This window comes from Rathayibacter sp. PhB186 (assembly GCF_003751825.1).
Lineage (GTDB): Bacteria > Actinomycetota > Actinomycetes > Actinomycetales > Microbacteriaceae > Rathayibacter > Rathayibacter festucae.
On the sequence record NZ_RJKO01000001.1, the window covers coordinates 788,198 to 843,961 of the forward strand.

A 55,764-nucleotide genomic window follows, 5' to 3' on the forward strand; every position below is an offset into this window, starting at 1 on the left:
GTCAAACCGGTCGCTTCGTCGCTGCGGCCGCGTCACCGCGGTCACGGAATGGGGAGCAGGACGTGTCGGCCCGCCCGGCGGGAGCCCACTCCACACATCCCACAGATTGAGACCCGCGAGGGTCTACGGAGGTTCCTTCCTTGGCTGCTGCGCCCAACGCAACCACCACCTCACCCAAGAACGGACGCGGAGCTTCGCGTCTCTCGTTCGCCAAGATCAGCGACACCCTGACGGTTCCGGATCTGCTCGCGCTGCAGACCGAGAGCTTCGACTGGCTCGTCGGCTCGGAGGCGTGGAAGACCCGCGTCGCCGAGGCGAAGGCGGTCGGCCGGGAGGATCTCCCCGCCAACTCCGGACTCGACGAGATCTTCGAGGAGATCTCCCCGATCGAGGACCTCAGCGAGACGATGCAGCTGAGCTTCACGAACCCGTACCTCGAGCCCGAGAAGTACACGATCGAGGAGTGCAAGGAGCGCGGCAAGACCTACGCCGCTCCGCTGTACGTCGAGGCCGAGTTCATGAACCACCTCACGGGTGAGATCAAGACCCAGACGGTCTTCATGGGCGACTTCCCCCTGATGACCGAGAAGGGCACGTTCATCATCAACGGCACCGAGCGTGTCGTCGTGTCCCAGCTCGTCCGCAGCCCGGGCGTGTACTTCGAGCGCCAGCAGGAGAAGACGTCCGACAAGGACATCTACTCCGCCCGCGTCATCCCCAGCCGCGGTGCCTGGCTCGAGTTCGAGATCGACAAGCGCGACCAGGTCGGCGTCCGCATCGACCGCAAGCGCAAGCAGTCGGTCACCGTCTTCCTCAAGGCCCTGGGCCTGACGAGCGAGGAGATCCTCGAGCAGTTCGCCGGCTACGAGTCGATCGAGCTGACCCTCGAGAAGGACAACATCCTCACCAAGGAGGACGCCCTCCGCGACATCTACCGCAAGCTCCGCCCGGGCGAGCAGGTCGCCGCCGAGGCCGCCCGCGCGCTGCTGGACAACTTCTACTTCAACAGCAAGCGCTACGACCTCGCCAAGGTCGGCCGCTACAAGATCAACCGCAAGCTCGGCATCGACAAGGCGCTCTCCGACTCCGTGCTCACGGTCGAGGACATCATCGCGACCATCAAGTACCTGGTCGCGCTGCACGACGGCCGCACCAACCTGCCCGGTGTGCGCGACGGCGCCGCGGTCGACCTCCGCCTCGACGTGGACGACATCGACCACTTCGGCAACCGCCGCATCCGCGCGGTCGGCGAGCTCATCCAGAACCAGGTCCGCACCGGTCTGTCCCGCATGGAGCGCGTCGTCCGCGAGCGCATGACCACGCAGGACATCGAGGCGATCACCCCGCAGACCCTGATCAACGTCCGCCCCGTGGTGGCCGCGATCAAGGAGTTCTTCGGCACCTCGCAGCTGTCGCAGTTCATGGACCAGAACAACCCGCTCGCGGGTCTGACCCACAAGCGCCGCCTGTCGGCGCTCGGCCCCGGCGGTCTCTCCCGTGAGCGCGCCGGCGTCGAGGTCCGCGACGTCCACCCGTCGCACTACGGCCGCATGTGCCCGATCGAGACCCCGGAAGGCCCGAACATCGGCCTGATCGGCTCGCTCGCGTCCTTCGCGCGCATCAACTCGTTCGGCTTCATCGAGACCCCGTACCGCAAGGTCGTCGACGGCGTCGTCACCGCGCAGATCGACTACCTCACCGCGTCCGAGGAGGACGAGTACCTGGTCGCCCAGGCGAACGCCCCCCTCACCTCCGACATGCGCTTCGCCGAGGGCAAGGTCCTGGTCCGCCCCAAGGGCGGAGAGGTCGAGCTCGTCGACGCCGAGCGCGTGCACTACATGGACGTCTCCCCGCGCCAGATGGTCTCGGTCGCGACCTCGCTGATCCCGTTCCTCGAGCACGACGACGCGAACCGCGCGCTCATGGGCGCGAACATGCAGCGTCAGGCCGTCCCGCTGCTGCGCAGCGAGTCGCCCGTCGTCGGAACCGGCATGGAGGGCTTCGCGGCCATCGACGCCGGCGACGTCATCACGGCCGACAAGGCCGGCGTGGTCCAGGAGGTCTCCGCCGACTCCGTCACCGTCCAGCTGGACGAGGGCGGCACGCAGACCTACTTCCTGCGCAAGTTCGACCGCTCGAACCAGGGCACCTCGTACAACAACCGCGTGGTCGTCTCCGCCGGCGAGCGCATCGAGGTCGGCGAGATCGTCGCCGACGGTCCCGCGACCGAGAACGGCGAGCTCGCGCTCGGCAAGAACCTGCTCGTCGCGTTCATGCCGTGGGAGGGTCACAACTTCGAGGACGCGATCATCCTCAGCCAGAACCTGGTGAAGGACGACGTCCTCTCCTCGATCCACATCGAGGAGTACGAGGTCGACGCCCGCGACACCAAGCTCGGCAAGGAGGAGATCACCCGCGACCTCCCCAACGTCAGCCCGGAGCTCCTGGCCGACCTGGACGAGCGCGGCATCATCCGCATCGGCGCCGAGGTCCGCCCCGGCGACATCCTCGTCGGCAAGGTCACGCCCAAGGGCGAGACCGAGCTCTCGGCCGAGGAGCGCCTGCTCCGCGCGATCTTCAACGAGAAGAGCCGCGAGGTCCGCGACACGTCGCTGAAGGTGCCCCACGGCGAGCAGGGCACCATCATCGGCGTCAAGGTGTTCGACGCGCAGGACGGCGACGACGAGCTCGGCTCGGGCGTCAACCAGCGCGTGGTCGTCTACATCGCCCAGAAGCGCAAGATCACCGAGGGCGACAAGCTCGCCGGCCGCCACGGCAACAAGGGCGTCATCTCGAAGATCCTGCCGGTCGAGGACATGCCGTTCCTCGCCGACGGCACCCCGGTCGACATCGTGCTCAACCCGCTCGGCGTCCCCGGCCGGATGAACTTCGGCCAGGTCCTCGAGATCCACCTCGGCTGGATCGCGAAGCAGGGCTGGAAGGTCGAGGGCAAGCCCGAGTGGGCCAAGCGCCTGCCCGAGCACGCCCGCGAGGCCGCTCCCGGCACCAAGGTCGCCACCCCGGTGTTCGACGGTGCGGCGGAGGAGGAGCTCGCAGGGCTCCTCGACTCCACCACCCCGACCCGCGACGGCGAGCGCCTGATCGGCTCGTCCGGCAAGACGCAGCTGTTCGACGGCCGCTCGGGGGAGCCCTTCCCGGACCCGGTCTCGGTCGGCTACATGTACATCCTGAAGCTGCACCACCTCGTCGACGACAAGATCCACGCGCGCTCGACGGGCCCGTACTCGATGATCACCCAGCAGCCGCTCGGTGGTAAGGCGCAGTTCGGCGGCCAGCGCTTCGGCGAGATGGAGGTGTGGGCCCTCGAGGCCTACGGTGCCGCCTACGCGCTGCAGGAGCTCCTCACCATCAAGTCGGACGACATCCTCGGCCGCGTGAAGGTGTACGAGGCCATCGTCAAGGGTGAGAACATCCAGGAGCCGGGCATCCCGGAGTCCTTCAAGGTCCTCATCAAGGAGATGCAGTCCCTGTGCCTGAACGTCGAGGTCCTCTCGGCGGACGGCACCGCGGTCAGCCTGCGCGACACGGATGACGAGGTCTACCGCGCCGCGGAGGAGCTCGGCATCAACATCTCCTCCCGGTTCGAGTCGTCCTCCGTCGACGACATCTGATCCCGCGCCAGCATCTGACGACTCCCCGTCTCTGACGAGACACCCTGTTTTCCGACAAGGAGAAAACATTGCTCGACGTAACAACTTTTGACGAGCTGCGCATCGGCCTCGCGACGGCCGATGACATCCGTCGCTGGTCGCACGGTGAAGTGAAGAAGCCCGAGACCATCAACTACCGCACCCTCAAGCCCGAGAAGGACGGTCTGTTCGGCGAGCAGATCTTCGGACCCTCGCGCGACTGGGAGTGCTCCTGCGGCAAGTACAAGCGGGTCCGCTTCAAGGGCATCGTCTGCGAGCGCTGCGGCGTCGAGGTCACCAAGTCCTCGGTCCGCCGCGAGCGGATGGGCCACATCGAGCTCGCCGCCCCCGTCACCCACATCTGGTACTTCAAGGGCGTCCCCTCGCGCCTCGGATACCTGCTGGACATGGCGCCGAAGGACCTCGAGAAGGTCATCTACTTCGCGGCGTACATGATCATCGACGTGGACGACGACGGCCGTCACGCCGACATGCCCGGCCTCGAGAACGAGCTCCGGCTCGAGATCAAGACCCTCTCGGACCAGCGCGACTCCCGCATCGCGGACCGCCTGGCGCGCCTCGAGACCGACCTCGCCGCCCTGGAGGCGGAGGGCGCGAAGAGCGACCAGAAGCGCCGCACCAAGGACGGCGCCGAGAAGGAGATGGGCCAGATCCGCAAGTCCTTCGACGAGGACATCGCGCGACTGGAGAGCGTGTGGGAGCAGTTCCGCACCCTGAAGGTCGGCGACCTCAAGCCCGAGGACGCCGTCTTCAACGAGCTCGTCGACCGCTACGGCGTCTACTTCGAGGCCTACATGGGCGCCGAGGCGATCAAGAAGCGCCTCGAGCAGTTCGACCTCCAGGCCGAGGCCGAGACGTTGCACCTGCAGATCGCCGAGGGCAAGGGTCAGAAGAAGATCCGCGCCATCAAGCGCCTGCGCGTCGTCAACTCGTTCCTCGCCACCGGCAACTCGCCGGCCGCGATGGTCCTCGACGTGGTCCCGGTCATCCCGCCGGAGCTGCGCCCGATGGTCCAGCTCGACGGTGGCCGCTTCGCCACCTCCGACCTGAACGACCTGTACCGCCGCGTCATCAACCGCAACAACCGCCTCCGCCGCCTGCTCGACCTCGGTGCCCCCGAGATCATCGTGAACAACGAGAAGCGCATGCTCCAGGAGGCGGTCGACGCCCTCTTCGACAACGGCCGCCGCGGCCGTCCCGTCACGGGCACCGGCAACCGCGCCCTGAAGTCCCTGAGCGACATGCTCAAGGGAAAGCAGGGTCGCTTCCGCCAGAACCTGCTGGGCAAGCGCGTCGACTACTCGGGCCGCTCGGTCATCATCGTCGGACCGCAGCTCAAGCTGCACCAGTGCGGTCTGCCCAAGCAGATGGCGCTCGAGCTGTTCAAGCCGTTCGTCATCAAGCGCCTCATCGACCTGTCGCACGCGCAGAACATCAAGGCCGCCAAGCGCATGGTCGAGCGCTCGCGTCCGCAGGTCTGGGACGTGCTCGAGGAGATCATCCGCGAGCGCCCCGTCCTGCTCAACCGCGCGCCCACCCTGCACCGACTCGGCATCCAGGCCTTCGAGCCCCAGCTGGTCGAGGGCAAGGCGATCCAGCTGCACCCGCTCGTCTGCGCCGCGTTCAACGCGGACTTCGACGGCGACCAGATGGCCGTCCACCTGCCCCTGTCGGTCGAGGCCCAGGCCGAGGCGCGCATCCTGATGCTCGCCTCGAACAACATCCTCAAGCCCTCCGACGGCCGCCCGGTCACCCTGCCCACGCAGGACATGATCATCGGCCTGCACCACCTGACGACCATCCGCGAGGGTGGCGCCGGTGAGGGCCGCGCGTTCTCCTCCGTCTCGGAGGCGATCCTCGCGAAGGACCAGGGCTCGCTGCACCTGAACTCGAAGGTCCGCATCCGCATGTCGGACGTGTACTTCGCTCAGGGTCAGACCCCCGAGGGTGTCGAGATCGACGACAAGGGCAAGGTCACCGCGCCCGTCCTCCTCGACACGACGCTCGGCCGCGCCCTCTTCAACGAGGCTCTGCCGGTCGACTACCCCTACTTCGAGCAGGTCGCCGACAAGACGACCATCTCCGGGATCGTCAACGACCTCGCGGAGCGCTACCCGAAGGTGGAGGTCGCCGCCTCGCTCGACCGCATCAAGGACGCCGGCTTCTACTGGGCCACCCGGTCCGGTGTGACCGTCGCCCTCTCGGACATCCTCACCCCGCCCTCGAAGCCCGTCATCATCGCGGGCTACGAGAAGAAGGCGGCCAAGGTCGAGTCCGAGTACGACAAGGGTCTGACCACCCAGGCGGAGCGCCGCCAGGAGCTCGTGAAGATCTGGACCGAGGCGACCGACGAGGTCGCCAAGGCGATGCGCGCGAACTTCCCGATCGACAACACGATCAACCGCATGGTCACCTCCGGTGCCCGTGGAAACTGGCTGCAGGTGCGCAACATCGCCGGCATGCGCGGTCTGGTGAACAACCCGAAGGGCGAGATCATCGCCCGACCGATCATCTCCTCGTACCGCGAGGGACTGTCGGTCGCCGAGTACTTCATCGCCACGCACGGTGCCCGCAAGGGTCTGGCCGACACCGCGCTCCGCACCGCGGACTCGGGCTACCTGACGCGTCGACTCGTCGACGTCTCGCAGGACGTCATCATCCGCGAGGACGACTGCGGCACGACCAAGGGCCTCGACCTGCCGATCATGCTCCAGGACGCCACCGGCGCCTGGATCCAGGACTCGAACGTCGAGAACTCCGTCTACGCCCGCTCGCTCGCCACCGCGGCGACGAACGAGGCCGGCGAGGTCGTGGCCGAGGCCGGCGAGGACGTCGGCGACGTGCTCATCGAGAAGCTCGTCGGTGCCGAGGTCCGTCACATCAAGGTGCGCTCGGTCCTGACCTGCGAGTCGGCCGTCGGCGTCTGCGCGGCCTGCTACGGCCGCTCGCTCGCCACCGGCAAGCTCGTCGACATCGGAGAGGCCGTCGGCATCATCGCGGCCCAGTCGATCGGCGAGCCCGGCACGCAGCTCACGATGCGCACCTTCCACACCGGTGGATCGGCCTCGGCCGACGACATCACGCAGGGTCTGCCCCGCGTGCAGGAGCTCTTCGAGGCCCGCACCCCCAAGGGTGCGTCGCCGATCGCGGAGGCCGCCGGTCGCATCACGATCGAGGACACCGACCGGGCCCGCCGGGTCATCCTCCAGCCGGACAACGGCGACGAGGCGGTCATCTACCCGGTGCTCAAGCGCTCGCAGCTCCTCGTCGAGGACGGCCAGTCGGTCGTGCTCGGTCAGCAGCTGCACGTGGGAACGGTCGACCCCAAGGAGGTCCTGCGCGTGCTGGGCGTCCGGGAGGTCCAGAAGCACCTCGTCGGCGGCGTCCAGGGCGTCTACCGCTCGCAGGGCGTCCCGATCCACGACAAGCACATCGAGGTCATCGTCCGGCAGATGCTCCGCAAGGTCACCGTCGTCGACCACGGCGACACCGACCTGCTGCCGGGTGAGCTCGTCGACCGCTCGCGCTACAGCGAGGTCAACCGTGCGGCTCTGACCGAGGGCAAGCGGACCGCGTCCGCCCGCCAGGAGGTCATGGGAATCACCAAGGCCTCGCTCGCGACCGAGTCGTGGCTGTCGGCCGCGTCCTTCCAGGAGACCACCCGCGTCCTGACGCAGGCGGCCATGGAGGGCAAGCGCGACCCGCTGATGGGCCTCAAGGAGAACGTGATCATCGGAAAGCTGATCCCGGCCGGAACGGGTCTGCCCCGCTACCGGAACGTGTCGGTCGAGGCGACGGAGGAGGCGAAGGCCGAGCGGTACCCCAACCGCATCTTCGCCGACGACGCCGCGTTCAGCGACGCGGACCTCTCGTTCGTCGACTTCGACTCGTTCTCGAGCGACGGCTACGAGCCCGGCAACTACAGCTGAGCACGGTCTGAGTGACGAAGGGCCCCGCCGGGAGACCGGCGGGGCCCTTCGTCGTCCGCGGCACCGTGAGGGCGGGACGACGCGGGACGGCGGCCTCGCGCGGCGCGCGGTAAGGGCACCCTGACTGGGGGTCCGTCGATTCCCGACAGCGAGCCCGAACGGGGGCCCCGGGATGATTGACTTCTCGGACGTTCGTCCGGTCGATCCCCTGAACCCGCTCAGCAGGGGTCGCGGCGGTGAGGAAACGTGCGGATGAGAGTCCTGATCGCCGTGCTGGCCGCCCTTCTCGTGGTGGTCGGTGCCGTCGTCGTGCCGTCGGGCACCGCGGCCGCCGCGGCGGCAGCCACCGCCCCTCCGCCGGCGACCTGCGGCATCGCCGAGCTCGCCCCGGTCCTCCCGGGCGACGACGTCGAGTCCACGGCGGCGGCCTCGCTGGTGCCGATCCTGGTGCTGCACGGCTGGCTCGGCACCGCGACGCACGACGAGTCGCGCACGGGCGCCTTCTCGCACCTGGTCGACCTGGTCGCCACCAACGGCGTCGACCAGCCGGTCACCACCTCCCAGCGCTCGCTCATCGGCGCGTTCCAGGACACCGAGGGCGCCGTCGTCTACACCTTCGACTACCGCGATCTCGCGGCCCGCTGGGTGACCGATCCCGGCATCGCCGACGCCCTGGCCTCCTCGATCGCCTGCCTCACGGCGGCGACCGGCCACCGGGCCGTCGTCGTCGCCCACTCGATGGGCGGCCTCGCCGCGCGCCAGGCCCTCAGCCAGAGCGTCGACGGAGTGCCGGTGGAGTCGATGGTGCGCGAGGTCGTCACCTTCGGCACGCCCAACACCGGCTCGGACCTCGCCCTCCGCCTCGGCCAGATCATCGACTCGACCGGCACGGTCAGCCCCGCGGTGGTCGGCGGACTCGAGCCGCAGTCGCGCCTCGGCATCTCGGCGCTGCTCGCCTCGTGCGGCGCGGCGGCCTCGGAGGACGCGGGCAAGGCGGGGGAGTGCACGGGCATGCCCATGATCGACGCGCTGTCCTCGCAGGCGGGGATCGCCCTGCGCACCGGCTCCACGCAGCTCGCGGCCCTGCCGCCGTGGCCGGAGAGCGTCCGCGTGGTCTCGCTCGCCGGCGACATCCGCGTGACCATCGCCTCGGTCCTGGGCTCGCGGACGGGCTCGGTGTCGCTCGGCGACATCATCGTCGCGCCGCCGTCGGCCGAGGCGGGCGTCGACGACTACGTCGTGTCGACCTGCTACTACACGCTGCTGTCGATGCCGGACGTCCCGTCGGTGCTCGCGGAGCTGAACCCGATGGCGCGGCTGGGCGACGCGCTGCGCTTCTCCGCGATGGTGGTCGCCATCGACGCCAGCCCCTGCCACCACGCCAAGCTGATGCGCAACGTCGAGCTCGCCGGCCACGCCGAGGCGGAGGTCGCCGGTGCGGTGGCGGACGAGCTCGGCATTCCGCGCCTCGGCGCCGTGCGCGCCGGGCAGCACCTCCTGCCGCCATCGGACGAGCCTCGCCGCCCCTTCCGCCCCTGACCGGCGGGACATGATGTCCGGAGTTTTGACGCGGCCCTGATCGAGCGCCTACGGTCGAGATCGGCCGAAGGGGCGGCCGCCTGGGGGACAGGCAGCGCGGCTCGCGCGGCTCGCACGCCGAGCGCGAGCCGCGCCCGTCCCGCGCGTCCGGCTGCCTCTGTGACCTCCCGAGTAGCCGATGTGCGCGACGACTGTCGGCGATCGTCTACGCTCGGGTGCACCGGGGACGCCGAAGCCGCCCCGCTCACCCGCCTCCGGAGGCACGATGGGCACCGACACCCCGCCCGAGGTCCCGCCGCGACCGGCCCGTCTCAGCCGTGAGCAGGTCCGGACCCGGCTGCTCGACGCCGCCCTCGCGGTCGTCCGCGCGGAGGGCCTGCGCGTCGGCGTCTCGCACCTGCCGCTCGAGGACGTCATCCGCTCCGCCGGCGTGCCGCGCAGCACGGTCTACCGGATCTGGCCCACCCGCCAGGCGTTCTACGACGAGCTGGTCGCCGCGATCCCCGAGCGGATCCTCACGGCCCGGCTCGACCCCACCTCGCTCACCGCGGGGGACGCGTACCTGCATCGCCGCCTCGCCGAGCAGCCGACCCCCGAGCAGATGCGCGAGATCCTCGTCGCCTCGCTCACCGTCGCGATCGAGGCCAACTACGACAACGTGTTCGCCTCCCAGCACTGGCGCAACTTCGTCGCCCTGATCGGCGCGGTCGACTCGCACTCGGAGTCGGCCCGCGTCGCGATCCACGAGGCCCTGCACTCGCGCCAGGTGCACTTCATCGAGAACATGGCGAAGTACTACCGGCACACCCTCGCCGAGGCGGGCCTGCGCCTGCGCTCGGGCCGGGAGGAGGAGTACGCCGTGCTCGCCTCCGCGATCTCGTCGTTCGTCGAGGGACTCTGCGTCGCCCGGATCGCCGCGCCCGAGCTGGTGACCGGACCGATCGATCCGGGCCGGCCGGACTCGCCCTCGCTCGTGGTGGCGGGCACGCTGATGCTGATCGACGGCTTCTGCGAGCCCGTGCCGTCCGCGCCCACCGGGTCCGCACCGGCGGAGGACGCCGCGCTCTAGCGGTCGGCGGGAGGCTCGTCCTCGGCGACCGGCTCGAGCATCCCGTCGACGATCGAGCGGATCGTCCAGGCGGTGAGGCTCCACTCGACGGGCTCGCCGTCCAGGCCGGGCGCCGTGACGACGGCGTCGAGCTCGTCGTCGAGCAGCCGCCCGCGGTGCACCAGCCCGTCCGTGACGATCGCGGTGAGGTGCGCGAGCTGGAGCGTGGTGAAGCCGGGCCGGAGCGAGGCGCTGAACTGGTCCAGGACGTCCTGGTAGTAGTCGCGCAGCCGCTGGCTGAGCATCGTCTCGAGCCGGCGGGCGGTGGCGCGCACCGCCTCGCGCGCGGGCCCCTCCTCCATCGAGAAGGTGCACGCCAGCAGAGCGTTGTAGGAGGACCAGTCGACGGAGGCGCGAAGGGTCTCCACGCTGGAGTTCGCACCGATGCGGATCATCTCCCAGGCCACCTGACGGCGGCCCACCGCGGTGCCGAGGTGGGCGGAGGAGCGCTCGTAGACCTCGGTCATCGCCCGCTGGGCGTCGGGATCCGCGCCGTCGGCGAAGCGGTCCGCGACGAAGATCTCGCCGATGAGGTCGGCGACGAACTCCTCCCGCGTGCTCCAGATCCGGTAGACCGAGCTGCGCGGCACGGCGGCCAGGCGGATGTACTCCTCCATCGGCAGGTGGGCGAAGCCGACCGTGAGCCCGTGGGCCGAGATGACCTCGCGGGCGGCGCGGAGCATCCGGGCCCGCACCTGGTCGGCGGGGATCCGGGTCGAGCGGAGGGCGGTCTCGTCGGAGTCGTTCATCGTCACGGAGACTAGCCCTCCTGGGCGGGGCGCGAGCAAGGAGGGGGATCCGCGGTCGGCGGAGATGCGCTGATGGTCGTCGGGACGGAATGTCCCGTGCGTGGCTCGGCCGGTCCTCCTTTCGCTACGGTTCGATCCAGGACGGACCCGACCGTCCTCGCAAGGGGTTTCCGTGGCGGAATTCGAGAAGTTCGCTGTGACCGTGGTGAGCGGTCTGTCCATCGAGCGCGCGGCTCTCGCGGCGCTCCTCGTCGACGTCCTCCCGCACCTGAGTGTCGCGGACCCGGACGCCGCCGAGGCGGACACGATCGCGGTCCTGGACCTCGACCGGGTCGCGCCCGAGGTGCTGACCAGCACGCTCGCGGAGGTCAGCGCGCGGCATCGCGGCCTGGTGGTGCTGTCCGCGTCGGACTCGCTCGAGGCCGTCCGCGCCGTGCTCCGCCTCGAGCGCACCGCCTTCGTCTGGAAGGGCGACGAGCCGGGCGAGCTCGTCGCGGCCCTGGTGTCGGTCGCGTCCGGCCGCTCCTGGATCTCGGAGGCGGCCCGGCACCGCTTCCTCGCCGCCGGCGAGCACCGCCGGCCCGTGCTCAGCCGGCAGGAGAGCCGCGTCATGCGCTCCTACGGGTCCGGCACGGCGGTCAAGGACGTCGCCCTCGACATGCGGATCGCCGAGCACACCGTGCGCACCTACATCAAGCGGATCAAGGCCAAGTACCTCGACGCCGGCATCGCGCTGGAGTCACGGGTCGACTTCTACCGCCACCTCGACGGGCACGACGTCGCGATCCGCAACGGCCGCGACCGGGTGCGGCCCGGCCTGCAGGAGACGGGCGGCGGCGTGCGTGGCGAGGTCGCCTCGTGAGGCGAGCAGGATCGCGTTGCCGCTCCCGCGCCCCTCGGCGTAGCTGAGCGGACCGACGGCGGCGACCACCGGCAGCACGCGCTGCACCTCCCGCCGGAGCCGCCGCAGGCGCCGGTGATCGGCGTCGTCGGCGACGTTGACCGCGAGCAGGCCGACGCCCTCGACCAGCCCGGCGAGACCGCCGAGCACCTCGGTGCGGTAGAAGGGCTCCGGGATCTCGTCGCCGTCGTAGACGTCCAGCACGACGAGGTCGGCCCGCGGCACGGCGAGGGGTCCGGCGGCGTCCGCGGTGACGCTGCGCAGCCTCGTCCCGGTGGGGAGCGGTGCGTGCGCCAGCACGAACTCGACCAGCCCGGCGGCGCGCTCGACGACCGTCTGCTCGGAGCCAGGGCGGGTGGCGGCGACGTAGCGCGCGAGCGCCAGCGCGCCCGCACCGAGGTGGAGGACCGTCACGGGCGCTCCCGCCGGCCCGAGCGCGTCGACCGCGGAGCCGAGCCGGGCCAGGTACTCGAGGCCGAGCTGCTCGGGCGCGCGGAGATCGATCAGGGACTGCTCCGAGCCGTCGATCTCCAGCACCAGCGAGCCCTCGCGGATCGGGTCGGGCTCGAGCGAGACCAGGGCCCCACCGGGGAGACGGGCGGAGGGGGGCACCCGCCCACGCTAGCGGGCGCTCCCGCCTCGCGCCGGACCGCGGCCGCGGCTACGGTTGCAGCCATGGCCGCCCTCATCCTGCTCGACGTCGACGGCGTCCTGAACCCGTCCGTCTCGAGCGACCGCGCGGCGGGCGGCCACCGGCTGATGCTCGAGCCCGAGCGCGAGGACCTGGTGCGCCGCCTCGCCGCCGTCGGCACGATCGTCTGGGCCACCACCTGGCCGCCGAAGCTCACCTCGGTGCTCGCGGACGATCTCGGTCTGCCGGCCGGCACCGAGGCGATCGTCTTCGGCGGTGGACTCCCGCGCGACCCGCGCTTCCCCGGGCAGACCGGCAAGCTCCAGCCCGTCGCCGTCTGGCTCGAGCAGGCACGGGACAGGTTCGCGATCGACGCCGTCGTCTGGATCGACGACAACCTCCGCGGCGACGCCTTCGACTGGGCCCGCGAGCAGGAGACCCCCTTCCACCTGATCGTGCCCGAGGCGGCCGCCGGCCTGACGGCGGACGAGGTCGCCGGCGCGGAGTCGTTCCTCGCGGGGCTCGGTGCCCGTCCGGCGTCACACGGCGACATCCGGGAATAGCGGTCCCCCTCCCGCTGGTTGGGTGGAGGGTGCGGACGCGTGCGATCGATCGCCGTCCGCTCCTCCCCACCCCACCGAACCGTGCGCGGCTCCGGCCGCGATCCGGTCGTGAGACACCGCGATGCACCGAAGGAAAGACACTGTGACGCTCCTCCCCGCCCGCACCTCGCTGCGCATCCTGCTCGGCACGACCGCGGCCGCCGCCGCCCTCGTCCTCGCCGGCTGCGCCCCCGCCTCCACCGACGACGTGGTCTCCGGCTCCAGCGACGACAGCACCGCCTCGACCGCCTCCGGGCTGACGCTCGCCGAGGTCGAGGAGTCCGGGAAGCTGACCATCGGCACCGAGGGCACCTACTCCCCGTTCTCCTTCCACGCGGACGGCGGCACGGGCGACCTCACCGGCTACGACGTCGAGGTGATCACCGCGGTCGCCGAGAAGCTCGGCGTCGAGCCGGAGTTCGAGGAGACGCAGTGGGACGCGATGTTCGCGGGACTGGACGGCGGCCGCTTCGACGTGATCGCCAACCAGGTCTCGATCAACGACGAGCGCAGCGCGAAGTACGACTTCTCCGAGCCGTACTCGGTGAGCCCCGGCGTGGTCGTCGTGCCGGCCGACGACACCGAGATCACCTCGCTGGACTCGCTCTCCGGCAAGACCACCGCGCAGTCGCTCTCGAGCAACTGGTACACGCTCGCGCAGGACAGCGGCGCGACCGTCGAGGGCGTCGAGGGCTGGGCCCAGGCCGTCGCCCTCGTCGAGCAGGGCCGTGTGGACGCGACCCTCAACGACCGTCTCACCTGGCTGGACTGGTCGACGACCTACCCCGACCAGGCCGCTGGCCTCAAGGTCGCCGTGACGACAGACGACAGCTCCTCCAGCGCCTTCACCTTCCCGAAGGGCTCGGACGACCTCGTCGCCGCGGTCGACGGCGCCCTCGACGAGCTGCGGGCCGACGGCACCCTCGCCTCCATCTCCGAGCGCTACTTCGGCGCCGACGTCTCCCAGTAGCCAGGCCTCAGGCGGTGGGTCTCGATACGCCCCTCCGGGGCTGCTCGACCAGCAAGAAGGACGCCTGCGGCGCTGGTCGCCGCTTCCGACGGTCGGCTGCGACATGCTGATCGAGTAGCCCGCGCAGCGGGCGTATCGAGATCCACCGTCGCCGAGACGCGAGACTGCAGACCACCGTCTCGGCCACGGTGGGTCGCGATCCGTCCCTCCGGGGCTGCTCGACCAGCATGGGTCGGCCGACACCCCCGCTTCGCAAGGCCGAGCGGCCCCGAGAAATGCGTGCCAGCATTTCTCGGGAGCGGACGCGACCCGCTCTGCTCACGCGCCAACTCGAGAAGCCGACCGCGGTCTTCTTCCGCTTCAGAGGAAGAAGACACAGCAGCACCGCATGCGTGCCAGCATTTCTCGGAAGCGGACGCGACCCGCTCTGCCCCACGCATCCACCTCGACAAGCCGACCGCGGTCTTCTCCCGCCTCCGGCGGGAGAAGACAAGATGGAACTGTTCTTCAGGTCGTTCTGGCCGATCCTGTCGGGCGGCATCGTCGGCACGATCCCGCTGGCGCTGTCGAGCTTCGTGCTCGGCCTGGCCCTCGCGCTGGCCGTCGCGCTGATGCGCCTCTCGCGGGTGAAGGTCCTGGCCTGGATCGCCCGGGCGTACATCTCCGTGATCCGCGGCACCCCGCTCCTGGTGCAGCTCTTCGTGATCTTCTACGGCCTGCCCAGCCTGGGCGTCAAGATCGACCCCTGGCCGAGCGCGATCATCGCCTTCGCCCTGAACGTCGGCGGCTACGCGGCCGAGGTCATCCGCGCCGCGATCCTCAGCGTGCCCAAGGGGCAGTGGGAGGCGGCGCACACCATCGGCATGGGCCGCGGTCTCGCCCTGAGGCGGATCATCCTGCCGCAGGCCGCGCGCGTCTCGGTGCCGCCGCTCTCCAACACGTTCATCTCGCTGGTCAAGGACACCTCGCTCGCCTCGCTGATCCTGGTGACCGAGCTCTTCCGCCAGGCGCAGAAGATCGCCACCGCCTCGAGCGAGTTCATGCTGCTCTACCTCGAGGCCGCCCTCATCTACTGGCTCATCTGCCTCGTCCTCTCCAGCGGCCAGAGCCTCCTCGAGAAGCGATTGGACCGCTATGTCGCCCGTTGACGCCCCCTCCGGCACCGCAGGCCGCCCCGCCGACGGCGACCGGCCCGTCCTCCGCGCCACGGGGCTGCGCAAGTCCTTCAGCGGAGTCGAGGTCCTCCGCGGCATCGACCTCGAGATCCGCCGCGGTCAGGTCATCGCGCTGATCGGCCCGTCCGGCTCGGGCAAGACGACGGTGCTGCGCTCGTTGAACAGCCTCGAGGTCCCCGACGGCGGCCTGCTCGAGCTCGCGGACGGCTCGGTGCTCGACTTCGGCGGGCCGGTCGGCAAGCGCGCCCTCACCGCGCTGCGCGACCGCTCGGCGATGGTCTTCCAGCACTTCAATCTCTTCCCGCACCTCACCGTCCTGCAGAACGTCACGGAGGGCCCGCTCCGCGTGCAGCGCCGCCCGGCGTCCGAGGTGGTCCCGGAGGCGGAGGCGCTGCTCGAGCGCGTCGGTCTCGGCGGCCGCGGCGGCGCCTACCCCTTCGAGCTCTCCGGCGGCCAGCAGCAGCGGGTCGGCATCGTCCGGGCCCTCGCGCTCCGGCCCGACCTGCTGCTCTTCGACGAGCCGACGTCGGCGCTCGATCCCGAGCTGGTCGGCGACGTCCTCTCGCTGATGCGCGAGCTGGCGGGCGAGGGCTGGACGATGCTCGTCGTCACGCACGAGCTGGAGTTCGCCCGGCAGGTCGCCTCCGAGGTCGTCTTCATGGCGGACGGGGTGGTCGTCGAGCGCGGCGCCCCTGCGCAGATCCTCCGCGAGCCGCAGGAGCCGCGCACCCGGCAGTTCCTGCACCGCCTGCTGCACCCGCTCGAGTAGCGCACCGGCCCGCAGAGGCGTCGCACCGGCCCGCGGCGGCGTCCCCCGTCCCGGGGTGGGCGCGGCGGTCGCTCGTCCCGCGCGGACCCGTGCCTAAGCTGTCGGAGTGACGGGGAACAGCGAAGCCGAGACCACGCGGATGCCGACGACGGGCGACGGGACCGAGCCGACCCGGGAGTACGTCTGGCCCGAGCCGGAGCCGGGCGGCCGACGTCCCGCGACCGGCGCCACCGCCGTGCAGGAGGCGCAGCCCGCGTCGCCGTCCCCGCTCGGCTCCGTCGAGCCGGAGCCGGAGCCCGCCCGCCGGAAGGGCAACCGCCTCGCCGGCCTCGCGATCGCCCTGCTCACCACCGCGGTCTTCGCCGCCCTGTATCTCGTCGCCCTCACCGCGATCCGCGTGCTGATCGACGCCGTCGAGGGCGACCCCGTGGCGATCGCGCTCGCGCAGGGCCTCACGGCCGTCTTCCTCCTCCCGGTTGCCGCCTTCTTCGTCGGCCTCGCCCTGATCGTCCTCGCCGTCAACCGCGCGGGCTGGTGGGCCTACGTCCTCGGCGGCTTCTTCGTCGCCCTGCTCGGCGGCGCGGCGGCCCTCGTCGGCGCCTGGTCCGCGGTCGGCGGCTTCGCCGTGCCGCAGGACCGTACCGCCGTCGTCGACTTCCTCCGCGACCCCGCGACCCTCCTCGCCGTCGCCGCGGCCGCCGTGCTCGCCCGGGAGGTCAGCGTCTGGGGCGGGAGCCTCATCGCCGGCCGCGCGCGGGGAGTGAAGCGCCGCAACGCCGAGCGCGACGCCGCCGCGCAGTCGTGACGCCCGCCGGCCCGGGGGAGCAGGGCCGCGGCGCCGGGCTCGGCTACGGCATCGCCCTCGCGGCGTTCGCGTCCTTCCTCTACCTCGCCCTCGTGGTCTGCGCGTTCGGCGTGCTCAGCCTGCTGCTGGACCAGGACGTCGTCCCCGAGCGCGACGCCGGCCCGATCCTCGGCCCGGTCGTGGTGGCGGTCTGCGTCCTCGCCGTCCTCGTCTCGATGATCACACTCGCCGCCCGGCCCGGCGTCAGCCGTCTCGTCGGCCCCTCGCTGCTGACGGCGGTCGTCGTCTACGCGCTCTTCCTCCTGGTCGGCGGCGCGATCTACGGCCTGGGCCTGGGGGAGCCGGGCGCCATCCTCCGCTTCGTCGTCGACCACGCCGCGACGCCGTTCGCGATCGCCGCGGGCGTGCTGGCCGGAGCGGTGCAGATCCTCTTCCTCGCGATGCTCGCCCGCCGCGACGCCGGCGGCGGGACCCCGCACTGGGGCTGGGAGGGCGACGAGCGCGAGTGAGGCTACCGGGCCGCGTTCTCGCCCAGGGCGAACACCGTCCGGTTGACCGCCCCCGTCACTCCCCGTAATATTCTTCGGGTGTGCGCTTTGTCGTGCGCTCGTGTCGTGCCTCCGGGCCGGCGCAGTGCCGCGCTTCGCTCCACCGGGTCCGCGAGGACCCGCGGGTTCGTCCGATCGGGCGGCCCCCACGGCATACCCCTCCTCCTCCAGGTCTCCGCTCGTCGGTGCCGAGAGGGAGTCGGGTCCAGATGAACTCGGCCGTCTCGGAGACGGGCAGGCCGAATGTCGACCATCGATCCGCTGTCACCGTGCAGCATTCAAGGAGCAAATCAGTGCCAACGATTCAGCAGTTGGTCCGAAAGGGACGCACGCCGAAGGTCACCAAGACCAAGGCGCCCGCCCTGAAGGCCAACCCCCAGCAGCGCGGCGTCTGCACGCGCGTCTACACGACCACGCCCAAGAAGCCGAACTCGGCCCTCCGCAAGGTGGCCCGCGTGAAGCTCTCCAACGGCACCGAGGTCACGGCCTACATCCCCGGTGAGGGCCACAACCTCCAGGAGCACTCGATGGTGCTCGTCCGCGGCGGTCGTGTGAAGGACCTCCCCGGTGTCCGCTACAAGATCGTTCGCGGCGCCCTGGACACCCAGGCCGTCAAGAACCGCAAGCAGGCTCGCAGCCGGTACGGCGCGAAGATGGAGAAGAAGTAATGCCTCGTAAGGGACCCGCTCCTAAGCGCCCCGTCGTCGCAGACCCCGTCTACGGCGCCCCGGTCGTCAGCCAGCTCGTGAACAAGATCCTCCTGGACGGCAAGAAGGGCCTCGCCGAGCGCATCGTCTACGGCGCGCTCGAGGGGGTCTCGACCAAGAACGGCCAGGACGCCGTCGTCACGCTCAAGAAGGCGCTCGACAACGTCCGTCCGACCCTCGAGGTCCGCAGCCGCCGCGTCGGCGGCTCGACCTACCAGGTCCCCGTCGAGGTCAAGCCGCACCGCGCCAACACCCTCGCCCTCCGCTGGCTCACCAGCTACGCGAAGGCCCGTCGCGAGAAGACGATGACCGAGCGTCTCATGAACGAGATCCTCGACGCGTCGAACGGTCTGGGCGCCGCTGTCAAGCGTCGCGAGGACACCCACAAGATGGCCGAGTCGAACAAGGCCTTCGCGCACTACCGCTGGTAGCGCACCCCGCGCCCGCCCTCGGCGAGCGCGACCCCCGGTCCCGCGGCGCGCGCCTTCGCGCGTGCGCCGCGGTCCCGGACCCGGCGGCGGATCCTCGGATCCGGCGTGGACGGGCGACCGCCACCATCACGATCCCAGCCGATCGGCCATGAACCCGTTGCGCTGGCTCCATCACCTATCGGAGGAACTCCGTGGCACAAGATGTGCTCACCGACCTGAACAAGGTCCGCAACATCGGCATCATGGCCCACATCGATGCCGGCAAGACCACCACCACCGAGCGCATCCTGTTCTACACGGGTATCACGCACAAGATCGGTGAGGTCCACGACGGCGCCGCCACGATGGACTGGATGGCGCAGGAGCAGGAGCGCGGCATCACGATCACGTCCGCCGCGACGACGTGCTTCTGGAACAAGAACCAGATCAACATCATCGACACCCCCGGTCACGTCGACTTCACGGTCGAGGTCGAGCGCTCGCTGCGCGTCCTCGACGGCGCCGTCGCCGTCTTCGACGGCAAGGAGGGCGTCGAGCCCCAGTCCGAGACCGTCTGGCGTCAGGCCGACAAGTACGACGTCCCTCGCATCTGCTTCGTCAACAAGATGGACAAGCTCGGCGCCGACTTCTACTTCACCGTCGACACGATCATCAACCGCCTCGGCGCCAAGCCGCTGGTCATCCAGCTGCCCATCGGCGCGGAGTCCAGCTTCGAGGGCGTCGTCGACCTCGTCGAGATGCGCGCGCTCACGTGGCGCGGCGACTCGAAGGGTGACGTCGCGCTGGGCGCGAAGTACGAGATCGAGGAGATCCCCGCGGACCTGGCCGACAAGGCCGCCGAGTACCGCGAGAAGCTGCTCGAGACCGTCGCGGAGACCTCCGACGAGCTGCTCGAGAAGTACTTCGGCGGTGAGGAGCTCACGGTCGCCGAGATCAAGGGCGCCATCCGCAAGCTGACCGTCAACTCGGACATCTACCCCGTGCTCTGCGGCTCCGCGTTCAAGAACCGCGGCGTCCAGCCGATGCTCGACGCGGTCGTCGACTACCTCCCCTCCCCGCTCGACGTCCCCGCCATCGAGGCGCACGACGTCCGCGACGAGGAGAAGGTCATCATGCGCCACGCGGACTCGACCGAGCCCTTCTCGGCGCTCGCGTTCAAGGTCGCGGTGCACCCGTTCTTCGGTCGCCTCACCTACGTCCGCGTCTACTCGGGCAAGCTCGACTCCGGCGCCCAGGTCATCAACTCGACCAAGGGCAAGAAGGAGCGCATCGGCAAGATCTTCCAGATGCACTCCAACAAGGAGAACCCGGTCGACTCGGTCACCGCCGGCCACATCTACGCCGTCATCGGCCTCAAGGACACCACCACCGGTGACACCCTGAGCGACCCGACCGCGCAGGTCGTGCTCGAGTCGATGACCTTCCCGGAGCCCGTCATCGAGGTCGCCATCGAGCCCAAGACGAAGGCCGACCAGGAGAAGCTCGGCACCGCGATCCAGAAGCTCGCGGAGGAGGACCCCACCTTCCGCACCGAGCAGAACCAGGAGACCGGTCAGACGGTCATCAAGGGAATGGGCGAGCTGCACCTCGACATCCTGGTGGACCGCATGAAGCGCGAGTTCAACGTCGAGGCCAACGTCGGCAAGCCGCAGGTGGCCTACCGCGAGACGATCCGCCGCACGGTCGAGAAGTACGACTACACCCACAAGAAGCAGACGGGTGGCTCGGGCCAGTTCGCGAAGGTCCAGATCTCCATCGAGCCGATGGAGGTCGAGGCCGACAAGACCTACGAGTTCGTCAACGGCGTCACCGGTGGTCGCGTCCCCCGCGAGTACATCCCCTCGGTCGACGCGGGCATCCGCGACGCCATGCTGGTCGGCGTCCTCGCCGGCTACCCCATGGTGGGCATCAAGGCGACCCTGACCGACGGCGCGGCGCACGACGTCGACTCCTCGGAGATGGCGTTCAAGATCGCCGGCTCCATCGCGTTCAAGGAGGCCTCGCGCAAGGCGCAGCCGGTCCTCCTCGAGCCGCTGATGGCCGTCGAGGTCCGCACGCCCGAGGAGTACATGGGCGACGTCATCGGCGACCTCAACTCGCGTCGCGGGATGATCCAGTCGATGGAGGACGCCGCGGGCGTCAAGGTCATCAAGGCCAACGTCCCGCTGTCCGAGATGTTCGGCTACATCGGCGACCTGCGCTCGAAGACCTCGGGCCGCGCGGTCTACTCGATGACGTTCGAGACCTACGCCGAGGTCCCCAAGGCCGTGGCCGAGGAGATCGTCCAGAAGAACAAGGGCGAGTAGCACTCGTCCCACCCCCGCCGCGGTTCTGCGGAACCGCGGCGGGCCTGGTAGTGTCGTGCGGGTTTGCTGCCGCGTTCTGCGCGCCTCGGATCCTCATCGGATGGCCCGCGCGACCACTGCCGGTAACATACCTACACAAAACCCCCGCAAGTCCTCCTGTCCTCGTGCCGCCCCGTGCGGCGTCGGATGCGGATGCTTGCACCTAAGTCCTGAGGAGGACCCACAGTGGCTAAGGCCAAGTTCGAGCGGACCAAGCCGCACGTCAACATCGGAACCATCGGTCACGTCGACCACGGAAAGACCACCCTCACCGCGGCGATCTCGAAGGTTCTGGCGGACAAGTACCCGTCCGCGACCAACGTCCAGCGTGACTTCGCGTCGATCGACTCCGCTCCCGAGGAGCGCCAGCGCGGCATCACGATCAACATCTCGCACGTCGAGTACGAGACGCCGAAGCGCCACTACGCGCACGTCGACGCCCCCGGTCACGCCGACTACATCAAGAACATGATCACCGGCGCGGCTCAGATGGACGGCGCGATCCTCGTGGTCGCCGCCACCGACGGCCCGATGGCTCAGACCCGTGAACACGTCCTCCTCGCCAAGCAGGTCGGCGTGCCGTACCTCCTCGTCGCCCTGAACAAGGCCGACATGGTGGACGACGAGGAGATCCTCGAGCTCGTCGAGCTCGAGGTCCGCGAGCTGCTGTCCTCGCAGGGCTTCCCCGGCGACGACGCCCCCGTGGTCCGCGTCTCCGGCCTCAAGGCCCTCGAGGGCGACGAGGCGTGGACCCAGTCCATCCTCGACCTCATGGACGCCGTCGACGCCTCCGTCCCGGACCCGATCCGCGACAAGGACAAGCCGTTCCTCATGCCGATCGAGGACGTCTTCACGATCACCGGTCGTGGAACCGTCGTCACCGGTCGCGCCGAGCGCGGCACCCTCTCGCTGAACTCCGAGGTCGAGATCGTCGGCATCCGCCCGACGCAGAAGACCACGGTCACCGGCATCGAGATGTTCCACAAGCAGCTCGACGAGGCCTGGGCCGGCGAGAACTGCGGTCTGCTCCTCCGCGGCACCAAGCGCGAGGACGTCGAGCGCGGCCAGGTCGTCGTCAAGCCGGGTTCGGTCACGCCGCACACGGACTTCGAGGGCACCGCGTACATCCTGTCCAAGGACGAGGGTGGGCGTCACAACCCGTTCTACGGGAACTACCGCCCCCAGTTCTACTTCCGCACCACCGACGTCACCGGCGTCATCACGCTGCCCGAGGGCACCGAGATGGTCATGCCCGGCGACACCACCGACATGACGGTCGCGCTGATCCAGCCGATCGCCATGGAGGAGGGCCTCGGCTTCGCCATCCGTGAGGGTGGCCGCACCGTGGGTGCCGGAACGGTCACCAAGATCGTCAAGTAGGTTCTCCTACTGATCTCTCGAGAGGGGTCGTCCGCTTCGGCGGGCGGCCCCTCTCGTCGTTCCCGGTGCAGGTCGGTCCCGGTCTCGATCCGCTCGGCGGAGGCTGACTAGCGTGGGAGGCATGCCCTTCGTGAAGACGAACCCGTCCGCTCCCGCGCAGTTCTTCGAGTGGGAGGCGGCGGGACTGCGATGGCTGGCCGAGGCCGAGGAGGCCGGGGGAGCGCGCTGCGCCGAGGTGCTGCTCGTCGAGCCCGGCCGCATCGAGCTCGACGAGGTCCGCTCCGCCCGCCCGACGCGGGAGGCCGCCCGGCGCTTCGGAGGCGCCCTCGCGCGCACGCACGACGCGGGAGCCGCCGCCTTCGGTGCGCCGCCGGCCGGCTGGTCCGGCCCCGCCTTCATCGGACGCCGCAGGATGCCCTGCACTCCGGAGGACTCCTGGGGTCGGTTCTACGCGGAGCAGCGGGTCCGGCCCTTCCTCCGCCCGGCCCTCGAGGCGGGGAACCTGTCCTCCGCCGACGCCCGCACCGTCGAGAGCGCCCTCGACCTCGTCCGGGCCGGAGCCTTCGACGACGACGACGTCCCGGCGCGCCTGCACGGCGACCTCTGGAACGGCAACGTGCTGTGGTCGGACGAGGGCGCGGTGCTGATCGACCCGGCCGCGCACGGCGGCCACCGCGAGACGGACCTCGCCATGCTGGCGCTCTTCGGGCTGCCCCGGCTCGACGACGTCCTCGCCGGCTACGAGGAGGTCCACCCGCTCCGGCCCGGGTCCGAGGACCGCGTGCCGCTGCACCAGCTCCATCCGCTCGCGGTGCACGCCGCCGGCCACGGACCCTCCTACGGCCGGGCCCTCGCCGAAGCCGCGGCCCGCGTCCTCGCTCTCTGATCTCCCCGGCGCGTCCCGCACCGTTCGTCCAGGCGGTGTCGCCACACTGAGGCTCGCGCGGCCCCCTGCCCGCACGGATCAAGGAGGAACCATGGTGGACTTCGGCAAGCTCGGACGACAGGCCGGCGAGCTGCTCAACAGCAAGAAGGTCCAGGAGACGCTCCGCAGCGAGAAGGCGGAGGGCGTCTCGGACCAGGTGCTCGAGAAGACCGGCGACATCGCGAGCCGCCTCACCAAGGGCAAGTACGACGACCGCATCGAGGACCTCAAGCGCCAGGCCGACAAGCGCCTCGGCAACGAGTAGCGCAGGGCCGGGGGCGCCCGTCAACCCGCTGACGGTGCCGGAGCCCCCGCCCTATCGTCGGGTCGATGGCCGATCCGCTCACTCAACGACTCCGCCGGACCGACTCGAGCGGTCGCGGCTACAGCCGGGTCCGCTCCGGTACCGGCTTCAGCTACCGCGACCCCAAGGGCGCCACGGTCACGGACCCCGAGCTGCGGGACCGCTTCGACCACCTCGGCATCCCGCCGGCCTGGCAGGAGGTCTGGATCGCGCCGTACCCCAACGGGCACATCCAGGCCACGGGCGTCGACGGCGCCGGCCGGCGGCAGTACATCTACCACCCGACCTGGCGCGAGCAGAAGGACCGGATCAAGTTCGACCGGGCGCTCCGTCTCGCGGAGGCCCTTCCCGGTGCCCGCCGCCGGGTGACGATCGCCCTGCGCGACGACGGTCCGACCCGGGAGCGCGCGCTGGCGACCGGCTTCCGGATGCTCGACACCGGCTCGCTGCGGGTCGGCAGCGAGCAGTACGCGAAGGAGCACGGCAGCATCGGCCTCACGACGCTGCTCTGCTCGCACGCGACCACGCACGGCGATCGCGTCGCACTGGCCTTCCCCGGCAAGAGCCACCAGGCCTGGACGAGCGAGATCCTCGACCACGATCTGGCCCGCGTGGTCCGGGCGCTGAAGCGCCGCGGCCCGAACGCCCGGCTCCTGGCCTGGAAGGACGGCCGCGTCTGGCGCCCGGTCTCCGCGGCCGACATCAACGACTACGTGCGCGAGCGCGCCGGCGACGACTTCACCGCGAAGGACTTCCGCACTCTGCACGGAACGGTCGCCGCAGCGCTGAGTCTTGCGAAGGCGGGCCCGCAGCCCACCCAGCGGCTGCGCACGAGGGCGATCTCGCAGGCGATGAAGGACGCGTCGGAGGTGCTCGGGAACACGCCGACCGTGGCTCGCGCGAGCTACGTCGACCCGCGGGTACTCGATCACTTCCGGGCGGGCGAGACGATCGATCCGTCCCGCGCCGGGTCGGCCGAGACGACGCTGCGCGCTCTGCTCTTCGAGTGAGCGGCCGGCGTCGCCCGGGTCCGGTGAGACCCGGGATTCCGGGGCCGGAGACCGGCGGCAATGGAGCTCGAAAGCGCGACACGCCCGGGTTGCACGGGTGCCTGATCCGTGAGAGACTCTTCTAGTTCAAAATTTCCGCCCGCGCAGCGTGCTGCGAGGGGGTGGAACACTGCCAGGCAGTGCCGAGACGGCGCCCCAGCGGCTCGACCCGAGAGGGCGGCCCCGCGAGTGCGACGTCGAGGCGGCGGGTAGCAGAACGACAACAACCGACAACTCAACGGGCTCTCCGTGCGTCGTGCGTTCTGCACGGCTCTCAGAGCGCCTCGAGCGCGGTGCTTTTGACAGAAGAACACTGGTGCACTTCCTCCGGTTCTCCGGATGTTCCTTCGCGAGCGCGTCCTATGCGACACGAGCCCGGCTCCGGCCGGGGGAGTGGCGTACGACGCAATAACAAGAGAGTGAGAGATCACACATGGCGGGACAGAAGATCCGCATCCGACTGAAGTCGTACGACCACGAGGTCATCGACACGTCGGCGCGCAAGATCGTCGACACGGTGACCCGTGCCGGTGCAACGGTCGTCGGCCCCGTGCCGCTTCCGACCGAGAAGAACGTGGTCTGCGTGATCCGTTCTCCCCACAAGTACAAGGACAGCCGCGAGCACTTCGAGATGCGCACCCACAAGCGCCTCATCGACATCATCGACCCGACGCCCAAGGCCGTCGACTCGCTGATGCGCCTCGACCTCCCGGCCGACGTCAACATCGAGATCAAGCTCTAAGGAGGAGTGCCACCATGTCTGTCACTGTTTCCCCCACGCTGAAGACCAGCAAGGGCCTCCTCGGCACGAAGCTCGGCATGACCCAGGTCTGGGACGAGAACAACAAGCTCGTCCCCGTCACGGTCATCGAGATCAGCCCCAACGTCGTGACCCAGGTCCGCACGGAGGAGAAGGACGGCTACACCGCCGTCCAGCTCGCCGCCGGTGCGATCGACCCGCGCAAGGTGAACAAGCCCGCCGCCGGTCACTTCGACGCCGCGGGCGTCACCCCCCGCCGCCACCTCACCGAGGTCCGCACCTCCGACGCCGCCGACTACTCGGCCGGCCAGGAGCTGACCGTGGACGCCGTCTTCGAAGCCGGCACCAAGGTCGACGTCGTCGGCACCTCCAAGGGCAAGGGCTTCGCCGGTGTCATGAAGCGTCACAACTTCAAGGGCGTCTCGGCTTCGCACGGTTCGCACCGCAACCACCGCAAGCCCGGCTCCATCGGCGCCTCCTCGACCCCCAGCCGTGTCTTCAAGGGCATGCGCATGGCCGGTCGCATGGGTGGCGAGCGCGTCACCGTGCTCAACCTCAAGGTGCACTCCGTCGACGCCGAGAAGGGTCTGCTGCTCGTCAAGGGCGCCGTCCCCGGTGCGCGCGGTCGCCTCGTGTTCGTTCGCAACGCCGTGAAGGGAGCGTAGTTCCATGGCTACCTCTGTCGACATCATCGACGTCCAGGGCAACAAGTCGGGTGCGTTCGAGCTCCCCGCCGAGCTCTTCGACGTCCAGACCAACATCCCCCTGATCCACCAGGTCGTCGTGGCGCAGCTCGCCGCGGCGCGCCAGGGCACCCACTCCACGAAGAACCGTGGCGAGGTCTCGGGAGCCGGCCGCAAGCCGTTCAAGCAGAAGGGAACCGGTCGCGCTCGTCAGGGATCGATCCGCGCCCCGCACATGACCGGTGGTGGCGTGGTCCACGGACCCACCCCCCGCAGCTACGCGCAGCGCACCCCCAAGAAGATGATCGCCGCGGCTCTGCTCGGTGCTCTCTCGGACCGCGCCCGCGGCTCGCGCGTGCACGTGGTCGAGTCCCTCGCCCTCGGCGAGACCCCGAAGACGAAGGACGTCCTCGTCCTGCTCGAGGCCCTCTCGGTGTCGCGCAACGTCCTCGTGGTCCTCGAGCGCGACGACTTCATCGCCGAGCTCTCGCTCCGCAACGTGCCGTTCGTGCACATCCTGCCGTCCGACCAGCTCAACGCGTACGACGTGCTCGTCTCCGACGACATCGTCTTCACGAAGGCCGCACTCGACGCGTTCGTCGCCTCGAAGTCCGGCGCCAAGAAGGAAGAGGTGAACGCATGAGCCAGTCCGCCGCGTTCAACAAGGACCCCCGCGACGTCATCATCTCGCCGGTGGTCTCGGAGAAGTCCTACGGCCTGATCGACGAGGGCAAGTACACCTTCGTCGTCGACCCGCGCTCCAACAAGACCGAGATCAAGCTCGCCATCGAGAAGATCTTCGGTGTCCAGGTCGCGTCGATCAACACGCTGAACCGTCAGGGCAAGACCCGCCGCACGAAGTTCGGGGCCGGCAAGCGCAAGGACACCAAGCGCGCGATCGTCACGCTGAAGTCCGGCTCCATCGACATCTTCACGAGCGTCGGCTGAGCCGAAGAAGCGTAGAGGAAACAGACAATGGCTATTCGTAAGTACAAGCCCACGACCCCCGGTCGCCGCGGCTCCAGCGTTGCCGACTTCGCCGAGATCACCCGATCGACGCCCGAGAAGTCGCTCCTTCGCCCGCTGTCCAAGACCGGTGGCCGCAACAACTCCGGTCGCATCACGACGCGTCACATCGGTGGTGGCCACAAGCGCCAGTACCGTCTGATCGACTTCCGTCGGAACGACAAGGACGGCATCAACGCCAAGGTCGCTCACATCGAGTACGACCCCAACCGCACGGCGCGCATCGCGCTGCTCCACTTCGTGGACGGCACCAAGCGCTACATCCTGGCTCCGAACAAGCTCTCGCAGGGCGACGTCGTGGAGTCGGGCTCGGGTGCCGACATCAAGCCCGGCAACAACCTGCCGCTGCGCAACATCCCGACCGGTACGGTCATCCACGCCATCGAGATCAAGCCGGGCGGCGGCGCCAAGCTCGCCCGCTCGGCCGGCACCTCGGTCCGCCTCGTCGCCAAGGACGGCCCCTACGCGCAGCTCCGCCTGCCGTCGGGCGAGATCCGCAACGTCGACGCGCGCTGCCGCGCCACGATCGGCGAGGTCGGCAACGCCGAGCAGTCGAACATCAACTGGGGCAAGGCCGGCCGCATGCGCTGGAAGGGCGTCCGCCCGACCGTCCGCGGTGTCGCGATGAACCCGGTCGACCACCCCCACGGTGGTGGAGAGGGCAAGACCTCCGGTGGTCGCCACCCGGTCAGCCCCTGGGGCCAGTCCGAGGGACGCACCCGTCGCCCCAACAAGGAGAGCGACAAGCTCATCGTTCGCCGCCGCACCGCCGGTAAGAAGCGCAAGTAGGAGTTGTAGAAGATGCCTCGCAGTCTCAAGAAGGGCCCCTTCGTTGACGACCACCTGCTCCGCAAGGTGTTCACGGCCAACGAAGCCGGCAACAAGAACGTCATCAAGACCTGGTCGCGCCGCTCGATGATCATCCCGGCGATGCTGGGTCACACCATCGCGGTCCACGACGGTCGCAAGCACATCCCCGTGTTCGTGACCGAGACCATGGTCGGCCACAAGCTCGGCGAGTTCGCCCCCACTCGGACCTTCCGCGGTCACGAGAAGGACGACAAGAAGGGCCGTCGCCGCTGACGCGGCGACGAGAAGGAGGAGAGAAATGGTGGAGTCGATCGCACGCGTGCGACACATCCGCGTCACCCCCCAGAAGGCTCGCCGTGTCGTGAACCTGATCCGCGGGAAGCAGGCGGAGGAGGCCCTGGCCATCCTCAAGTTCGCCCCGCAGGGTGCGTCCGAGCCCGTCTACAAGCTCGTCGCCTCGGCGATGGCCAACGCTCGCGTCAAGGCCGATGCCTCGAACGAGTACCTCGACGACCAGGACCTGTTCGTGTCCCGCGCCTTCGTCGATGAGGGAACCACCCTCAAGCGATTCCAGCCCCGTGCTCAGGGTCGTGCCTTCCGCATCAACAAGCGCACCAGCCACATCACCGTCGTGCTGGCCACTCCTGAGGAGGGGACCAAGTAATGGGTCAGAAAGTAAACCCCTACGGTTTCCGTCTGGGAATCACCACCGACCACGTGTCGCGCTGGTTCTCCGACAGCACCAAGAAGGGCCAGCGGTACAGCGACTTCCTCGCTGAGGACGTCAAGATCCGCCGGCTCCTCGCCACGCAGCTCGACCGCGCGGGCGTCGCTCGCATCGAGATCGAGCGCACCCGTGACCGCGTCCGCGTCGACATCCACACCGCCCGCCCGGGCATCGTGATCGGTCGCCGCGGCGCCGAGGCCGAGCGCATCCGCGCCGACCTCGAGAAGCTCACCGCCAAGCAGATCCAGCTGAACATCCTCGAGGTGAAGAACCCCGAGGCCGAGGCTCAGCTGGTCGCGCAGGGCATCGCCGAGCAGCTCTCCGCCCGCGTGGCCTTCCGCCGCGCGATGCGCAAGGGTCTGCAGGGCGCGCAGCGCGCCGGCGCCAAGGGCGTCCGCATCCAGGTCTCCGGCCGCCTCGGCGGCGCCGAGATGAGCCGCTCGGAGTTCTACCGCGAGGGACGCGTGCCGCTGCACACCCTGCGCGCGAACATCGACTACGGCTTCTACGAGGCGAAGACCACCTTCGGCCGCATCGGCGTGAAGGTCTGGATCTACAAGGGCGACATCACCAACAAGGAGCTCGCTCGGGAGCAGGCGAACAGCAAGTCGTCGCGCCCCGAGCGCAGCGACCGTCCGCGTCGCGCCCCCCGCCAGCAGAGCGAGGCGCCCGTCGCAGCAGGAGTTGAGGCATAACCATGTTGATTCCGCGTCGAGTCAAGCACCGCAAGCAGCACCACCCGGGCCGTTCCGGCCAGGCCACCGGTGGCACCAAGGTGTCGTTCGGTGAGTACGGCATCCAGGCCCTCACCCCGGCCTACGTGACCAACCGTCAGATCGAGTCCGCTCGTATCGCCATGACGCGCCACATCAAGCGCGGTGGAAAGGTGTGGATCAACATCTACCCCGACCGCCCGCTGACCAAGAAGCCCGCCGAGACCCGCATGGGTTCCGGTAAGGGCTCGCCGGAGTGGTGGGTCGCGAACGTCAAGCCGGGTCGCGTCCTCTTCGAGGTCGCCGGCGTCGACGAGCAGCTCGCTCGTGAGGCCATGACCCGTGCCATCCACAAGCTGCCCCTCAAGGCACGCATCATCAAGCGCGAGGAGGGAGACGCATAATGGCGATCGGATCCAAGGAGCTCGTTCCCACCGAGCTCGACACCTTCGAGGACGAGCGTCTCGTCACGGAGCTGAAGAAGGCCAAGGAGGAGCTGTTCAACCTCCGCTTCCAGTCGGCCACCGGCCAGCTGGACACCAACGGCCGCCTGCGTGCCGTCAAGCGCGACATCGCCCGCATCTACACGGTCATCCGTGAGCGCGAGCTGGGCATCCGCGCCACCCCCGCCCCCGTCGAGGCTCCGGCCAAGGCGGAGAAGAAGCCGAAGACCAAGAAGGCCGCCAAGGCCGAGGTCGCGGCGACCGAGTCGAACGAGGAGGCCAAGTAATGGCAACCGTCACTGACAGCGCCGGCCACGAGTCGGCCGCCCACGACATCAAGGAGGCGGGCGCTCGCGGTTACCGCAAGACCCGTCGCGGCTACGTGACCAGCGACAAGATGGACAAGACCATCGTCGTCGAGGTCGAGGACCGGGTGAAGCACCCGCTGTACGGCAAGGTCATCCGCCGCACGTCCAAGGTCAAGGTCCACGACGAGCTGAACTCCGCCGGCATCGGCGACTCCGTCGTCATCAGCGAGACCCGTCCCCTCAGCGCCACCAAGCGCTGGCGCCTGGTCGAGATCCTCGAGAAGGCCAAGTAGGCCTCGGCCCGCTTGAGTTAGCAGGAGAGACACATGCTTCAGCAAGAATCCCGAGTCAAGGTCGCCGACAACACCGGCGCCAAGATGCTCCTCACCATCCGCGTTCTCGGTGGCTCCGGCCGCCGCTACGCCGGCCTCGGTGACGTCATCGTCGCGACCGTCAAGGACGCGATCCCCGGCGGAAACGTCAAGAAGGGCGATGTGGTCAAGGCCGTCATCGTCCGCACCATCAAGCAGACCCGTCGTCCCGACGGCTCGTACATCAAGTTCGACGAGAACGCCGCCGTGATCCTGAAGAACGACGGGGACCCCCGCGGCACCCGCATCTTCGGACCGGTCGGTCGCGAGCTCCGCGACAAGAAGTTCATGAAGATCGTCTCGCTGGCACCGGAGGTTATCTAGTCATGGCCAAGATCAAGAAGGGTGACCTCGTGCAGGTCATCTCGGGCGCGACCCAGGCCCGCGGCGGAGACCGCGGCAAGCAGGGCAAGGTTCTCGAGGTCCTGGTCGAGAAGAACCGCGTCGTCGTCGAGGGTGTGAACTTCGTCAAGAAGCACAACCGCGTCGGCCAGTCGCAGCGCGGCTCGAAGGAGGGCGGCATCGAGACCATCGAGGCCCCGCTCCACATCTCGAACGTCGCGGTCGTCGACCCGAAGACCAAGAAGCCGACCCGGGTCGGCCACCGCAACGTGGCCGTCACCAAGGACGGCGTGACCAAGACGGTTCGCGTTCGCTACGCGAAGGCGTCGGGTGAGGAACTGTAATGACTGACACCACCGCAGTGGCTGCGAAGGTTCAGCCGCGGCTCAAGGCCAAGTACCAGGCCGACATCATCCCCGCTCTCAAGGAGCAGTTCGGCTTCTCGAACATCCACCAGGTCCCCGGCCTGGTCAAGGTGGTCGTGAACACCGGAGTCGGCGAGGCGGCCCGCGACGGCAAGATCATCGACGGCGCCATCAAGGACCTCACCGCGATCACGGGCCAGAAGCCCCAGGTCACGAAGGCCCGCAAGTCCATCGCGCAGTTCAAGCTGCGCGAGGGCCAGGCCATCGGCGCGCACGTCACCCTCCGCGGTGACCGCGCGTGGGAGTTCCTGGACCGCCTGCTCTCGGTGGCGCTGCCGCGCATCCGCGACTTCCGCGGTCTCTCGGACCGCCAGTTCGACGGCAACGGCAACTACACCTTCGGCATCACGGAGCAGTCGATCTTCCACGAGATCGACCAGGACCGCATCGACCGCGTCCGCGGCTTTGACGTGACCGTGGTCACCACCGCGAAGACCGACGACGAGGGTCGCGCGCTGCTCAAGCAGCTCGGCTTCCCGTTCAAGTCGGCGGACAACGCGTAGCACGACCCCCGAGGCCGGAGGGCGGATCACCCGCCCTCCGGCCTCGCTGTGCATCCGGCCGCCCCGCGGTCCGGAAGCACTCTCAGAGCTCCGGTCCTCTCCCGAGAGGATCGGCCGTCGGCCCTCGACCGCCGGCCCTCAGCCGTGTACCATGGCTCGTTGGCCTGCGCTCGCGCGGCCGCATGGGCGTCGACGTCGTCGGCGCCGTCCCACACCACAGGTCGTCACTCTTGTAAAGGGTGCCGAAACCAGGCGAGAAAGGCACCATCAGCCATGACCATGACTGATCCGGTCGCAGATCTGCTGACCAGAATCCGCAACGCGAACTCCGCGCACCACGACTCCATCGCCCTCCCCGGCTCGAAGCTCAAGGCGAACATCGCCGAGATCCTCAAGCGCGAGGGCTACATCTCCGACTGGAAGGTCGAGGAGGCGCGCGTCGGCACGACGCTCTCCATCTCCCTCAAGTACGGACCGAACCGCGAGCGCTCCATCGCCGGCATCAAGCGCGTCTCGAAGCCCGGCCTGCGCGTCTACGCGAAGTCGACCGAGATCCCCACCGTCCTCGGTGGCCTCGGCGTCGCCATCCTGTCCACGTCGAGCGGTCTGCTGACCGACCGTCAGGCCGAGAAGAAGGGCGTGGGTGGGGAGATCCTCGCCTACGTGTGGTAACCCCATGTCGCGAATCGGAAGACTCCCCATCGAGATCCCGGCGGGCGTCGACGTCTCCGTCGCCGGATCCCTCGTCACCGTCAAGGGCCCCAAGGGCGAGCTGACCGTCCCGGTCGCCAGCCCGATCCAGGTCGCCGTCGAAGGCGGCCAGGTCCTGGTCTCCCGCCCCGACGACGAGCGCGAGTCGCGCTCGCTCCACGGCCTCACCCGGACGCTCATCGCGAACGACATCATCGGTGTCACGCAGGGCTACTCCAAGGGCCTCGAGGTCGTCGGAACCGGTTACCGCGTGCTGGTGAAGGGCTCGGACATCGAGTTCGCCCTCGGCTTCTCGCACCCGGTCGTCGTCACCCCTCCCGCGGGCATCTCGTTCACGGTCGAGGGCAACAACAAGGTCACCGTGCACGGCATCTCCAAGCAGGCCGTCGGTGAAGTGGCCGCCAACATTCGTAAGATCCGCAAGCCCGAGCCCTACAAGGGCAAGGGCGTGCGCTACGCCGGCGAGGTCGTTCGCCGCAAGGCCGGAAAGAGCGGTAAGTGATCATGGGACTCGGAACCAGAGGAAAGAGCAAGTCCGCTGCGCGCGGTCGTCGTCACGACCGTCTGCGCAAGAAGGTCGTCGGCTCCGCCGAGCGCCCCCGTCTCGTCGTCAACCGATCGGCCCGTCACGTCTTCGTGCAGATCGTCGACGACTCGCTGGGCCGCACCCTCGCGTCCGCGTCGACCCTCGAGGCCGACCTCCGCGTGTTCGACGGTGACAAGACCGCCAAGGCCCGCCGGGTCGGCGAGCTTCTCGCCGAGCGCGCGAAGACCGCAGGAGTCGAGGCGGTCGTCTTCGACCGCGGAGGCAACAAGTACGCCGGTCGCGTCGCCGCGATCGCCGATGGAGCACGAGAGGCAGGGCTCAACCTGTGACCGCCGCAGAGAGCAAGGAACCCGAGGTCGCCGCCGTGTCGGAGGCCCCCGTCGAGACCGCTGCGTCCACGCAGCCCCAGCAGGAGGCTCGCGAGCCCCGTCGTGGCGGCCGTGACCGCAACCAGGGTGGCCGCGACCGCGGTGGCCGCGACTCCGAGAAGAGCCAGTTCCTCGAGCGCGTCGTGACCATCAACCGCGTGTCGAAGGTCGTCAAGGGCGGTCGTCGCTTCAGCTTCACCGCGCTCGTCGTCGTCGGCGACGGCAACGGACTCGTCGGAGTCGGCTACGGCAAGGCCCGCGAGGTCCCCACCGCCATCTCCAAGGGCGTCGAGGAGGCGAAGAAGAACTTCTTCCGCGTCCCGCGCGTCGGCTCGACCATCCCGCACCCCGTCCAGGGTGAGGCCGCTGCCGGTGTCGTGCTCCTGCGCCCCGCGTCGTCGGGTACCGGTGTCATCGCCGGCGGTCCCGTCCGCGCCGTGCTCGAGTGCGCCGGCATCCACGACGTCCTGAGCAAGTCGCTGGGCTCGTCGAACACCATCAACATCGTCCACGCGACGGTGACGGCCCTGCAGCAGCTCGAGGAGCCGCGCGCCGTCGCCGCTCGTCGCGGGCTCGACTTCGACCAGGTCGCGCCGCCCCGGCTCGTCCGTGCCGAGGCCGACGCCCTCGCCGCCGCGTCCAAGTCGAAGGCAGGTGCCTGATGGCCCAGCTCAAGGTGACCCAGATCAAGTCGAAGGTCAGCGAGAAGCAGTACCAGCGCGACACGCTGCGCTCGCTCGGCCTCAGGAAGATCGGTCAGAGCGTCGTCCGCGAGGACAACTCTCAGAACCGCGGATACGTGAAGACCGTCGCCCACCTGGTGAAGGTCGAGGAGATTGACTAATGGCTGAGAAGAACCAGGCCGTCGCGGAGTCCACGACTCCCGCGCAGGCCTCGACCAAGGAGCACGTGCTCAAGGTCCACCACCTCCGACCCGCAGTGGGCGCCAAGAAGGCGAAGACTCGCGTCGGCCGCGGTGAGGGATCCAAGGGAAAGACCGCCGGTCGCGGCACCAAGGGCACCAAGGCCCGCTACCAGGTGCGCGTCGGCTTCGAGGGTGGGCAGATGCCGCTGCACATGCGCACCCCGAAGCTCCGCGGCTTCAAGAACCCGTTCCGCGTCGAGTACCAGGTCGTGAACCTGTCCGCTCTCGCGGAGCTCTACCCTCAGGGCGGCGACGTCACCATCAGCGACCTGGTCGCGAAGGGTGCCGTCCGCAAGAACGAGAAGGTCAAGGTTCTCGGCGACGGGGACATTGCGGTTACGCTGAACGTCGCGGTCGACAAGGTCTCCAGCTCTGCCGAGCAGAAGATCGTCGCCGCGGGCGGATCCATCAAGTAGCACCAGCAGCTTGTCGGTCGGGCTTGCCACGACGACTCCCCACGGGCACCTCGCCCCTGGAGAGCGCGTGGCAAGCTCGACCTGTATCCCGCACCAAGAACTGAGCAGGAGACCCTAGGTAGATGTTTGGCGCCGTAGCGCGGATCTTCCGCACCCCCGACCTCCGCCGCAAGATCGGCTTCACTCTCGCGATCGTGGCGATCTTCCGGCTGGGATCCTTCATCCCCGCTCCGTTCGTCGACTTCGAGGCCGTCCAGGCCTGCCTCGCCGGCAACCAGGGCACCTCGGGTCTCTACGAGCTCGTGAACCTCTTCAGCGGTGGAGCCCTGCTCCAGCTGTCGATCTTCGCGCTCGGCATCATGCCGTACATCACGGCGTCGATCATCGTGCAGCTCCTGCGCGTGGTCATCCCGCACTTCGAGACCCTCTACAAGGAGGGCCAGTCGGGCCAGGGCCGTCTGACGCAGTACACCCGCTATCTCACGATCGCGCTGGGCGTCCTGCAGTCGACCACCCTCATCACTGTCGCCCGCTCGGGCGCGCTGTTCGGCAACTCCGGTGTCCCGGAGTGCTCGGCGCTCATCATCACCGACGAGTGGTACTCCATCCTGCTCATGGTCATCACCATGACCGCGGGCACCGGCATCATCATGTGGATGGGCGAGCTCATCACCGAGCGCGGCATCGGCAACGGCATGTCGCTCCTGATCTTCACCTCGATCGCCGCCCAGTTCCCCACCTCGCTCTGGTCGATCGCGCAGTCGCGCGGCTTCGAGACCTTCCTCCTGGTCCTCGCGGTCGGGCTCGTGCTCGTCGTCGCGGTCGTCTTCGTCGAGCAGTCGCAGCGGCGGATCCCCGTGCAGTACGCCAAGCGGATGGTCGGGCGCAGAACGTACGGCGGCAACAACACGTACATCCCGATCAAGGTCAACATGGCCGGCGTCGTGCCCGTCATCTTCGCCTCGTCGCTGCTGTACCTGCCCGCGCTCATCGCGCAGTTCAACCAGCCCGCGGCCGGCCAGGAGGCGCCGTTCTGGGTGACCTGGATCACGAACTACCTCACCAAGGGCGATCACCCGCTCTACATGGCGCTGTACTTCCTGCTGATCGTCGGCTTCACCTACTTCTACGTCGCGATCACCTTCAACCCGGACGAGGTCGCCGACAACATGAAGCGCTACGGCGGCTTCATCCCCGGCATCCGCGCCGGCCGTCCGACCGCCGAGTACCTGAACTACGTGCTGACCCGGGTGACGCTGCCCGGCTCGGTCTACCTCGGTCTGATCGCGCTCGTGCCCCTCGTGGCGCTCGCGCTCGTCGGCGCCAACCAGAACTTCCCGTTCGGCGGCACGTCCATCCTGATCATCGTCGGAGTCGGACTCGAGACGGTGAAGCAGATCGACTCCCAGCTGCAGCAGCGCCACTACGAAGGGCTCCTCCGATGACCTCGACCCCGGTCGGCTTCCGTCTGCTGCTGATCGGCCCTCCGGGCGCCGGCAAGGGGACTCAGGCCGCTCGGCTCAGCGAGGTCCTGAAGGTACCCGCGATCTCGACCGGAGACATCTTCCGCGCCAACGTCGCCAACGAGACCGAGCTCGGCCTGCAGGCCAAGTCCTACCTCGACGCCGGCCGCTACGTGCCCGACGAGCTGACGAACGCCATCGTGCACGACCGGCTGCAGGAGGCCGACGTCTCGACGGGCTTCCTCCTCGACGGCTACCCGCGCACCACGGAGCAGGTCGACGAGCTCGACCGCATCGTCGCGGCGGACGGCAACCGGCTCGACGCGGTCGTGCAGCTGACCGCCGATCCCGACGAGGTCGTCGCACGTCTGCTCAAGCGCTCCGCGGAGCAGGGCCGCAGCGACGACACCGAGGAGGTCATCCGGCACCGTCTCGCCCTCTACGAGGAGCAGACCGCGCCGCTGATCGACATCTACGCCGCGCGCGGGCTCGTCATCGTCGTCGACGGCCTCGGCCCGGTCGACGAGGTCACCGAGCGCATCGTCGTCGCCCTCGAGGGCCACCGCGTCGGTCGCCTCGTCGGCGACTCGCCGGCCGCCTGACCCGTGGCGCTGCGCTCCTCCCTCTACAAGACGCCGGCCCAGCTGCGGTCGATGATCGCGCCCGGGCTGGCGACCGCCGCGTCCCTGGACGCTGTCCGTGCCGCCGTGCGACCCGGCGTCAGCACGCTCGAGCTCGACGCGATCGCCGAGGCCGCGATCGTCGCGCTCGGTGGGCACTCGAACTTCCAGCTCGTGCCGGGCTACCGGCACACGATCTGCGCCTCGGTGAACGAGGAGGTCGTGCACGGGATCCCCGGCGGCCGCGTCCTCGAGCCCGGCGACATCGTCTCCATCGACAGCGGCGCCGAGATCGACGGCTGGAACGGCGACTCCGCCATGACGATCGTCCTGCCCGATGCCGAGCGCCCCGACGAGGTCGCGCGCCGCGAGGCGCTGTCCCGCGTCACCGAGGGCTCGCTCTGGCGCGGCATCGCAGCTCTGGCGTCCGCCCGGCACCTCAACGAGGTGGGCGCGGCGATCGAGGAGTACATCGAGGACGAGGCGGAGGCCTCCGGCGCCGTCTACGGCATCCTCACCGACTACATCGGCCACGGCATCGGCCGGACGATGCACGAGGCGCCGCCGGTGTTCAACTACCGGGTCCGCCAGCGCGGCCCGGAGGTGAAGCCCGGTCTCGTCGTCGCCATCGAGCCGATGGTCACCGCGGGCAGCGCCGAGACGGTCGTCCGCGAGGACGAGTGGACCGTCGCCACCATCGACGGCAGCATGTCGGCGCACTGGGAGCACTCGGTCGCGGTGCACCGCGACGGCATCTGGGTGACGACGCTCGCCGACGGCGGCGCCGCCGGCCTCGCGCAGTACGGGATCGTGCCGACGCCGATCGCGTAGTACGGACTTCGTCGCGGTGATGCGACCCATTGAGGGTCGCCGTCGCGTTGTCGAGTCTTCCGCGGTGAGGGCGGTCCACTGGACCGCCCGGCTGGCCGCCTTGGAGGAGCTGGTCAGGGTGATCGACAGCTAGCTGTCGATCACCCTGACCAGCTCCTCGATGAAGCCGCCGAAGTCCGCGGAGCGGCGGATCAGGCGCTGCACCTCCGCGCGGTCGGCGAAGACCTCGACGAACTGGTCGAACACCGACTGGAAGCTGCTGCGCCCGGCGGAGGCGAAGGCGATCATCGCGATCACGTTCACCCGCTGCTCGCCCCACGCCATCGGCACGTCGTTGACGACGATGGCGATCGCGGTCCGGCGCGCACTCATCGCCATCGCGTGCGGGACGGCGAGGTTGTCGGTAAAGGCGGTCGAGCTCATCCGCTCGCGCTCGATCGCCCCGTCGACGTAGTCCTCGTCGATGATGCCGCCGGCGATCATCCGCTCGCCGAGCAGCCGGATCATCGCGGCTTCGTCGCGCGCGTGCACGTTCCGGAAGAAGAGCGACTCGTCGAAGAACTGCAGCAGCTCGTCCTTGATCCGCGCGCGGCGCCGGTGCCGGCGCACCCGGGCGATCGCACGGCGCACGGCGTCCACGTCGTGGTCGGTGAGGAACGGCTGCACCACGACGACGTCCTCGGAGGCGGGCCGCTCGTCGATCGTGGTGATCACCAGATCCGCGGTCAGGCGGTCCCAGTCGACGTCGCTCCGGGTGATCAGCGAGCGGACCTCCACCTCGGTGCCGAGCGAGCGCTCGACCCGCAGCCGCAGCATGTGCGCGAGGTCGTAGTAGTTGGGGCAGACGATGACGCAGGAGAGCCGCTCCTCGCGCCGGGACACCCGCTCGAGGAAGGAGCCGACGTGCAGGGCGATGTAGGCGATCTCGTCCTCGTTGACGGTGATCCCGCGCAGGCGCTGCAGTCCGCTCGCCAGGAACACGGCGATCTCGTAGGTCATCGGAAAGCTGGTCTTGATCGAGCGGGTGAGCGGGTTCCGTGAGTAGCCGCCCTCGGCCGCCCGCGCGACGAGGTTCCGCACATGCAGTGCGAGGCGGACGATGAAGCCCTCGTCGTCCAGGTCGACGAGATAGGCCTCGTTCACATCGGCGACGAGCTCGCGGACGACGGCGACGTCCTCCGGATCGAGGTAGTTCTCGACGACGGCGGCGACGGGCTCGTTCTGCCCCGGCGTCGCCACCCGCGTCGTCATCAGGATCGCCAGCTGGGCGAGCTCGGCGTCGGTGAGCCGCGTGGCGAAGTGGCGCTCGACGAGCTCGGCGAGCAGCGCGGCGAGCTCGCCGTGCACCGCGGGGGAGGGGCGCGAGCCGGACGGGTCGCCGATGCCGCGGGAGACGCGGTCGACGGCGATCGCGATGTGCAGCAGCACGCTGTTCACGCCGTAGTCGTTGATGTAGTAGCCGCGGGTCTCGAGCTCGGCCAGCAGCTCGGTCTTGAACGCGCCGAGACCGGGGGAGGCGAACTCGCGCTGCACGTCGTCGAGCGTGAAGACGCCCTGCGCGCTCTCGTCGCGGAACATCCGCGAGATCAGCCGGCGCCGGGCCTCCTCGCTGCCCTCGAGACGAACGGAAGGGCCGCGGCGCACGAGGGCCAGGCCGGACTCGTCCGCCAGCGCCTTCACCCGGCGCAGATCGGCGTCGATCGTCGACTCGCTGACGGAGAGCGTGTCCGCCAGTGCCGCGAGGTCGAGTCCCTCGTCGGAGTCGACCAGGCGCCGGACGATGCTGTACAGCCGGTCGCGCGGGGTGTCCGGCTCGTCGTCGCGGAGCAGCCGGGTCTCGAGGAACGCCGTGTACGCGTCGCGCGCGAGCCGGTAGCCGTTGGCCGACGACTCCACGGGCTCGAGCGGGGCCGCCTGGGCCTTCACCGCCGTCACGTAGCTGCGGACGCTCCGGGTGGTGACTCCGAGCCGGTCGGCCAGCTCGTGCGCGGTCACCCAGCCGTCGGCGCGGGAGAGGTACTCCAGCAGTCGTTCGCGGTTGTCAGGCATCGGTCTTCCAGTCAACCATCTCCGGGTCGGCGGGGTCGGACCCGCGCCGAAGCCGCCGGGAGCGCTCTTCCGCCCCCGCGGAAGATTGTCTGCGGGGGGCGGACGCGCGGCCCCCGAGATGCTTGGATGAGGCAAGACCCGGACGCGAGGAGGCGAACGAGGTGCGCACGATCCTGATCGTCTGCGGTGCAGGCGCGTCGAGCACGTTCCTGGCCCACCGGCTGCGAGCGGGCGCGAAGCAGCGCGGCATCGATGCCGTGTTCCGATCCGAGACCCTTCCCGGTCTCGCGGACGCTCTGCCCCAGGCGGACGTCCTCCTGGTCGGACCGCACCTCGAGCCGCAGTTCGACGAGCTCCGCCAGCGCGCGGTGCACGTCGGCGCCGCGGCAGCACTCCTCCCGCACGACGTCTTCGGGGCGCACGGTGCCGATGCCGTGCTCGACACCCTTCCCGTCCTCTTCGCCGCTCGCGCGGTCGTCGCAGGATCGGACGGGGACGCCTCACCTCCCGCCCCGGGCCTCGCGCCCGGCGCCGGGAACCACTGACGCAGTTCCGACTGCAGGATCAAGGAGAAACGTTCATGGTCGAGCGCACCGTGCAGGTTGCATCGTCGAAGGGCCTCCACGCCCGCCCCGCCTCGCTCTTCAGCCAGGCCGCGGCGAAGTCGGGTCAGAAGGTCCTGGTGAAGAAGGGCGAGGGCACCGCGGTGAACGCGGCCTCGATCCTCGGCATCATCTCGCTCGGCATCGAGCACGGCGACTCGCTGACCCTCTCCGTCGAGGGCGACAACGAGCAGGCGATCCTCGACGAGCTCGCGGAGTTCCTCTCCACCGACCACGACGCTTAAGACCCCTCGCCCCACCGCCCTCTCACCGACGAGACGCACGACAGGAACCGGGAACCCATGACGCTGTCCACTCCTTCCACCGCCTACGCCTCCGCGAAGCTCCAGGGCACCGGAGTCGGCCGCGGCCTGGCCCTCGGGCCGGTGCTGCGCATGCCCGACCCGCTCCCCGAGCCCGAGGACACCGCCAGCACCCGCTCCGTCGCGCAGGAGGAGGAGCGCGCGGTCGCCTCGCTGTCGGCGACCGCCGCGACCATCCGCCACCGCGGTGAGCGCGCCGGCGGCTCGGCGAAGGACGTCCTCGACGCGCAGGCGCTGATGGCGGAGGACCCCTCGCTCGCGGACGACGTCAAGGCGCGGCTCGCGACCGGCAAGACCGCCGAGCGCGCGGTGCACGAGGCGTTCGCCGGGTTCCGCGACCTGCTGGTCGCGATGGGCGGCTACATGGCCGAGCGCGCGACCGACCTCGACGACGTCTCGCAGCGGGTCGTCGCCCACCTGCGCGGCGTCCCGGCGCCCGGCGTCCCGGAGTCGGACGAGCCCTTCGTGCTCGTCGCCCGCGACCTCGCGCCGGCCGACACCGCGCTGCTCGACCTCGAGAAGGTCCTCGGCCTGATCACGAGCGACGGCGGCCCGACCTCGCACACGGCGATCCTCGCCCGCGAGAAGTCGATCACCGCCATCGTCGGCACGACCGGCGCACTCGACCTGCGCGACGGCCAGCTCGTCATCCTCGACGCCTCCTCCGGTGTCGTGACGGTGAACCCGTCCGACGTCGAGATCGGCGACGCGAAGTCCTCGATCGCGGAGCGCGCCGAGATGCTCGCCGCCCCCGTCGTCCCCGGCGCCCTCGCGGACGGTCACGCCGTGCCGCTGCTGGCGAACCTCGGCTCGGCCGACGGCGCCGAGAACGCCGTCGAGCTCGGCGCGGAGGGCGTGGGCCTGTTCCGCACCGAGTTCCTCTTCCTCGACGCGAAGGAGGCCCCGACCGTCGCCGAGCAGGCCGAGCAGTACACCCGCCTCCTCGCCGCCTTCCCCGGCCGCAAGGTCGTGGTGCGCGCGCTCGACGCCGGCGCCGACAAGCCGCTCGCCTTCCTCAACGACAACCACGAGGAGAACCCGGCGCTCGGTCTCCGCGGACTCCGCGCCCTGCGCGCGAGCGAGCAGATCCTCCGCGACCAGCTCACCGCGCTCGCCCAGGCCGACGCCGCGACCGACGCCGACCTCTGGGTCATGGCGCCGATGGTCGCGACGGTCGACGAGACCCGCTACTTCACCTCCATGGCCAAGGAGCTCGGGATCCGCACCGCCGGCGTGATGGTGGAGGTCCCCTCCTCCGCCCTGCTCGCCGACCGGATCCTCGGAGTCGCCGACTTCGCCTCCATCGGCACCAACGACCTGACCCAGTACACCCTGGCGGCGGACCGGATGCTCGGCACCGTGTCCGCCTTCCAGGACCCGTGGCACCCCGCCGTCCTCCGCCTCGTCGGCGAGGTCGGCCGCGCGGGCGCCGCACTGGGCAAGCCCGTCGGCATCTGCGGCGAGGCCGCCGCGGATCCGCTGCTCGCCGTGGTCCTCGTGGGCCTCGGCGCGACGACCCTCTCGATGTCGCCGTCGGCTCTCGCCGACGTCCGCGCCGAGCTGGCCGAGCACACCCTCGAGGACGCGAGGCGCTACGCCGAGCTCGCCCTCGCGGCCGACAGCGCGGCGGACGCCCGGTCCGCCGTCACCGAGGCGATCGCCGCCTCCTGATCCCGGGGATCGCGCGGCCCGCATCCGCGCGATCCTCCGCAGCACCACCCCGCACCACCCGCACCACGGCACGACCCCTGCTCCACCCCGTCTCGTCCCGCCCCGCGGGAGCCCGGCCCGCCTCAGGAGCGACCGGATCTCCCACCCTCAGAATCGGAGAACACACCACATGACAACGACGTCAGCGACGTCGACGCGCGGAGGTACGCGCGTCCACGTCCAGCGATTCGGCACCTTCCTCTCGGGGATGGTCATGCCGAACATCGCGGCCTTCATCGCGTGGGGTCTCATCACCTCGCTCTTCATCGCCGCGGGCTGGCTGCCCAACGGCATCCTCGGCGGCTTCGGCGACGCGGCCCAGATCGGCTGGGAGGGTGCCCGCACCCAGCTCGCCGCCGGTGAGGACGGCGCGACCTTCCAGCAGTACATCGGTCTCGTCGCCCCGATGATCACCTACCTGCTCCCGCTGCTCATCGCGAACACCGGTGGCCGCATGGTCTACGGCCAGCGCGGTGGCGTGGTCGCCTCGATCGCCACCATGGGCGTCATCGTCGGCGCCACCATCCCGATGTTCCTCGGCGCCATGATCATCGGCCCGCTCGCCGCGTGGCTGATGAAGAAGGTCGACTCGATCTGGGACGGCAAGATCAAGCCCGGCTTCGAGATGCTGGTCAACAACTTCTCCGCCGGAATCCTCGGCATGCTCCTCTCGCTGGGCGCGTTCTTCGGCATCGCGCCGATCATCTCGTTCCTCACCAAGATCCTCGGCGACGGCGTCGACCTCCTGGTGAACGCGGGCCTGCTGCCGCTGACCTCGATCTTCATCGAGCCGGCGAAGATCCTGTTCCTCAACAACGCCATCAACCAGGGCGTGCTCACCCCGCTCGGCACCGTCATGGCGCAGGACCAGGGCAAGTCGTACCTGTTCCTGCTCGAGGCCAACCCCGGCCCCGGCATGGGCGTGCTGCTCGCCTTCGCGATCTTCGGTGTGGGCATCGCCCGCGGCTCCGCCCCCGGCGCCGCGCTGATCCACTTCGTCGGCGGCATCCACGAGATCTACTTCCCCTACGTGCTGATGAAGCCCGCGCTCGTCGCGGCCGTCATCCTCGGCGGCATGACGGGCGTCGCGACCAACGTCGCGTTCGACTCCGGCCTCGTCGCCCCGGCGTCCCCGGGATCGATCATCGCGGTGCTCCTGCAGACCTCGCGTGACAGCTACCTCGGCGTGATCCTCTCGGTCCTGCTCTCGATGGCCGTGTCGTTCGTCGTCGCGTCGTTCATCATCCGCGGCAGCCGCAAGCGCGACCTCGACGCCATGGAGGCCGGTGACGACAAGCTCGCCGCCGCCGTCGCCGCCAACTCGTCGAACAAGGGCAAGGAGAGCGCCGTCGGCTCGCTCCTCAACGCGAGCGGCGCGTCCAACCAGGACGGCGCCTCGGCGACCGCCACCGCCACGCAGGTGCGCAACATCGTCTTCGCCTGCGACGCCGGGATGGGATCGTCCGCCATGGGCGCCTCCGTCCTGCGCAACAAGATGAAGAAGGCGGGCTTCGAGGACGTCACGGTCACCAACAAGGCGATCGCGGCTCTCGAGGACGACGTCGACCTGGTCATCACCCAGGCCGAGCTGACCGAGCGGGCGCGCCAGCGCACGCCGGGCGCGATCCACGTCTCCGTCGACAACTTCATGAACAGCCCCAAGTACGACGAGGTCGTCTCGCTCGTCGCGGAGCAGCACGGCAAGTAGTCGGGAACACCCCTGAGGGAGCCCGTAGGGTGCGACGTGGCGGAGACGCTCCGCTCGCCCCTGCGGGTTCCCTCATTCGTTCACCACCCACGGAAAGGACGCACGCCATGAGCGATGTGCTCACCATCGGACAGATCAACGCCTCCGGCACCGCCACGTCGAAGGAGACCGCCATCAAGGAGGCCGCGGACATGCTGGTCGGCGTCGGCGCCGTCACGCCCGCGTACCACGAGGCGATGCTCGCCCGCGAGGCGACCGTCTCCACCTACATGGGCAACCTGCTCGCCATCCCGCACGGCACGAACGACGCGAAGGACGAGATCCGCTCCTCCGCGCTGTCCTTCGTCCGCTACGCGCAGCCGATCGACTGGGACGGCAACGAGGTCCGCTTCGTCGTCGGCATCGCCGGCGTCAACAACGAGCACCTCGAGATCCTGTCGAAGATCGCGATCATCTTCTCCGAGGAGGACGAGGTGCAGAAGCTCCTCGACGCCCCGGACGCGCAGTCGCTCTACGCGCTGCTGGGCGAGGTCAACTCCTGATGCCCACCGCCGTCCACTTCGGCGCCGGCAACATCGGCCGCGGCTTCGTCGGGCTGATCCTGCACGGTGCCGGCTACGAGCTCGTCTTCGCCGACGTCAACGCGGCACTGATCGATCAGCTCGCCGCCGCCGACAGCTACGAGGTGCACGAGGTGGGGGAGTCGTCCGCGACGCACGTCGTCGACGGCTTCCGCGCGATCAACTCGGCGAGCGACGAGGAGGCCCTCGTCCGCGAGATCGCCGCCGCCGACCTCGTCACCACCGCGGTGGGTCCGAACATCCTGCGCTTCGTCGCCCCGGTGATCGCGAAGGGCCTCGCCGCCCGCGCGGACTCCGCGCCCCGCCTCGCCGTGATGGCCTGCGAGAACGCGATCAATGCGACCCGGCTGCTGCAGACCGAGGTCGCCGCGAGCCTCGGTGCGGACGAGTGGGAGCGCCTGCGCTCCCGCGCGGTCTTCGCGGACACCGCGGTCGACCGCATCGTGCCGAACCAGGCGGCCGGCCAGGGTCTCGACGTCACGGTCGAGAGCTTCTTCGAGTGGGTCGTCGACCGCACGCCGTTCGAGGGCTCCGAGCCCGAGATCCCCGGCGCCACCTGGGTCGACGATCTCGAGCCGTTCATCGAGCGCAAGCTCTTCACGGTGAACACCGGGCACGCCACCGCGGCGTACGTCGGCTTCGCGGCCGGCGCGCACAAGCTGTCGGACGCGCTCGCGCTGCCCGAGGTGCACGACGCGGTGAAGGCCGCGCTCGAGGACACCAAGACGCTGATCGTCGAGAAGCACGGCTTCAGCGACGAGGAGCAGGAGGCCTACCTCCAGAAGACGCTGAAGCGCTTCGCGAACCCGGGTCTCACCGACACGGTGGACCGGGTCGGGCGCCAGCCGCTGCGCAAGCTCTCGCGGCACGAGCGCTTCATCGGCCCGGCGGCCGAGCTCGCCGAGCGCGGGCACGTGCCGAGCGGACTGCTGACGGCGATCGGCGCGGCCCTCCGCTTCGACGTGCCGGAGGACCCGCAGAGCGTCGAGCTGAAGGAGAAGCTGGCGGCGCTGTCGCCGGAGGAGTTCGTCGCCGAGGTGACCGGCCTCGGCGCGGACCACCCGCTGTTCGCGCAGGTCGTCGCGGTCGTCCGAGGCTGACCTCCGCGAGGCCGCGTCCGGAGGGGCGGGATCGGGTGCTCCGGCATCCGGCTCCGCCCCTTCGCGGTTCGCGGCGCGATCCGGAACGCGACCCGGACTAGAAGAGGCGCCAGCGGGTCAGCGGCCAGGCCACGGCGAAGACGCGCCCGACCACCCTCTCGATCGGCACCGTCTTCACGCAGGAGTCGATCGGACCCGGGGCTCCGCGGCAGTCGCCGAGAGAGTCGTTGGAGTTCGAGCGGTGGTCGCCGAGGACGAAGAGCGTGCCCTCCGGCACCGTGTACTCCTGGAAGCAGCGGGTGGAGGCGGGCTGCGAGTCGCAGTCCTGGGTGCCGGGGGTGAACGGGAAGTCCTCGAAGACGTAGTCGCCCGCGAGCGGCTGACCGTCCACGAGCACGTGCCCCTCGGCGTCGCAGCAGGAGACCGTCTGACCGGCGGTCGCGATCACGCGCTTCACGAGGAACTCCTCGTGCGACGGGCCGATGCTCGTGACGTCGCCGAAGTACTTGACCGCCTCGGAGAGCGGGTTCCCGACCGCGTCGGTAGCGCCCCAGCGCGCGTCGCGCGAGAAGACGACGATCTGCTCCGACTCCGGCTCGCCGTGGAGCGCCGCGGTGCGATCGACCAGGATGCGGTCGCCGAAGAAGCCGCCGCCCTGCAGGGTGTTCTCCATCGAGCCGGTCGGCACGGTGTACACCTTCACGAAGAACGTCTGCACGAGGGCGATGACGACGATCGCGACGAGCACGGTCACCAGGGGGTGCGAGTACCAGCTCCGCCGGCTCCTCGCCGTGCCGTCCGTCGTCTTCTCCGTGCGCGCCATCCGCGGTCCCTTCGACGAGGGAGAGCCTAGGCGGCGGCCGTCGTGCTCGCGCTCCGCGGCGCGCACACCGCCGTCCGCGGCGGGTGCCCGCCCCCGCCCTGAGGCGACACGCCCGGGCTGGCGGAGAAGCGGGGATTCGCGTAGTATCGACCCTTGGTGTTTGCGCGTGCTCCGGCACGCCCGCGCACCGCTCCCCGGGCTCCGCCCGGGGAGAGGATCGTCGCGGAAGCATTCGCACGACCAGTACACACACTACTTCCGAACGACAGTGAGGCTATGGCCAAAAAAGACGGTGTCATCGAAATCGAAGGTGCGGTTGTCGAGGCGCTCCCCAACGCGATGTTCCGCGTGGAGCTCACCAACGGACACAAGGTTCTCGCCCACATCTCGGGCAAGATGCGTCAGCACTACATCCGCATCCTCCCCGAGGACCGCGTGATCGTGGAGCTCAGCCCCTACGACCTGACCCGCGGCCGGATCGTCTACCGCTACAAGTAGACGTTCGCTCCGCTCAGTTCGCGACGTGCGTGTCCTGTAAGGAACGGCCCCGGCATCCGCCGGGAGCACGACGCCAGCGAAAACAAGGAACAGAACAATGAAGGTCAACCCCAGCGTCAAGCGCATCTGCGACCACTGCAAGATCATCCGCCGCCACGGCAACGTGATGGTGATCTGCAGCAGCAACCCCCGCCACAAGCAGCGCCAGGGCTAGTCCTCCGGGACTCCCGGCGCTCCTGCGAGGAGCGCGGGCGGGAAACCGCCCAGCAGCACGGCAACACACCACCCCGCAACGTCAGAAATCGCGCAGCGCCCCGGGTCTCCCGGGGTGAACGGCGAGGACACCTTCGGTCGGAGGCCGAGGCACCGACGTTGCTTCACACCTCCACTCACTCACAGGAGAAGCCACCATGGCACGTCTGGCAGGAGTAGACATCCCGCGCGAGAAGCGCGTGGAGGTCGCACTGACCTACATCTACGGAGTCGGCCGCACCAGCGCGCTGAAGACGCTGAGCGACACGGGGATCGACGGCAACATCCGCGTCAAGGACCTCACCGACGACCAGCTCGTCGCGCTCCGCGACTACATCGAGGGCAACTACAAAGTGGAGGGAGACCTCCGCCGCGAGGTCGCCGCCGACATCCGCCGCAAGGTCGAGATCGGGTCCTACGAGGGCATCCGCCACCGTCGCGGCCTCCCGGTCCGTGGACAGCGCACCAAGACGAACGCTCGCACCCGCAAGGGCCCGAAGCGCACCGTCGCCGGCAAGAAGAAGGCCGGCCGCAAGTAACGCGGGCGACACGGACCTAGAGGAGATAACAAGTGGCTACCCCCAAGTCGGCCGCGCGCAAGCCGCGCCGCAAGGAGAAGAAGAACATCGCTGTGGGCCAGGCCCACATCAAGTCGACGTTCAACAACACCATCGTGTCGATCACCGACCCCGCCGGGGCCGTCATCAGCTGGGCCTCGTCCGGTGGAGTCGGCTTCAAGGGCTCGCGCAAGTCGACGCCGTTCGCCGCCCAGCTCGCTGCCGAGTCGGCCGCGCGTCAGGCGCAGGAGCACGGCATGAAGAAGGTCGACGTCTTCGTGAAGGGCCCGGGCTCGGGTCGCGAGACCGCGATCCGCTCGCTCCAGGCCGCAGGCCTCGAGGTCGGCTCGATCAACGACGTCACCCCGCAGGCGCACAACGGCTGCCGCCCGCCGAAGCGCCGTCGCGTCTAACGCAGCACTCGCAGCCGTCGGCCGGCCGAACGAAGCGCTCTCCAGCGCGACGTGAGGCCGGCCGGCGGATCGCGCATTTCTTTCACAACTTCAGACTCGCAAACGCACGTGTCATATAGCGGACACGTGATCGAAAGGAATCAACAGTGCTTATCGCACAGCGTCCGACGCTCACCGAGGAGAACATCTCGGAGTTCCGTTCCCGCTTCGTCATCGAGCCCCTCGAGCCCGGCTTCGGCTACACGCTCGGCAACTCGCTGCGTCGCACCCTGCTGTCCTCCATCCCCGGCGCCGCTGTCACCAGCATCCGGATCGACGGAGTCCTGCACGAGTTCACGACCGTCCCGGGCGTCCGCGAGGACGTCACCGAGATCATCCTGAACATCAAGGGACTCGTCGTCTCCTCCGAGCACGACGAGCCGATCACCGCCTACCTGCGCAAGCAGGGCGCCGGCCAGGTCACCGCCGCCGACATCTCGGCTCCGGCCGGTGTCGAGATCCACAACCCGGACCTCGTCATCGCGACCCTGAACGACAAGGCGAAGTTCGAGCTCGAGCTCACCATCGAGCGCGGCCGCGGCTACGTGTCGGCGACCCAGAACCGCAGCGAGTTCTCCGAGGCCGGCCAGATCCCGGTCGACTCGATCTACTCGCCCGTGCTCAAGGTCACCTACCGCGTCGAGGCCACCCGTGCCGGCGAGCGCACCGACTTCGACCGCCTCGTCGTCGACGTCGAGTCGAAGCCGGCGATCACGCCGCGCGACGCCATCGCGTCGGCCGGTCGCACGCTGACCGAGCTGTTCGGACTCGCCCGCGAGCTGAACAACGCGGCCGAGGGCATCGAGATCGGCCCCGCGCCGGTCGACGCCGTCCTCTCGACCGAGCTGTCCATGCCCATCGAGGACCTCGACCTCTCGGTGCGCAGCTACAACTGCCTCAAGCGCGAGGGCATCAACAACGTCAATGAGCTCGTCGCCCTCTCGGAGACGCAGCTCATGAACATCCGCAACTTCGGTCAGAAGTCGGTGGATGAGGTCAAGGAGAAGCTGACGGAGCTGGGCCTGTCGCTGAAGGACTCGGTCCCCGGGTTCGACGGCGCCCACTTCTACAGCTACGACGACGAGAGCATCTAGGTCTCCGCTCCGGCGTTCGACCTTCTGACACCCCTTTAGTACTGGAGTAAAGCCATGCCCAAGCCCACGAAGGGCCCCCGCCTCGGAGGCGGTCCCGCACACGAGCGTCTGCTGCTCGCGAACCTGGCCGCGGCCCTGTTCACGCACAAGAGCATCAAGACGACCGAGACCAAGGCCAAGCGCCTGCGTCCCCTCGCCGAGCGTCTGGTGACGTTCGCGAAGCGCGGCGACCTGCACGCCCGCCGCCGCGTCCTCGCGACCATCGGCGACAAGAGCGTCGTGCACGAGCTCTTCACCGAGATCGCGCCGCTCGTCGCCGAGCGTGAGGGCGGCTACACCCGCATCACGAAGATCGGTCCCCGCAAGGGCGACAACGCCCCGATGGCCGTCATCGAGCTCGTCCTCGAGCCCGTGACGCCGAAGGTCAAGAAGTCGCGCACCGGCGCCGCTCCCGTCTCGGCTCCGGTCGAGGACGAGACCGTCGTCGCGGACGCCCCGGCCGAGGACGCCACTGTCGAGGAGGCGCCCGTCGCCGACACGACCGAGGCCGACGCGACCGTCCAGGACGCGCCCGTCGAGGACGCCCCGGTCGAGACGACCGCCGAGACCAAGTAGTCCCGAGCACGTCTCGAGAGCCCTCCGCCCCCTCGGGGACGGGGGGCTCTCGTCGTTCCGCGCGGTGGTCGTCGTCGTACTCGGTGGCGCGGAACGTCGCTTACGATGGCGGGATCGTCCCGACAGAGGATCGGGATGCGTCCGGTACCCCGGCCCCCGTCCTCGTCGGCCAGCAGGAGGAGTTCCGTGCGCGCGCACAATGCGGTCCTGCTCCTCGCCGCGACGGCTCTGCTGACGGGCTGCTCCTCCGCGGGCGTCGTCGACGTGCCGGAGTCGGCGGGCACGACGGCGCCGGATGCGGTCGCCGCCCCCGAGTCCGCGCCCAGCGCGACCGCTGCGACCGTCGCGCCGTCGGCTCCCGCCCTCGACTGCTCCGCGGCACTGCCCGCTTCGGCGGTCGAGACGGCGGTCGGACTGCCCGCCGGAACGGCCGTGCTCGTCCAGGCGGAGGACTCCTGCTCCTACGGCATCGCCGGCAATCCGTCCGCGGTCATCGTCAGCGTCGGGCCCGCGCGGCTCGCGGAGACGTTCGCCGGTGCGGGGGAGGCCGTCGGCGCCGTGCCGGCTCCGCTGGGGGAGGCGGCCTACCGGCTCGAGGGCTCGGCGGCGACGCCGTCCCAGCTGGCCGTCCTGGCGGGCGGCTACGAGCTGCACGTCGAGTCCTTCGTCGGGGACCAGGACGTCCTCGCCGACTGGGCGGTGGCCGTCTTCGACTCGCTCGGCGTCCGGCTCTCGGCCGGCTGATCCGGCGACCCGGAACGGCCCGGCGGACGACCTAGACTCGTCGGGTGCTCCACCGCGTCCGCCTCGATCTGGCCTACGACGGCACCCACTTCGCGGGCTGGGCACTCCAGCCGGGCCTCCGCACGGTGCAGGGCGTCCTCGAGGACGCCCTCGGCGTGCTGCTGCGCTCGGAGGAGCGGACGGTGGTCACCGTCGCGGGCCGCACCGACGCCGGCGTGCACGCGAGCGCGCAGGTGGCGCACCTGGATCTCACGCCCCAGCAGTGGTCGCGCCTGAACGGCAGCCCGCGGGCCGGGACCGAGAAGGTCGCGCCGGAGGTCGTGCTCCAGCGCAAGCTGCAGGGGATCCTCGGTCAGTACTCGGACCTGTCCGTGCACCGGGTGACCCGGGCGCCCGAGGGCTTCGACGCGCGCTTCTCCGCGCGCTGGCGGCGCTACGAGTACCGGCTCGCCGACCGCACCTCGCTGCGGCGGCCGCTCGAGCGCGGCTTCACGACCTGGATCAACGAGGCGGTCGACGAGGGCGTGATGGCGCAGGCGGCCGAGTCGCTGCTCGGCCTGCACGACTACGCCTCGTTCTGCCGCGCGCGCGTCGGAGCCACCACCATCCGCAGCCTCCTCGACTTCACCTGGGAGCGGGACGAGGACGGCGTGCTGCACGCCCACCTGCGCGCCGACGCCTTCTGCCACAGCATGGTGCGCGCCCTCGTCGGCTCCTGCGTGGCCGTGGGGATCGGCAAGCTGGAGGCGGGCGAGCTCCCGCTGCTGCGCGACGCCGCCTGCCGCACGAACGCCTTCGCGGTCATGCCGGCGCGCGGCCTCATCCTGCGCGAGGTCGATTACCCTGAGGACTCGGAACTGGCCGAGCGGGCGGTGCTCACCCGGGTGAAGCGCACCCTGCCCGGCGGGGACGCCCAGGGGGAGGACGACGAGTGATCCGCAGGAACCACCGCGCGAGCGCGCTGGTCGCAGCGCTCGTCCTGCCGGCCGGGCTGCTGCTGGCCGGCTGCTCGTCGTCGGCGATCGACGTGCCGGACCGGGCGCCCGCCGCCGCGGTCGACTCCACCGCGCCGACCGCCGTGCCCACCGCGGTGCCGACCACTCCCGCGGCCGAGCCGACCACCGGTGCGACGATCGAGGTCCTCGACTGCGCCGCGGTGCTGCCGGTGACGGCGATCGAGGCGGCCCTCGAGCTGCCCGAGGGCTTCGTCACCGCCTCGGACCAGGGCTCGGGCTGCGCTTGGGCGATGGCGGGCAACCCCGCCGCGCTCGTCCTGCAGACGGCGACCGGCGCCACCACCGCCGACGTCGCCGCGCAGGAGTCCGAGGCCCCCGTCGAGCCGAGCGGGCTGGGCGACGCCGCCTTCTTCCGCGCCGGCGACCCGGCGGTCGACCCGGCCGCCACGGTCGTCGTGCTCGCCGGGGACCGGCTGCTCTCGCTCCGCTCCTACGTCGGCGGCCAGGCCCCGCTCGAGGAGCTGGCGACCGAGGTCCTGGCCGCGCTGGGGCAGGACGACTCCTGACCCGGACCGCCCGGGGGAGCGCGGCGGCGAGCCCGTGAGCTTCCGCTCCGGTGCGGATTGCTGTACTGTCGACCCTTGGTGTTCTCGGCCGCGTGCCGGCACCCGAAGTTGAGCCCTCCACCGGATCGGTTCGGCCCCCTCGCGGGTCGAACGGCCACGGAGCGGGATTCACGAACTCCTCACTCCGATCAGAAAGCAGCACTCACGTGACTCGCACTTTTTCTCCGAAGCCGGCTGACGTCCAGCACGACTGGATCGTCATCGACGCGTCCGACGTCGTGCTCGGCCGTCTGGCCACCCACGCCGCTGCGCTCCTGCGCGGCAAGCACAAGCCGACGTTCGCGCCGCACATGGACATGGGCGACTTCGTCATCATCGTCAACGCCGAGAAGGTGGCCCTCACCGGCCAGAAGCTCCTCCAGAAGAAGGCGTACCGCCACTCCGGCTACCCGGGCGGCCTCACGGCCACCACGTACGCCGAGCTCCTCGAGAAGAACCCGATCCGCGCCGTCGAGAAGGCCATCCGCGGAATGCTCCCCAAGAACTCCCTCGGTCGTGCGCAGCTGCGCAAGCTGAAGGTCTACACGGGCACCGAGCACCCTCACGCGGCTCAGCAGCCCAAGGCGTACGCCTTCACCCAGGTCGCCCAGTAGGCTCCGGCCCTCCCCGACACCCCAGACTTCGAAGACAAAGGATCACCTACACCGTGGCGAAGATCGCAGACCAGATCGACGTGGCTCCCGAGAGCTACTCCACCGAAAGCCCGGCCACCGAGGCGTCCTCGACGCCCCGCGCCGTCCTCAACGTCTCCGGCGCAGCCGTGGGCCGTCGCAAGCAGGCCATCGCCCGCGTGCGCCTGGTCCCGGGCTCCGGCAGCCTGACCGTGAACGCCCGCGAGTTCGCGGAGTACTTCCCGAACAAGCTGCACCAGCAGCTGATCAACGACCCGTTCAAGGTCCTCGACCTCCTCGGCTCGTACGACGTCGTCGCGAAGATCACCGGCGGCGGCCCCTCCGGCCAGGCCGGTGCGCTCCGCCTCGCGATCGCGCGTGCGCTGAACGAGATCGACCGCGAGAACAACCGCGCCATCCTGAAGAAGGCCGGCTTCCTCACCCGCGACGCTCGCGTCATCGAGCGCAAGAAGGCCGGTCTCAAGAAGGCCCGCAAGGCGTCCCAGTTCTCGAAGCGCTAGTCGCTGCGGCCCCTGCGGCCGCCGATCAGCAGCTTCAGAAGGGGACTGGCATCATGCCGCGCCTGTTCGGAACAGATGGCGTCCGTGGCCTCGCGAATCGCGACGTCACGGCCGACCTGGCCCTCGGCCTCGCCCAGGCGGCCGCCCGTGTACTCGGTGCGGCCGCCCGGGCGGAGGGCCGTCGGCCCCTCGCCGTCCTGGCCCGCGATCCTCGGATCTCGGGCCAGTTCATCGGTGCCGCCGTCGCGGCCGGCCTCGCGAGCGCCGGCGTCGACGTGCTGGACGCGGGAGTGATCCCCACGCCCGCCGCCGCCTACCTCATCGCCGACGAGAGCGCCGACTTCGGCGTGATGATCTCGGCGTCGCACAACCCCGCCGCCGACAACGGCATCAAGTTCTTCGCGGCCGGCGGCCGCAAGCTCCCGGACGAGCTCGAGAACCGCATCGAGGCGGCTCTCGGCGTCCCGCCGCTCACTCCGCTCGGCCCCGACGTCGGCCGCATCCGCCGCTTCGCCGACGCCGAGGACCGCTACGTCCTCCACCTGCTCGGCTCGCTCGGCAGCACCCGCCTGGACGGACTGCACGTGGTCATCGACTGCGCGCACGGCGCCGCCGCGGGCATCTCGCCGGAGGTCTTCACGGATGCCGGCGCGACCGTCACCGTGATCGGCAACGATCCGGACGGCATCAACATCAACGACGGGGTGGGCTCGACCCACCTCGACCACGTCGCCGAGGCGGTCCGCGAGGCGGGCGCCGATCTCGGCATCGCGCACGACGGCGATGCGGACCGCTGCCTCGCGGTCGACGCCGAGGGGCGCGTCGTCGACGGCGACCAGATCATGGCGATCCTCGCGACCTCGATGGCCCGTCGCGGCGTCCTCCGCGACAACGTGCTCGTCGCCACGGTGATGAGCAATCTCGGCCTCAAGACCGCGATGGCCGACGCCGGCATCCGCGTGATCGAGACCGGCGTGGGCGACCGCTACGTGCTCGAGGCCATGAACGACGGCGGCTACTCGCTCGGCGGCGAGCAGTCGGGTCACGTCATCATGAGCCGCTTCGCGACGACCGGCGACGGCGTCCTCACCGGGCTGCAGATCGCGGCCGAGGTGGCGCGGACCGGCAAGTCGCTCGCCGAGCTCGCCTCGGTGATGCGGGTGTTCCCGCAGACGCTCGTCAACGTCCGCGGCGTCGACCGCGAGGGCGTGCACGACGACGCCGTCATCGCGGCCGCCATCGCCGAGGCGGAGCGCGAGCTCGGCACCGGCGGGCGCGTGCTGCTGCGGCCCTCGGGCACCGAGCCGATGGTGCGGGTCATGGTCGAGGCCTCCACCAAGGAGACCGCCGACCGGCTGGCCGAGTCCCTCGCGGCCGTCGTGCTCGAGCAGCTGCGCGTCGCGGCCTAGCGGCTTCACCCGCCGCTGACGCGGGGATCTCGATACGCCCCTGCGGGGCTACTCGACCAGCATGCTTCGATCAGCACGCTTCCGCCGCGCACTCAGATCTTGCGGAGGAGCACCGAGGAGACGGTGTGGTCGGCCTGCTTGCGCAGGACGAGGCTCGCTCGCGAGCGCGTGGGCCGCACGTTCTGCAGCAGGTTCGGCTCGTTGATCGAGGACCAGATGCTCCGGGCCCGCTCGCGCGCCTCGTCGGGCGTCAGCGAGGCGTAGCGGTGGAAGTAGGAGTTCGGGCTCGCGAAGGCGCCCTGCTGCAGCGCGAGGAACCGCTCCTCGTACCAGCGCGCGATGTCGCTCGTCCGCGCGTCGACGTAGACCGTGAAGTCGAAGAGGTCGCTGACCGCGAGGCCGTGCCCGGGCGCGGGCGGCTGCAGGACGTTCAGTCCTTCGACGATCAGCACGTCGGGCCGCCGCACCACGATCTCGGCGTCGCGGACGATGTCGTAGGAGAGGTGCGAGTAGAACGGAGCGCGCACCTCGGCCGCCCCGCCCTTCACCTCCGAGACGAAGCGCAGGAGCGCGCGGCGGTCGTACGACTCCGGGAAGCCTTTCCGGCTCATCAGCCCGCGCCGCTCCAGCTCGCTGTTCGGCAGGAGGAAGCCGTCGGTCGTCACGAGCTCGACGCGCGGGGTGTCGTCCCAGCGGGCGAGCAGCTCGCGGAGCAGGCGGGCGATGGTCGACTTGCCGACCGCGACCGAGCCGGCCACGCCGATCACGAACGGGGTGGGCTGCGCGCGCTCGCCGAGGAAGGTGCTCGTCGCCCGGTGCAGCTGGCGCGCGCCGCCCGCGTAGAGGGTGAGCAGCCGGGACAGCGGGAGGTACACCTCGGCGACCTCGGTGAGGCTCAGCCGGTCGCCCAGCCCGCGCAGCTGCACGACCTCGGTCTCGCTCAGCGGCAGCTCGGTGCTGCGGGCGAGCTCGGCCCAGTCGGAGCGGACGATCTCGACGAACG

63 protein-coding genes (1 of these 63 running past the window's edge) are annotated in these 55,764 nt (G+C 69.8%); 59 read left to right on the forward strand and 4 right to left on the reverse strand.

What is annotated here, in order from left to right:
* Positions 1–140: 140 nt before the first annotated feature.
* The 4 genes from rpoB to EDF45_RS03690 all read left to right on the forward strand — a co-directional run bounded on the left by rpoB (position 141) and on the right by EDF45_RS03690 (position 10,208).
* Positions 141–3,632 (forward strand): DNA-directed RNA polymerase subunit beta, encoded by a 3,492-nt coding sequence (gene rpoB, locus EDF45_RS03675; RefSeq protein WP_123702077.1) that lies wholly within the window; start codon positions 141–143, stop codon positions 3,630–3,632.
* Between the two features lie 68 nt (positions 3,633–3,700).
* On the forward strand, positions 3,701–7,600 hold the full coding sequence (locus EDF45_RS03680; protein ID WP_123445025.1) for a DNA-directed RNA polymerase subunit beta': 3,900 nt from the start codon (positions 3,701–3,703) through the stop codon (positions 7,598–7,600).
* A gap of 252 nt (positions 7,601–7,852) precedes the next feature.
* A complete protein-coding gene (locus EDF45_RS03685) occupies positions 7,853–9,139 on the forward strand; it encodes a triacylglycerol lipase (protein ID WP_123735017.1) in 1,287 nt (428 codons plus the stop codon).
* A gap of 265 nt (positions 9,140–9,404) precedes the next feature.
* Positions 9,405–10,208 (forward strand): TetR/AcrR family transcriptional regulator, encoded by an 804-nt coding sequence (locus tag EDF45_RS03690; RefSeq protein ID WP_123735018.1) that lies wholly within the window; start codon positions 9,405–9,407, stop codon positions 10,206–10,208.
* Here the strand turns inward: EDF45_RS03690 and EDF45_RS03695 are convergent.
* The gene (locus EDF45_RS03695; protein WP_148060213.1) at positions 10,205–10,996 is read right to left on the reverse strand and encodes a hypothetical protein; all 792 of its coding nucleotides are present in this window, start codon (positions 10,994–10,996) and stop codon (positions 10,205–10,207) included. The genes EDF45_RS03690 and EDF45_RS03695 overlap by 4 nt on opposite strands.
* A gap of 172 nt (positions 10,997–11,168) precedes the next feature.
* Here EDF45_RS03695 and EDF45_RS03700 point away from each other — a divergent pair, with 172 nt between their 5' ends.
* The 37 genes from EDF45_RS03700 to map all read left to right on the forward strand — a co-directional run bounded on the left by EDF45_RS03700 (position 11,169) and on the right by map (position 37,530).
* Positions 11,169–11,858, forward strand: a complete 690-nt coding sequence (locus EDF45_RS03700; protein ID WP_123735020.1) for a LuxR C-terminal-related transcriptional regulator — start codon at positions 11,169–11,171, stop codon at positions 11,856–11,858.
* A gap of 714 nt (positions 11,859–12,572) precedes the next feature.
* Positions 12,573–13,091, forward strand: a complete 519-nt coding sequence (locus EDF45_RS03705; protein ID WP_123735021.1) for an HAD domain-containing protein — start codon at positions 12,573–12,575, stop codon at positions 13,089–13,091.
* A gap of 142 nt (positions 13,092–13,233) precedes the next feature.
* Positions 13,234–14,100 (forward strand): amino acid ABC transporter substrate-binding protein, encoded by an 867-nt coding sequence (locus EDF45_RS03710; RefSeq protein WP_374204781.1) that lies wholly within the window; start codon positions 13,234–13,236, stop codon positions 14,098–14,100.
* A 494-nt stretch (positions 14,101–14,594) separates the two neighbouring features.
* Positions 14,595–15,248, forward strand: a complete 654-nt coding sequence (locus EDF45_RS03715) for an amino acid ABC transporter permease (protein ID WP_123445032.1) — start codon at positions 14,595–14,597, stop codon at positions 15,246–15,248.
* Positions 15,235–16,044, forward strand: a complete 810-nt coding sequence (locus tag EDF45_RS03720) for an amino acid ABC transporter ATP-binding protein (protein ID WP_123735023.1) — start codon at positions 15,235–15,237, stop codon at positions 16,042–16,044. The genes EDF45_RS03715 and EDF45_RS03720 overlap by 14 nt, the downstream gene beginning before the upstream one ends.
* Before the next feature lie 106 nt (positions 16,045–16,150).
* Positions 16,151–16,849, forward strand: a complete 699-nt coding sequence (locus EDF45_RS03725) for a hypothetical protein (RefSeq protein WP_148060214.1) — start codon at positions 16,151–16,153, stop codon at positions 16,847–16,849.
* Positions 16,846–17,358 (forward strand): DUF6121 family protein, encoded by a 513-nt coding sequence (locus EDF45_RS03730; RefSeq protein ID WP_123735025.1) that lies wholly within the window; start codon positions 16,846–16,848, stop codon positions 17,356–17,358. Before EDF45_RS03725 ends, EDF45_RS03730 begins: the two co-directional genes overlap by 4 nt.
* A 332-nt stretch (positions 17,359–17,690) precedes the next feature.
* Entirely contained in the window at positions 17,691–18,065 is a 375-nt protein-coding gene (rpsL, locus tag EDF45_RS03735; protein ID WP_011186743.1) for a 30S ribosomal protein S12, read from the forward strand.
* Complete coding sequence (gene rpsG / locus EDF45_RS03740) at positions 18,065–18,535, forward strand: 30S ribosomal protein S7 (RefSeq protein ID WP_056037355.1); 471 nt, start codon at positions 18,065–18,067, stop codon at positions 18,533–18,535. The genes rpsL and rpsG overlap by 1 nt, the downstream gene beginning before the upstream one ends.
* 191 nt (positions 18,536–18,726) lie before the next feature.
* Positions 18,727–20,841 carry an elongation factor G gene (fusA, locus tag EDF45_RS03745; RefSeq protein WP_123445036.1) on the forward strand — a complete coding sequence of 705 codons (2,115 nt, stop codon included), beginning with the start codon at positions 18,727–18,729 and terminating at the stop codon, positions 20,839–20,841.
* Between the two features lie 225 nt (positions 20,842–21,066).
* A complete protein-coding gene (tuf, locus tag EDF45_RS03750) occupies positions 21,067–22,260 on the forward strand; it encodes an elongation factor Tu (RefSeq protein WP_123445037.1) in 1,194 nt (397 codons plus the stop codon).
* A 121-nt stretch (positions 22,261–22,381) separates the two neighbouring features.
* Positions 22,382–23,146, forward strand: coding sequence for a fructosamine kinase family protein (locus EDF45_RS03755; RefSeq protein WP_123735026.1), 765 nt, complete (start codon positions 22,382–22,384; stop codon positions 23,144–23,146).
* Between the two features lie 91 nt (positions 23,147–23,237).
* On the forward strand, positions 23,238–23,450 hold the full coding sequence (locus EDF45_RS03760) for an antitoxin (RefSeq protein WP_123735027.1): 213 nt from the start codon (positions 23,238–23,240) through the stop codon (positions 23,448–23,450).
* A 65-nt stretch (positions 23,451–23,515) separates the two neighbouring features.
* A complete protein-coding gene (locus EDF45_RS03765) occupies positions 23,516–24,499 on the forward strand; it encodes a DNA topoisomerase IB (RefSeq protein ID WP_123735028.1) in 984 nt (327 codons plus the stop codon).
* A 472-nt stretch (positions 24,500–24,971) separates the two neighbouring features.
* Positions 24,972–25,280 carry a 30S ribosomal protein S10 gene (rpsJ, locus tag EDF45_RS03770; RefSeq protein ID WP_005050520.1) on the forward strand — a complete coding sequence of 103 codons (309 nt, stop codon included), beginning with the start codon at positions 24,972–24,974 and terminating at the stop codon, positions 25,278–25,280.
* Positions 25,281–25,294: 14 nt separating this feature from the next.
* Positions 25,295–25,963 carry a 50S ribosomal protein L3 gene (gene rplC / locus EDF45_RS03775; protein WP_104224566.1) on the forward strand — a complete coding sequence of 223 codons (669 nt, stop codon included), beginning with the start codon at positions 25,295–25,297 and terminating at the stop codon, positions 25,961–25,963.
* A gap of 4 nt (positions 25,964–25,967) precedes the next feature.
* On the forward strand, positions 25,968–26,624 hold the full coding sequence (rplD, locus tag EDF45_RS03780) for a 50S ribosomal protein L4 (protein WP_123735029.1): 657 nt from the start codon (positions 25,968–25,970) through the stop codon (positions 26,622–26,624).
* Positions 26,621–26,929 carry a 50S ribosomal protein L23 gene (rplW, locus tag EDF45_RS03785; RefSeq protein ID WP_123445042.1) on the forward strand — a complete coding sequence of 103 codons (309 nt, stop codon included), beginning with the start codon at positions 26,621–26,623 and terminating at the stop codon, positions 26,927–26,929. Before rplD ends, rplW begins: the two co-directional genes overlap by 4 nt.
* Positions 26,930–26,956: 27 nt before the next feature.
* A complete protein-coding gene (gene rplB / locus EDF45_RS03790; protein ID WP_123445043.1) occupies positions 26,957–27,796 on the forward strand; it encodes a 50S ribosomal protein L2 in 840 nt (279 codons plus the stop codon).
* A 12-nt stretch (positions 27,797–27,808) separates the two neighbouring features.
* Positions 27,809–28,090, forward strand: coding sequence for a 30S ribosomal protein S19 (gene rpsS, locus EDF45_RS03795; protein WP_055787078.1), 282 nt, complete (start codon positions 27,809–27,811; stop codon positions 28,088–28,090).
* Between the two features lie 25 nt (positions 28,091–28,115).
* A complete protein-coding gene (rplV, locus tag EDF45_RS03800; RefSeq protein ID WP_123445044.1) occupies positions 28,116–28,481 on the forward strand; it encodes a 50S ribosomal protein L22 in 366 nt (121 codons plus the stop codon).
* Positions 28,481–29,239, forward strand: coding sequence for a 30S ribosomal protein S3 (rpsC, locus tag EDF45_RS03805; protein WP_056037327.1), 759 nt, complete (start codon positions 28,481–28,483; stop codon positions 29,237–29,239). Before rplV ends, rpsC begins: the two co-directional genes overlap by 1 nt.
* Positions 29,240–29,241: 2 nt before the next feature.
* Entirely contained in the window at positions 29,242–29,661 is a 420-nt protein-coding gene (gene rplP, locus EDF45_RS03810) for a 50S ribosomal protein L16 (RefSeq protein ID WP_123445045.1), read from the forward strand.
* Positions 29,661–29,987 carry a 50S ribosomal protein L29 gene (rpmC, locus tag EDF45_RS03815; RefSeq protein WP_123445046.1) on the forward strand — a complete coding sequence of 109 codons (327 nt, stop codon included), beginning with the start codon at positions 29,661–29,663 and terminating at the stop codon, positions 29,985–29,987. The genes rplP and rpmC overlap by 1 nt, the downstream gene beginning before the upstream one ends.
* Positions 29,987–30,301 (forward strand): 30S ribosomal protein S17, encoded by a 315-nt coding sequence (gene rpsQ / locus EDF45_RS03820; protein WP_123445047.1) that lies wholly within the window; start codon positions 29,987–29,989, stop codon positions 30,299–30,301. Before rpmC ends, rpsQ begins: the two co-directional genes overlap by 1 nt.
* A 33-nt stretch (positions 30,302–30,334) precedes the next feature.
* Positions 30,335–30,703: a 50S ribosomal protein L14 gene (gene rplN / locus EDF45_RS03825; RefSeq protein ID WP_123445048.1), complete on the forward strand. Its 369-nt coding sequence runs from the start codon at positions 30,335–30,337 to the stop codon at positions 30,701–30,703.
* 2 nt (positions 30,704–30,705) lie between these two features.
* A complete protein-coding gene (gene rplX, locus EDF45_RS03830; RefSeq protein ID WP_123445049.1) occupies positions 30,706–31,065 on the forward strand; it encodes a 50S ribosomal protein L24 in 360 nt (119 codons plus the stop codon).
* Positions 31,065–31,649, forward strand: a complete 585-nt coding sequence (gene rplE / locus EDF45_RS03835) for a 50S ribosomal protein L5 (RefSeq protein ID WP_123445050.1) — start codon at positions 31,065–31,067, stop codon at positions 31,647–31,649. The genes rplX and rplE overlap by 1 nt, the downstream gene beginning before the upstream one ends.
* 273 nt (positions 31,650–31,922) lie before the next feature.
* The gene (gene rpsH / locus EDF45_RS03840) at positions 31,923–32,321 is read left to right on the forward strand and encodes a 30S ribosomal protein S8 (protein WP_123445051.1); all 399 of its coding nucleotides are present in this window, start codon (positions 31,923–31,925) and stop codon (positions 32,319–32,321) included.
* Between the two features lie 4 nt (positions 32,322–32,325).
* A complete protein-coding gene (gene rplF, locus EDF45_RS03845; protein WP_123445052.1) occupies positions 32,326–32,862 on the forward strand; it encodes a 50S ribosomal protein L6 in 537 nt (178 codons plus the stop codon).
* Between the two features lie 2 nt (positions 32,863–32,864).
* Positions 32,865–33,236, forward strand: coding sequence for a 50S ribosomal protein L18 (rplR, locus tag EDF45_RS03850; protein ID WP_123445053.1), 372 nt, complete (start codon positions 32,865–32,867; stop codon positions 33,234–33,236).
* The gene (rpsE, locus tag EDF45_RS03855) at positions 33,233–33,937 is read left to right on the forward strand and encodes a 30S ribosomal protein S5 (RefSeq protein WP_123445054.1); all 705 of its coding nucleotides are present in this window, start codon (positions 33,233–33,235) and stop codon (positions 33,935–33,937) included. The genes rplR and rpsE overlap by 4 nt, the downstream gene beginning before the upstream one ends.
* Complete coding sequence (gene rpmD / locus EDF45_RS03860) at positions 33,937–34,119, forward strand: 50S ribosomal protein L30 (protein WP_173232138.1); 183 nt, start codon at positions 33,937–33,939, stop codon at positions 34,117–34,119. The genes rpsE and rpmD overlap by 1 nt, the downstream gene beginning before the upstream one ends.
* Entirely contained in the window at positions 34,119–34,616 is a 498-nt protein-coding gene (gene rplO / locus EDF45_RS03865) for a 50S ribosomal protein L15 (RefSeq protein WP_123445055.1), read from the forward strand. Before rpmD ends, rplO begins: the two co-directional genes overlap by 1 nt.
* Positions 34,617–34,738: 122 nt before the next feature.
* Positions 34,739–36,061, forward strand: coding sequence for a preprotein translocase subunit SecY (gene secY, locus EDF45_RS03870; RefSeq protein ID WP_123445056.1), 1,323 nt, complete (start codon positions 34,739–34,741; stop codon positions 36,059–36,061).
* Positions 36,058–36,681, forward strand: a complete 624-nt coding sequence (locus EDF45_RS03875; protein WP_123445057.1) for an adenylate kinase — start codon at positions 36,058–36,060, stop codon at positions 36,679–36,681. The genes secY and EDF45_RS03875 overlap by 4 nt, the downstream gene beginning before the upstream one ends.
* Before the next feature lie 3 nt (positions 36,682–36,684).
* Entirely contained in the window at positions 36,685–37,530 is an 846-nt protein-coding gene (gene map, locus EDF45_RS03880) for a type I methionyl aminopeptidase (protein ID WP_123735030.1), read from the forward strand.
* A gap of 129 nt (positions 37,531–37,659) precedes the next feature.
* Here map and EDF45_RS03885 read toward each other — a convergent pair whose 3' ends face one another.
* A complete protein-coding gene (locus tag EDF45_RS03885; protein ID WP_123735031.1) occupies positions 37,660–39,579 on the reverse strand; it encodes a BglG family transcription antiterminator in 1,920 nt (639 codons plus the stop codon).
* A 161-nt stretch (positions 39,580–39,740) separates the two neighbouring features.
* On the opposite strand from EDF45_RS03885, the gene EDF45_RS03890 reads away from it, so the two are divergent.
* The 6 genes from EDF45_RS03890 to EDF45_RS03915 all read left to right on the forward strand — a co-directional run bounded on the left by EDF45_RS03890 (position 39,741) and on the right by EDF45_RS03915 (position 45,603).
* Positions 39,741–40,124, forward strand: coding sequence for a PTS sugar transporter subunit IIB (locus EDF45_RS03890; RefSeq protein WP_165909035.1), 384 nt, complete (start codon positions 39,741–39,743; stop codon positions 40,122–40,124).
* 35 nt (positions 40,125–40,159) lie between these two features.
* Positions 40,160–40,426, forward strand: coding sequence for an HPr family phosphocarrier protein (locus EDF45_RS03895; RefSeq protein WP_123702116.1), 267 nt, complete (start codon positions 40,160–40,162; stop codon positions 40,424–40,426).
* Positions 40,427–40,576: 150 nt separating this feature from the next.
* The gene (ptsP, locus tag EDF45_RS03900; protein ID WP_243582597.1) at positions 40,577–42,175 is read left to right on the forward strand and encodes a phosphoenolpyruvate--protein phosphotransferase; all 1,599 of its coding nucleotides are present in this window, start codon (positions 40,577–40,579) and stop codon (positions 42,173–42,175) included.
* 169 nt (positions 42,176–42,344) lie between these two features.
* Positions 42,345–43,922, forward strand: coding sequence for a PTS mannitol transporter subunit IICB (locus EDF45_RS03905; protein ID WP_123735034.1), 1,578 nt, complete (start codon positions 42,345–42,347; stop codon positions 43,920–43,922).
* Positions 43,923–44,029: 107 nt separating this feature from the next.
* Positions 44,030–44,464, forward strand: a complete 435-nt coding sequence (locus tag EDF45_RS03910) for a PTS sugar transporter subunit IIA (protein WP_123445065.1) — start codon at positions 44,030–44,032, stop codon at positions 44,462–44,464.
* Positions 44,464–45,603: a mannitol-1-phosphate 5-dehydrogenase gene (locus EDF45_RS03915; RefSeq protein WP_123735035.1), complete on the forward strand. Its 1,140-nt coding sequence runs from the start codon at positions 44,464–44,466 to the stop codon at positions 45,601–45,603. Before EDF45_RS03910 ends, EDF45_RS03915 begins: the two co-directional genes overlap by 1 nt.
* A gap of 97 nt (positions 45,604–45,700) precedes the next feature.
* Here EDF45_RS03915 and lepB read toward each other — a convergent pair whose 3' ends face one another.
* Entirely contained in the window at positions 45,701–46,426 is a 726-nt protein-coding gene (gene lepB / locus EDF45_RS03920; RefSeq protein WP_123735036.1) for a signal peptidase I, read from the reverse strand.
* 276 nt (positions 46,427–46,702) lie between these two features.
* Between lepB and infA the strand changes: the two genes are divergently transcribed.
* From infA to glmM, 12 genes are all read left to right on the forward strand, one after another.
* Positions 46,703–46,924: a translation initiation factor IF-1 gene (infA, locus tag EDF45_RS03925; protein WP_022883252.1), complete on the forward strand. Its 222-nt coding sequence runs from the start codon at positions 46,703–46,705 to the stop codon at positions 46,922–46,924.
* 97 nt (positions 46,925–47,021) lie between these two features.
* Positions 47,022–47,138 carry a 50S ribosomal protein L36 gene (gene rpmJ, locus EDF45_RS03930; protein WP_055787164.1) on the forward strand — a complete coding sequence of 39 codons (117 nt, stop codon included), beginning with the start codon at positions 47,022–47,024 and terminating at the stop codon, positions 47,136–47,138.
* Between the two features lie 196 nt (positions 47,139–47,334).
* Complete coding sequence (rpsM, locus tag EDF45_RS03935) at positions 47,335–47,715, forward strand: 30S ribosomal protein S13 (protein ID WP_056037260.1); 381 nt, start codon at positions 47,335–47,337, stop codon at positions 47,713–47,715.
* Between the two features lie 32 nt (positions 47,716–47,747).
* A complete protein-coding gene (gene rpsK / locus EDF45_RS03940; RefSeq protein ID WP_056037257.1) occupies positions 47,748–48,146 on the forward strand; it encodes a 30S ribosomal protein S11 in 399 nt (132 codons plus the stop codon).
* Positions 48,147–48,292: 146 nt separating this feature from the next.
* Positions 48,293–49,279 carry a DNA-directed RNA polymerase subunit alpha gene (locus EDF45_RS03945; protein ID WP_123445069.1) on the forward strand — a complete coding sequence of 329 codons (987 nt, stop codon included), beginning with the start codon at positions 48,293–48,295 and terminating at the stop codon, positions 49,277–49,279.
* 54 nt (positions 49,280–49,333) lie between these two features.
* Positions 49,334–49,894 carry a 50S ribosomal protein L17 gene (gene rplQ / locus EDF45_RS03950; protein ID WP_123445070.1) on the forward strand — a complete coding sequence of 187 codons (561 nt, stop codon included), beginning with the start codon at positions 49,334–49,336 and terminating at the stop codon, positions 49,892–49,894.
* Positions 49,895–50,080: 186 nt separating this feature from the next.
* Complete coding sequence (locus tag EDF45_RS03955; protein WP_123735037.1) at positions 50,081–50,638, forward strand: hypothetical protein; 558 nt, start codon at positions 50,081–50,083, stop codon at positions 50,636–50,638.
* Positions 50,639–50,682: 44 nt separating this feature from the next.
* Entirely contained in the window at positions 50,683–51,573 is an 891-nt protein-coding gene (locus tag EDF45_RS03960; protein ID WP_123735038.1) for a tRNA pseudouridine(38-40) synthase TruA, read from the forward strand.
* Complete coding sequence (locus tag EDF45_RS03965) at positions 51,570–52,160, forward strand: hypothetical protein (RefSeq protein ID WP_123735039.1); 591 nt, start codon at positions 51,570–51,572, stop codon at positions 52,158–52,160. The genes EDF45_RS03960 and EDF45_RS03965 overlap by 4 nt, the downstream gene beginning before the upstream one ends.
* 206 nt (positions 52,161–52,366) lie before the next feature.
* Positions 52,367–52,813: a 50S ribosomal protein L13 gene (rplM, locus tag EDF45_RS03970; RefSeq protein ID WP_123445074.1), complete on the forward strand. Its 447-nt coding sequence runs from the start codon at positions 52,367–52,369 to the stop codon at positions 52,811–52,813.
* 53 nt (positions 52,814–52,866) lie between these two features.
* Entirely contained in the window at positions 52,867–53,352 is a 486-nt protein-coding gene (rpsI, locus tag EDF45_RS03975) for a 30S ribosomal protein S9 (RefSeq protein WP_123445075.1), read from the forward strand.
* A 53-nt stretch (positions 53,353–53,405) separates the two neighbouring features.
* A complete protein-coding gene (gene glmM / locus EDF45_RS03980; RefSeq protein WP_123735040.1) occupies positions 53,406–54,761 on the forward strand; it encodes a phosphoglucosamine mutase in 1,356 nt (451 codons plus the stop codon).
* Positions 54,762–54,853: 92 nt separating this feature from the next.
* Here glmM and coaA read toward each other — a convergent pair whose 3' ends face one another.
* A protein-coding gene (coaA, locus tag EDF45_RS03985) for a type I pantothenate kinase (protein ID WP_123445076.1) crosses the window boundary here: on the reverse strand, positions 54,854–55,764 show its 3' portion. 46 nt of this gene lie beyond the right edge of the window; the window shows 911 of its 957 coding nt (coding positions 47–957); the start codon falls outside the window, past its right edge; it ends in the stop codon at positions 54,854–54,856.

Coding starts and splice junctions, on each gene's coding strand:
- EDF45_RS03685 (WP_123735017.1), top strand. CDS start 7,853: ATGAGAGTCCTGATCGCCGTGCTGGCCGCCCTTCTCGTGGTGGTCGGT.
- EDF45_RS03690 (WP_123735018.1), top strand. CDS start 9,405: ATGGGCACCGACACCCCGCCCGAGGTCCCGCCGCGACCGGCCCGTCTC.
- EDF45_RS03695 (WP_148060213.1), bottom strand. CDS start 10,996: ATGAACGACTCCGACGAGACCGCCCTCCGCTCGACCCGGATCCCCGCC.
- EDF45_RS03705 (WP_123735021.1), top strand. CDS start 12,573: ATGGCCGCCCTCATCCTGCTCGACGTCGACGGCGTCCTGAACCCGTCC.
- EDF45_RS03715 (WP_123445032.1), top strand. CDS start 14,595: ATGGAACTGTTCTTCAGGTCGTTCTGGCCGATCCTGTCGGGCGGCATC.
- EDF45_RS03720 (WP_123735023.1), top strand. CDS start 15,235: ATGTCGCCCGTTGACGCCCCCTCCGGCACCGCAGGCCGCCCCGCCGAC.
- rpsG (WP_056037355.1), top strand. CDS start 18,065: ATGCCTCGTAAGGGACCCGCTCCTAAGCGCCCCGTCGTCGCAGACCCC.
- EDF45_RS03755 (WP_123735026.1), top strand. CDS start 22,382: ATGCCCTTCGTGAAGACGAACCCGTCCGCTCCCGCGCAGTTCTTCGAG.
- EDF45_RS03760 (WP_123735027.1), top strand. CDS start 23,238: ATGGTGGACTTCGGCAAGCTCGGACGACAGGCCGGCGAGCTGCTCAAC.
- EDF45_RS03765 (WP_123735028.1), top strand. CDS start 23,516: ATGGCCGATCCGCTCACTCAACGACTCCGCCGGACCGACTCGAGCGGT.
- rpsJ (WP_005050520.1), top strand. CDS start 24,972: ATGGCGGGACAGAAGATCCGCATCCGACTGAAGTCGTACGACCACGAG.
- rplC (WP_104224566.1), top strand. CDS start 25,295: ATGTCTGTCACTGTTTCCCCCACGCTGAAGACCAGCAAGGGCCTCCTC.
- rplD (WP_123735029.1), top strand. CDS start 25,968: ATGGCTACCTCTGTCGACATCATCGACGTCCAGGGCAACAAGTCGGGT.
- rplW (WP_123445042.1), top strand. CDS start 26,621: ATGAGCCAGTCCGCCGCGTTCAACAAGGACCCCCGCGACGTCATCATC.
- rplB (WP_123445043.1), top strand. CDS start 26,957: ATGGCTATTCGTAAGTACAAGCCCACGACCCCCGGTCGCCGCGGCTCC.
- rpsS (WP_055787078.1), top strand. CDS start 27,809: ATGCCTCGCAGTCTCAAGAAGGGCCCCTTCGTTGACGACCACCTGCTC.
- rplV (WP_123445044.1), top strand. CDS start 28,116: ATGGTGGAGTCGATCGCACGCGTGCGACACATCCGCGTCACCCCCCAG.
- rpsC (WP_056037327.1), top strand. CDS start 28,481: ATGGGTCAGAAAGTAAACCCCTACGGTTTCCGTCTGGGAATCACCACC.
- rplP (WP_123445045.1), top strand. CDS start 29,242: ATGTTGATTCCGCGTCGAGTCAAGCACCGCAAGCAGCACCACCCGGGC.
- rpmC (WP_123445046.1), top strand. CDS start 29,661: ATGGCGATCGGATCCAAGGAGCTCGTTCCCACCGAGCTCGACACCTTC.
- rpsQ (WP_123445047.1), top strand. CDS start 29,987: ATGGCAACCGTCACTGACAGCGCCGGCCACGAGTCGGCCGCCCACGAC.
- rplN (WP_123445048.1), top strand. CDS start 30,335: ATGCTTCAGCAAGAATCCCGAGTCAAGGTCGCCGACAACACCGGCGCC.
- rplX (WP_123445049.1), top strand. CDS start 30,706: ATGGCCAAGATCAAGAAGGGTGACCTCGTGCAGGTCATCTCGGGCGCG.
- rplE (WP_123445050.1), top strand. CDS start 31,065: ATGACTGACACCACCGCAGTGGCTGCGAAGGTTCAGCCGCGGCTCAAG.
- rpsH (WP_123445051.1), top strand. CDS start 31,923: ATGACCATGACTGATCCGGTCGCAGATCTGCTGACCAGAATCCGCAAC.
- rplF (WP_123445052.1), top strand. CDS start 32,326: ATGTCGCGAATCGGAAGACTCCCCATCGAGATCCCGGCGGGCGTCGAC.
- rplR (WP_123445053.1), top strand. CDS start 32,865: ATGGGACTCGGAACCAGAGGAAAGAGCAAGTCCGCTGCGCGCGGTCGT.
- rpmD (WP_173232138.1), top strand. CDS start 33,937: ATGGCCCAGCTCAAGGTGACCCAGATCAAGTCGAAGGTCAGCGAGAAG.
- rplO (WP_123445055.1), top strand. CDS start 34,119: ATGGCTGAGAAGAACCAGGCCGTCGCGGAGTCCACGACTCCCGCGCAG.
- secY (WP_123445056.1), top strand. CDS start 34,739: ATGTTTGGCGCCGTAGCGCGGATCTTCCGCACCCCCGACCTCCGCCGC.
- EDF45_RS03875 (WP_123445057.1), top strand. CDS start 36,058: ATGACCTCGACCCCGGTCGGCTTCCGTCTGCTGCTGATCGGCCCTCCG.
- EDF45_RS03885 (WP_123735031.1), bottom strand. CDS start 39,579: ATGCCTGACAACCGCGAACGACTGCTGGAGTACCTCTCCCGCGCCGAC.
- EDF45_RS03895 (WP_123702116.1), top strand. CDS start 40,160: ATGGTCGAGCGCACCGTGCAGGTTGCATCGTCGAAGGGCCTCCACGCC.
- ptsP (WP_243582597.1), top strand. CDS start 40,577: ATGCCCGACCCGCTCCCCGAGCCCGAGGACACCGCCAGCACCCGCTCC.
- EDF45_RS03905 (WP_123735034.1), top strand. CDS start 42,345: ATGACAACGACGTCAGCGACGTCGACGCGCGGAGGTACGCGCGTCCAC.
- EDF45_RS03910 (WP_123445065.1), top strand. CDS start 44,030: ATGAGCGATGTGCTCACCATCGGACAGATCAACGCCTCCGGCACCGCC.
- EDF45_RS03915 (WP_123735035.1), top strand. CDS start 44,464: ATGCCCACCGCCGTCCACTTCGGCGCCGGCAACATCGGCCGCGGCTTC.
- lepB (WP_123735036.1), bottom strand. CDS start 46,426: ATGGCGCGCACGGAGAAGACGACGGACGGCACGGCGAGGAGCCGGCGG.
- infA (WP_022883252.1), top strand. CDS start 46,703: ATGGCCAAAAAAGACGGTGTCATCGAAATCGAAGGTGCGGTTGTCGAG.
- rpmJ (WP_055787164.1), top strand. CDS start 47,022: ATGAAGGTCAACCCCAGCGTCAAGCGCATCTGCGACCACTGCAAGATC.
- rpsM (WP_056037260.1), top strand. CDS start 47,335: ATGGCACGTCTGGCAGGAGTAGACATCCCGCGCGAGAAGCGCGTGGAG.
- rplQ (WP_123445070.1), top strand. CDS start 49,334: ATGCCCAAGCCCACGAAGGGCCCCCGCCTCGGAGGCGGTCCCGCACAC.
- glmM (WP_123735040.1), top strand. CDS start 53,406: ATGCCGCGCCTGTTCGGAACAGATGGCGTCCGTGGCCTCGCGAATCGC.